General features: G+C 68.6%; 43 protein-coding genes. 29 read left to right on the top strand and 14 right to left on the bottom strand.

Annotation, left to right across the window (positions count from 1 at the left end; translation table 11 throughout):
• Positions 1-486 precede the first annotated feature (486 nt).
• A complete protein-coding gene (locus tag Pth03_RS38350; protein WP_203949419.1) occupies positions 487-960 on the bottom strand; it encodes a MarR family winged helix-turn-helix transcriptional regulator in 474 nt (157 codons plus the stop codon).
• 130 nt (positions 961-1,090) lie between these two features.
• Between Pth03_RS38350 and Pth03_RS38345 the strand changes: the two genes are divergently transcribed.
• The 6 genes from Pth03_RS38345 to Pth03_RS38320 all read left to right on the top strand — a co-directional run bounded on the left by Pth03_RS38345 (position 1,091) and on the right by Pth03_RS38320 (position 5,274).
• Positions 1,091-1,933: a sulfurtransferase gene (locus tag Pth03_RS38345; RefSeq protein WP_203949418.1), complete on the top strand. Its 843-nt coding sequence runs from the start codon at positions 1,091-1,093 to the stop codon at positions 1,931-1,933.
• A 62-nt stretch (positions 1,934-1,995) separates the two neighbouring features.
• Positions 1,996-2,184, top strand: coding sequence for a hypothetical protein (locus tag Pth03_RS38340; protein ID WP_203949417.1), 189 nt, complete (start codon positions 1,996-1,998; stop codon positions 2,182-2,184).
• A gap of 160 nt (positions 2,185-2,344) precedes the next feature.
• The gene (locus tag Pth03_RS38335) at positions 2,345-2,791 is read left to right on the top strand and encodes an SRPBCC domain-containing protein (protein ID WP_203949416.1); all 447 of its coding nucleotides are present in this window, start codon (positions 2,345-2,347) and stop codon (positions 2,789-2,791) included.
• On the top strand, positions 2,788-3,141 hold the full coding sequence (locus tag Pth03_RS38330; protein WP_203949415.1) for an ArsR/SmtB family transcription factor: 354 nt from the start codon (positions 2,788-2,790) through the stop codon (positions 3,139-3,141). The genes Pth03_RS38335 and Pth03_RS38330 overlap by 4 nt, the downstream gene beginning before the upstream one ends.
• Before the next feature lie 337 nt (positions 3,142-3,478).
• Positions 3,479-4,846: an MFS transporter gene (locus Pth03_RS38325; protein WP_239119698.1), complete on the top strand. Its 1,368-nt coding sequence runs from the start codon at positions 3,479-3,481 to the stop codon at positions 4,844-4,846.
• A gap of 71 nt (positions 4,847-4,917) precedes the next feature.
• Positions 4,918-5,274, top strand: coding sequence for an STAS domain-containing protein (locus tag Pth03_RS38320; protein ID WP_203949413.1), 357 nt, complete (start codon positions 4,918-4,920; stop codon positions 5,272-5,274).
• A gap of 107 nt (positions 5,275-5,381) precedes the next feature.
• Here Pth03_RS38320 and Pth03_RS38315 read toward each other — a convergent pair whose 3' ends face one another.
• A complete protein-coding gene (locus Pth03_RS38315; RefSeq protein ID WP_203949412.1) occupies positions 5,382-6,806 on the bottom strand; it encodes a carboxylesterase/lipase family protein in 1,425 nt (474 codons plus the stop codon).
• Positions 6,807-7,503: 697 nt separating this feature from the next.
• A complete protein-coding gene (locus tag Pth03_RS38310; RefSeq protein WP_203949411.1) occupies positions 7,504-8,166 on the bottom strand; it encodes a TetR/AcrR family transcriptional regulator in 663 nt (220 codons plus the stop codon).
• A gap of 228 nt (positions 8,167-8,394) precedes the next feature.
• Between Pth03_RS38310 and Pth03_RS41890 the strand changes: the two genes are divergently transcribed.
• The 4 genes from Pth03_RS41890 (at position 8,395) to Pth03_RS38290 (ending at position 10,864) form a co-directional block, all read left to right on the top strand.
• Positions 8,395-8,595, top strand: coding sequence for a hypothetical protein (locus Pth03_RS41890; protein ID WP_239119697.1), 201 nt, complete (start codon positions 8,395-8,397; stop codon positions 8,593-8,595).
• A gap of 131 nt (positions 8,596-8,726) precedes the next feature.
• Positions 8,727-9,440, top strand: a complete 714-nt coding sequence (locus Pth03_RS38300; protein ID WP_203949409.1) for an SDR family NAD(P)-dependent oxidoreductase — start codon at positions 8,727-8,729, stop codon at positions 9,438-9,440.
• Positions 9,441-9,626: 186 nt separating this feature from the next.
• Positions 9,627-9,998 (top strand): YybH family protein, encoded by a 372-nt coding sequence (locus tag Pth03_RS38295; protein ID WP_203949408.1) that lies wholly within the window; start codon positions 9,627-9,629, stop codon positions 9,996-9,998.
• Positions 9,999-10,345: 347 nt separating this feature from the next.
• Positions 10,346-10,864 (top strand): SDR family NAD(P)-dependent oxidoreductase, encoded by a 519-nt coding sequence (locus Pth03_RS38290; RefSeq protein ID WP_203949407.1) that lies wholly within the window; start codon positions 10,346-10,348, stop codon positions 10,862-10,864.
• Positions 10,865-10,912: 48 nt separating this feature from the next.
• Here the strand turns inward: Pth03_RS38290 and Pth03_RS38285 are convergent, their stop codons facing one another.
• From Pth03_RS38285 to Pth03_RS38275, 3 genes are read right to left on the bottom strand one after another with little or no spacing between them, the layout of a single operon-like run.
• Complete coding sequence (locus Pth03_RS38285) at positions 10,913-12,418, bottom strand: tripartite tricarboxylate transporter permease (RefSeq protein ID WP_203949406.1); 1,506 nt, start codon at positions 12,416-12,418, stop codon at positions 10,913-10,915.
• A gap of 20 nt (positions 12,419-12,438) precedes the next feature.
• A complete protein-coding gene (locus Pth03_RS38280; RefSeq protein ID WP_203949405.1) occupies positions 12,439-12,900 on the bottom strand; it encodes a tripartite tricarboxylate transporter TctB family protein in 462 nt (153 codons plus the stop codon).
• 1 nt (position 12,901) lies between these two features.
• Positions 12,902-13,927: a tripartite tricarboxylate transporter substrate-binding protein gene (locus tag Pth03_RS38275; RefSeq protein WP_203949404.1), complete on the bottom strand. Its 1,026-nt coding sequence runs from the start codon at positions 13,925-13,927 to the stop codon at positions 12,902-12,904.
• Positions 13,928-14,102: 175 nt separating this feature from the next.
• Between Pth03_RS38275 and Pth03_RS38270 the strand changes: the two genes are divergently transcribed.
• On the top strand, positions 14,103-14,786 hold the full coding sequence (locus tag Pth03_RS38270; protein WP_203949403.1) for a response regulator transcription factor: 684 nt from the start codon (positions 14,103-14,105) through the stop codon (positions 14,784-14,786).
• Between the two features lie 6 nt (positions 14,787-14,792).
• Positions 14,793-16,256 carry a sensor histidine kinase gene (locus Pth03_RS38265; RefSeq protein ID WP_203949402.1) on the top strand — a complete coding sequence of 488 codons (1,464 nt, stop codon included), beginning with the start codon at positions 14,793-14,795 and terminating at the stop codon, positions 16,254-16,256.
• Between the two features lie 34 nt (positions 16,257-16,290).
• Here Pth03_RS38265 and Pth03_RS38260 read toward each other — a convergent pair whose 3' ends face one another.
• Positions 16,291-17,262, bottom strand: a complete 972-nt coding sequence (locus Pth03_RS38260; protein WP_203949401.1) for a TAXI family TRAP transporter solute-binding subunit — start codon at positions 17,260-17,262, stop codon at positions 16,291-16,293.
• Positions 17,263-17,447: 185 nt separating this feature from the next.
• Between Pth03_RS38260 and Pth03_RS38255 the strand changes: the two genes are divergently transcribed.
• The 5 genes from Pth03_RS38255 (at position 17,448) to Pth03_RS38235 (ending at position 27,315) form a co-directional block, all read left to right on the top strand.
• Positions 17,448-18,257, top strand: a complete 810-nt coding sequence (locus Pth03_RS38255; RefSeq protein WP_203949400.1) for a helix-turn-helix transcriptional regulator — start codon at positions 17,448-17,450, stop codon at positions 18,255-18,257.
• A gap of 340 nt (positions 18,258-18,597) precedes the next feature.
• The gene (locus Pth03_RS38250) at positions 18,598-20,022 is read left to right on the top strand and encodes a S28 family serine protease (protein WP_239119696.1); all 1,425 of its coding nucleotides are present in this window, start codon (positions 18,598-18,600) and stop codon (positions 20,020-20,022) included.
• 201 nt (positions 20,023-20,223) lie between these two features.
• Complete coding sequence (locus Pth03_RS38245; RefSeq protein WP_203949399.1) at positions 20,224-21,501, top strand: cytochrome P450 family protein; 1,278 nt, start codon at positions 20,224-20,226, stop codon at positions 21,499-21,501.
• A gap of 584 nt (positions 21,502-22,085) precedes the next feature.
• Positions 22,086-26,168, top strand: coding sequence for an Ig-like domain-containing protein (locus Pth03_RS38240; protein ID WP_203949398.1), 4,083 nt, complete (start codon positions 22,086-22,088; stop codon positions 26,166-26,168).
• 175 nt (positions 26,169-26,343) lie between these two features.
• Positions 26,344-27,315 (top strand): acyl-CoA desaturase, encoded by a 972-nt coding sequence (locus Pth03_RS38235; RefSeq protein WP_203949397.1) that lies wholly within the window; start codon positions 26,344-26,346, stop codon positions 27,313-27,315.
• A 118-nt stretch (positions 27,316-27,433) separates the two neighbouring features.
• Here the strand turns inward: Pth03_RS38235 and Pth03_RS38230 are convergent, their stop codons facing one another.
• Positions 27,434-28,927, bottom strand: a complete 1,494-nt coding sequence (locus Pth03_RS38230; protein ID WP_203949396.1) for an aldehyde dehydrogenase family protein — start codon at positions 28,925-28,927, stop codon at positions 27,434-27,436.
• A 148-nt stretch (positions 28,928-29,075) separates the two neighbouring features.
• Here Pth03_RS38230 and Pth03_RS38225 point away from each other — a divergent pair, with 148 nt between their 5' ends.
• The 9 genes from Pth03_RS38225 to Pth03_RS38195 all read left to right on the top strand — a co-directional run bounded on the left by Pth03_RS38225 (position 29,076) and on the right by Pth03_RS38195 (position 33,554).
• The gene (locus Pth03_RS38225) at positions 29,076-29,594 is read left to right on the top strand and encodes a PadR family transcriptional regulator (protein WP_203949395.1); all 519 of its coding nucleotides are present in this window, start codon (positions 29,076-29,078) and stop codon (positions 29,592-29,594) included.
• 146 nt (positions 29,595-29,740) lie between these two features.
• Complete coding sequence (locus Pth03_RS42785; RefSeq protein WP_444544185.1) at positions 29,741-29,977, top strand: DUF3885 domain-containing protein; 237 nt, start codon at positions 29,741-29,743, stop codon at positions 29,975-29,977.
• An 87-nt stretch (positions 29,978-30,064) separates the two neighbouring features.
• Positions 30,065-30,577: a methylated-DNA--[protein]-cysteine S-methyltransferase gene (locus tag Pth03_RS38220; protein ID WP_203949394.1), complete on the top strand. Its 513-nt coding sequence runs from the start codon at positions 30,065-30,067 to the stop codon at positions 30,575-30,577.
• 52 nt (positions 30,578-30,629) lie between these two features.
• Positions 30,630-31,121 carry an RNA polymerase sigma factor gene (locus Pth03_RS38215; protein WP_239119694.1) on the top strand — a complete coding sequence of 164 codons (492 nt, stop codon included), beginning with the start codon at positions 30,630-30,632 and terminating at the stop codon, positions 31,119-31,121.
• The gene (locus tag Pth03_RS38210) at positions 31,118-31,732 is read left to right on the top strand and encodes a methylated-DNA--[protein]-cysteine S-methyltransferase (protein WP_203949392.1); all 615 of its coding nucleotides are present in this window, start codon (positions 31,118-31,120) and stop codon (positions 31,730-31,732) included. The genes Pth03_RS38215 and Pth03_RS38210 overlap by 4 nt, the downstream gene beginning before the upstream one ends.
• Entirely contained in the window at positions 31,729-32,469 is a 741-nt protein-coding gene (locus tag Pth03_RS38205) for a 2OG-Fe(II) oxygenase (protein ID WP_203949391.1), read from the top strand. Before Pth03_RS38210 ends, Pth03_RS38205 begins: the two co-directional genes overlap by 4 nt.
• Entirely contained in the window at positions 32,466-32,600 is a 135-nt protein-coding gene (locus Pth03_RS42280; RefSeq protein ID WP_275413280.1) for a hypothetical protein, read from the top strand. The genes Pth03_RS38205 and Pth03_RS42280 overlap by 4 nt, the downstream gene beginning before the upstream one ends.
• Complete coding sequence (locus Pth03_RS38200; protein WP_203949390.1) at positions 32,597-33,175, top strand: hypothetical protein; 579 nt, start codon at positions 32,597-32,599, stop codon at positions 33,173-33,175. The genes Pth03_RS42280 and Pth03_RS38200 overlap by 4 nt, the downstream gene beginning before the upstream one ends.
• A 103-nt stretch (positions 33,176-33,278) precedes the next feature.
• Entirely contained in the window at positions 33,279-33,554 is a 276-nt protein-coding gene (locus Pth03_RS38195) for a hypothetical protein (protein ID WP_203949389.1), read from the top strand.
• Between the two features lie 29 nt (positions 33,555-33,583).
• On the opposite strand, the gene Pth03_RS38190 is transcribed toward Pth03_RS38195, so the two are convergent.
• Positions 33,584-33,904 carry a plasmid stabilization protein gene (locus tag Pth03_RS38190; RefSeq protein WP_203949388.1) on the bottom strand — a complete coding sequence of 107 codons (321 nt, stop codon included), beginning with the start codon at positions 33,902-33,904 and terminating at the stop codon, positions 33,584-33,586.
• Positions 33,905-34,047: 143 nt separating this feature from the next.
• Between Pth03_RS38190 and pdxR the strand changes: the two genes are divergently transcribed.
• Positions 34,048-35,493, top strand: coding sequence for a MocR-like pyridoxine biosynthesis transcription factor PdxR (gene pdxR, locus Pth03_RS38185; RefSeq protein WP_203949387.1), 1,446 nt, complete (start codon positions 34,048-34,050; stop codon positions 35,491-35,493).
• Here pdxR and Pth03_RS38180 read toward each other — a convergent pair.
• The 5 genes from Pth03_RS38180 to Pth03_RS38160 all read right to left on the bottom strand — a co-directional run bounded on the left by Pth03_RS38180 (position 35,486) and on the right by Pth03_RS38160 (position 38,614).
• Complete coding sequence (locus tag Pth03_RS38180; RefSeq protein WP_203949386.1) at positions 35,486-36,352, bottom strand: NAD-dependent epimerase/dehydratase family protein; 867 nt, start codon at positions 36,350-36,352, stop codon at positions 35,486-35,488. The genes pdxR and Pth03_RS38180 overlap by 8 nt on opposite strands.
• A gap of 11 nt (positions 36,353-36,363) precedes the next feature.
• A complete protein-coding gene (locus Pth03_RS38175) occupies positions 36,364-36,768 on the bottom strand; it encodes a cupin domain-containing protein (RefSeq protein WP_203949385.1) in 405 nt (134 codons plus the stop codon).
• A gap of 73 nt (positions 36,769-36,841) precedes the next feature.
• On the bottom strand, positions 36,842-37,282 hold the full coding sequence (locus Pth03_RS38170) for a hypothetical protein (protein ID WP_203949384.1): 441 nt from the start codon (positions 37,280-37,282) through the stop codon (positions 36,842-36,844).
• Between the two features lie 281 nt (positions 37,283-37,563).
• Positions 37,564-38,466: an RNA polymerase sigma factor SigJ gene (gene sigJ / locus Pth03_RS38165; protein ID WP_203949383.1), complete on the bottom strand. Its 903-nt coding sequence runs from the start codon at positions 38,464-38,466 to the stop codon at positions 37,564-37,566.
• Positions 38,456-38,614: a hypothetical protein gene (locus Pth03_RS38160; protein WP_203949382.1), complete on the bottom strand. Its 159-nt coding sequence runs from the start codon at positions 38,612-38,614 to the stop codon at positions 38,456-38,458. The genes sigJ and Pth03_RS38160 overlap by 11 nt, the downstream gene beginning before the upstream one ends.
• 273 nt (positions 38,615-38,887) lie before the next feature.
• Between Pth03_RS38160 and Pth03_RS38155 the strand changes: the two genes are divergently transcribed.
• Both Pth03_RS38155 and Pth03_RS38150 read left to right on the top strand, forming a co-directional pair.
• Positions 38,888-40,450 carry a pentapeptide repeat-containing protein gene (locus Pth03_RS38155; RefSeq protein WP_203949381.1) on the top strand — a complete coding sequence of 521 codons (1,563 nt, stop codon included), beginning with the start codon at positions 38,888-38,890 and terminating at the stop codon, positions 40,448-40,450.
• A 93-nt stretch (positions 40,451-40,543) separates the two neighbouring features.
• Positions 40,544-43,684, top strand: a complete 3,141-nt coding sequence (locus tag Pth03_RS38150; RefSeq protein ID WP_239119693.1) for an AfsR/SARP family transcriptional regulator — start codon at positions 40,544-40,546, stop codon at positions 43,682-43,684.
• The last annotated feature ends 169 nt before the right edge of the window (positions 43,685-43,853 follow it).

Here is a 43,853-nt window from a genome sequence, read left to right as displayed (position 1 = left end):
ACGAGCCGCCTCCACCCGGGACTTCCATCTCTCGTTTCCCAGCAACCAGTCGAACGACTCGGTCTGCAGGGCGAGAAGGTCAGGAACCTCCAATGGCTCCTGGATACGTGAAAAGGAGACGCGATGGGGACCGGCGGGTACGGCGGAGGCGTTGCGCGAGGCTGCCAACAGATGTCCTTCCGAGGGCTCGCGGCGGAACTGACTACACCCACGCCAGACAACCTCGCAACGTGAGCGAGCGGAGCGGGTCGTTCAAAAAGGCAGCGTGGAAACGCGAGCGTACATGCTCTAGCCGAATTTGTCCACGCTAACGCAGACCATCTATCTGGTCGCATCTTCAGGGTGCCCTACGCCGCCGCGCTTGTCAAGCCCACAAATTGCGGCGAGCCGGCGGACGCGATGAACCTTTCACCGGTGAATGCGGCGCTGGAGTTCTGCGCCTGCTTTGACACATCCGAATCGAGACCTTCCGGGCGACTACGCCTATCAACGCGCGGCCCGCTGAGCGTTGTTGGCGTCGTTGGCTGCGGCGATGACCTGCATAAGCACTTGGTGGAGATGCTGAAGCTCGGAAAGCTCCATTCCCAGGCGCCCGACGATCGTCGGCGGGATCTTCTCGGCTTCACTGCGCAACTGCCGTCCCGCCGGAGTGAGGGTCACCGCGAGGGTGCGCTCGTCGTCGCTGGCCCGCGGACGGTGGACGTACCCGCTGGCCTCCAGGCGTTTGAGCAGTGGCGACAACGTGGCCGGTTCCACCTGCAGCAGGCGGCTGAGGTCTTTGACGGACAACGGCGCGTGTTGCCACAGCGCCAGCATCACCAGGTATTGGGGATGGGTCAAACCCATCGGCTCCAGAAGGGGCCGGTAGACCGCGATCACACTGCGCGCGGCGACCGCCAGGGCGAAGCACACCTGATTTTCCAGGGCCAGTGGGTCGGCGATGTCGTCAAGGTCACTCATGGCACCTCCATAGGGGTCGAAGGATCCATGCTATAACAGTTAGCGTACGAACAGTTAGTGCACTAATCATCTGGCCGCAGAGCCAGCATGCGTCCCCGATGCCGCCCCCCTACCGTCAGAGAGAGAAGCCATGAGCCGCTCCAACGTGCTTGTCGACGCCGCCTGGGTGCTGGAGCACATCGATGACTCCGGCGTGGTCCTGGTCGAGGTCGACGAAGACACCAGGGCCTACGACAAGAACCACATCCGCGGAGCCGTGAAGATCGACTGGAGAGACGACCTCCAGGACCCGATCCGCCGCGACTTCATCGACAAGGCCGGCTTCGAGGCCCTGCTGTCACGCAAGGGCATCGCCAACGACGACACCGTCATCCTCTACGGCGGCAACAACAACTGGTTCGCCGCTTACGCCTACTGGTACTTCAAGATCTACGGCCACCGCGACGTCCGCCTGCTGGACGGAGGGCGCAAGAAGTGGGAGCTCGACGGTCGCGAGCTGTCCAGTGAAACGGTGCGGCGCCCCGCCACGCAGTACCACGCCCAGGAGCCTGACGCTTCGATCCGCGCGTTCCGTGACGAGGTCATCGCCTCCATCGGCACCAAGACCATCGTCGACGTCCGCTCCCCCGACGAGTTCTCCGGCAAGATCCTCGCCCCTGCGCACTTTCCCCAGGAGCAGGCTCAGGTGGCCGGTCATGTTCCCACCGCCAGGAACGTCCCGTGGTCCAAGGCCGCCAACGACGACGGCACCTTCAAGCCGGACGAGGAGCTACGCCGCCTGTACGGCGAGGCGTCGGTCGATCTGAACGCGAGCGAGACCATCGTCTACTGCCGTATCGGCGAGCGCAGCGCCCACACGTGGTTCGTGCTCAGCGAACTGCTCGACCGACCGGGCGTCAAGAACTACGACGGCTCATGGGCTGAGTACGGCTCGCTCGTCGGCGTCCCCGTCGAGCGTGGGTCCGCCTCGTGATACCGGCCCGTACCGAGCAGGTGGACAGCCGAATGAACAACCACCCCACACCGGAGGCCGGCATGTCTCGTCCGAAGAGGAAGACCCTGGAAGAGCGGATCGCCGAACGTCAGGCGCAACTACCCCCGCTGAAAGAGGGAAAGGAATTCGAGCACGGGCCCGCCAAGTTCGTCTTCATCTTCCTCCTCGTCTTCATCGTGGGCCTTCACCTCGTCGGTCTCGTCGTCCTCATGATGTTGGGACTTCACTAGCACCCCAGGAGTGTGATCAAGGGGCCGGCGTGGCCCAGGCGAACAGCTACGACGCGCACGACCGCGCCGCAATGGATGTGCAACTCTGGGGTTGCGCCTGGAGGAGACGATGTGCAACTCTGTAGTTGCACATCCATTGCGAGCGCGAAGGAGTCTCCTCATGAGTGAGGATCGGATCGAACGCGAAACCCTGATCGCGGCATCCCTGGAGCGAGTCTGGTCGCTGGTGGCCGAACCCGGGTTCTGGGTGGCCGACGAGGCGAGCCTGACCGGCACGGTGGCCGAAGAAGGCGAGTCGATGGTGGCGAAGAACCCCAATCTCGGTGAGGTCTGGGTGCGTGTGGAGAAGGTCGAGCCGCCGACGTACGTGGCGTACCGTTGGACCAGTGCGTTTCCTGGAGAAGAGCTGCGTGAGGACAACAGCACCCTCGTGGAGTTCACGTTGACGCCGGAAGGCGACAAGACGCTGCTCCGCGTCGTCGAGAGCGGGTTCGCGGCGCTGGCCGGGTCCGGGGAACTGCGCAGCGAGGCGGTGAAGTTCAACACCGTCGGCTGGTCTCAGGTGTTCGACGCGCTCAAGACGCGCGCCGAACAGTCATCGGTGTGACGGACGAGAGTCGCGACGCAGTCGAGGCGGTCGACAGCGTCCTCGTCGCGCTGTCCGACCCGACACGACGTCAGCTGCTTGATCTGCTCGCCGTACAAGGCGAGGCCACCGCGACGACGCTCGCAGAACGACTTCCCGTCTCACGGCAGGCAGTGGTCAAGCACCTCGCCGTCCTGGACACCGCCGGGCTGGTTTCCAGCAGCCGGATCGGACGCGAGGTGCGATACACGGTGCGGCCGGCGGCGCTGGACGCGACGGCGCGGTGGATGACCGCGCTCGCCGCCAGCTGGGATCGGCGGTTGGCGAATATCAGGCGCGCCGCTGAGGCAGCGGAGCGGGATTCGCACTAATCCACTTTCAGTCCTCCATTTCCTGGTCAGGGCGCCGCTTCAAACGTCATGGGCGTAACCCACCCGATCGGGGTGCAGGCGCCTCCCTGCCCGTGACTGTGGGCGCCAGGCCATACGCCTGCCCGGCCGGCAGGAAGAACAGCCGGCCGGGCCGCACCATGCCGTCCGGGCTGTGGCGCCTGTTGTCCTGCCGTCAAGCAGATCCGCGATGACCTGCAGGAACACTTCCCCGAGCGGCTCGGCGTACTGATCATTGATGATTCCGGGTTCTTCAGGAAAGGACCGTCTCGTGCCTACCAACACTCCCCCACCTGCATCTGTCAGCAGCAGACAGCGGTTGATCCTCTTCGTTCTGCTCGGTGCCGGGTTCATGCTGTCCGTCGACTTCTCGATCCTTAACGTCGCGCTGCCGAATGTCGGAGCGGGCGTCGGGTTGGGATTGACCGGGCTCCCCTGGATCAGTTCCGCATACGCGTTGCCCGCGGCCGGCTTCACCCTTCTGTTCGGCCGGATGGCGGACCTGTTCGGCCGCCGCAGGCTCTTCCTGTCCGGCATGGTCCTGCTGATCGGGGCCTCGTTGCTCGGCGGTTTCGCATCCAACCCGGAGATGCTCCTGACCGCCCGGGCGCTGCAGGGCTTCGCCACCGCGATGACGATCCCCGCGGCGATGTCACTGCTCACCAGCACCTTCGCGGAAGGCGCAGTGCGCAACCGCGTCCTCGGCCTCAATGGCGCGCTGCTCTCGGGCGGCTTCACCGTCGGCGCGCTGGTCGGCGGCACCCTCGTCAGCCTGCTGAGCTGGCGGGCCGCGTTCTTCATCAACGTCCCGGTCGCCGTGGTCATCCTGCTCCTCACTCCTTTCCTGATCAGCGAGAGCAGGCTCCCGGACCGGGTGAAACTCGACCTGCCCGGAGCGGTGACCGTGACCGGCGGCCTGCTGGCCGTGATCTACGGGATCATCGAGAAGAACATCCCCTCGGCCGCCGTCGGCGTGCTGTTGCTGGTCGCCTTCTGGATCATCGAACTGCGCTCCCCCGCGCCGCTCGCCCCCCTGCGCATCCTCAGGCGGCCCACGGTGAAATGGGGCAACTACGCGGGGCTCGTGGTCTTCACCATGGAGACCGCCATGATCTTCCTGATGACGCTCTACCTGCAGCAGGTCCTGGGCTTCTCCCCGCTGACCACCGGCCTGATCTTCGGTATCCCGGGCCTGGCGGCCGTGGCCGCCGGCGTGATCGCCGGACGCCTCATCGGACGCTTTGGCGGCCGCAAGATCTTGGCCGCGGGCCTTTCCGTGCAGGGCCTGGCAACCCTCCCCCTGGTGTTCCTCAGCGCCGACCGAACGGCGCTCGCAGTCCTGATCCCCGCGCTGTTCATCGGGTTCTTCGGCCACGTGACCTCCATCGTGGCGTACACGGTGACCGGAACCTCGGGTCTGCCGAACGAGGAGCAGGGCCTGGCCACGGGCCTGACCTCGATGACTCAGCAGGTGGCCATCACCGTCGGAATCCCGATCCTGACCTCGGTCGCCGCGACGCGGAGCGTGCAGTTGACCGGCATCCACCTCGCGCTCAGCGCGGACGCCGCCGTGACGCTCATCAGCGTGATCGTCATCTGGTTCGGGCTACGTCCGCGCGGCACGCGCCGTACGGCGGCGGCAGCCGTACCAGTGCCCGACGTCTCCGCGCATCAAACAGGGAGGTGAGACATAGGAGCGCCGCATAGGGGCAAGGGGGACATGACCTGGTACTCCACCCGGCGACGAAGGTGAGTTGCATGGATGTCTTCGAAGCCACGACCGAACATCGCCCACCATTCACGATCATCAAGGCGCGCGGAGAACTCGACATCGCCGCCGAACCTACGTTTCAGAATGCAGTCGACGCGGCGCTTGATCAGTCGCCGCAGCGCCTGGTCTTTGATCTCTCTGAGCTGCGCTTCATGGACAGCGCCGGCATCCGAGTGATCCTCGACGTGTACAGGCGCCTGGGAATGGGTGAGCGCGTCGTGGTGTGCGGACTGTCACCGCGCCTCCAGCGGATCTTTTACGTTCTCGGGGTCATCGGCCGCGTCGGTGGGATCACCGCCTATGCGTCGCTGGACGATGCGCTCAAGTCCCGAGCCGGCAGGTAGCTCCCCCATTCGTGGCATCGCGTCATCCGCCGGCGGCCTCCCAGTCCTCGCAGCAGAAGCCCAACGCAGGACGATCATCCCCCGTGTCGATGTCGGCGGCCGGCGCGCTATCGCGGTGTGCCGTGCCGCCAGATGCGCCTGGAAGCCTCCAACGGGTAGGCGGAGTCGGAGAGCGGAGTGTCCCAGATCCGGGTGATCGGCTCGTCGGGGCTGAATTGGGGCCAGCCTGGATCGCCGGTGGCGGCGAAGGACGTCCATGCCGAGCGCACGCGCTGGGAAAGGCCGGAGAATTCGGCGGGCGGCGGAGAACCGAGGAAACGGGCCGCTGGGCGGGTGGTGGCGTTGCCGAAGACGAAGGGGAGGTCGATGCCGTGGCCCGCGCCGAGAGCCGGGCCCTGCCAGGCGAAGTCGTACAGCCAGGTTCGCCCGCCCGCGCGGGCATGGGCCTCAGCCGTCCAGGTGGTCGGCATGCGAACGAGGGCGTCCGAGAGCATCATCGTGAACAGGTCGGCGTCACTGACGCCGGGATAGCCGGTGCGGTAGGCGGTCGCGGCCTCCTTCTCCAGCCCCACCCGTTCGGCCACGACGGCCAGGTCCACGTCGTCAGGCGGCAACGGTCCCAGCCCCAGGTACTCCTCGTGCGTGAACCCGCAGATCAGGTCCGCCTCCCGGCCCGGGCCCGCCTGCAGCGCCTCCCACGGCGGCCCGGTGATCAGTTCGCCGTCGATGACGGGAGCGAACGCGGTGAGCCCGCCCCGGTCGCGTAGCGGTGCGTCCTGGACGTCGAGGATCGCCTCGGGCGGCAGCGCGGCGAAGCCGTCCCAGGTCGCCGCAACCCCGGCGGCCGCCGCGATGGCGGCGGTGATCTCCTCGGCCTCGGCGGTGGTGCGGACGCCGGACGGGACGCTCTGGGCGATCGCGCGCCGGAACAGCCCCCGCGCGGCCGGCGCGGCCATGAGCAGGGCGATCGATGCGGCTCCGGCGGACTGACCGAAGACCGTCACGTTCGCGGGGTTCCCGCCGAAGGCGGCAATGTTGTCCCGTACCCATTCCAGCGCGGCGATCTGGTCGCGGAGCCCGCGGTTGTCCGCGACTCCAGGCAGGTGCCCGAAGCCCTCGAATCCCACGCGGTAGTTGAAGGTCACCACCACGACGCCGGCCCCGGACAACGTCGCGGCGTCGTACTGCGGCATCCGCGCGGCACCGAGCTTCCACCGGCCGCCGTAGATCCACACCATGACCGGCAACCCGGCCGCGCCGACATCGGGGGTCCACACGTTCACCGTCAGGCAGTCCAGCCCGTCGCCCGGCTGCCACACCGGCGGTACCCCAGGCGCCGGCGGCAACTGCGGCGCGGCGGCACCGAACGCGACGGCTTCCCGGACTCCGTCCCAGTCAGGCGCCGGCACCGGGGGCCGGAACCTCAACGGGCCTTCCGGCGCGGCGGCGAAGGGAATCCCCGCAAAGCGCGAGACCCCGTCCTGGGAAACCCCTCTGACCCTCCCACCAGAGGTCACCACAACCGGATCCATCAGGCTCCTCCCAACCTCGTCAGGCGGGCGATGATGAGGCTTTCCGGGGTGTCCACGGACGCACCATATAGGCACAAATTGCCTGCTCGGGTTCAAGGAGTCGCGTCTCGTGGTGGTCTGGCCGGGTCACTGCTCCCCCGTTCCCTTGCTGGGAAGCCGGAGATACATCACCGACACCTGGGGGTCGCGAATCTCCAGCAGTTCATCGCTCTCCAGCCAGACCGCCGGGTTTTCGCTCTCCAGTCGCGTTCCGTCGCCGATCGCCTCGCCGGGTGTGCGGCCAGTCAGGTGTCGACGCCGTAGAGCGAGTAGAGCGTGTCGGATGACTTGCCGGCGTAGGACTCGCCGAGCGGGATGAGCTCGTCCCGGGCGATCGTGTAACCGGTTTCTTCGAGCATCCGCGTACGGCGTCGTCGGCGATGTCTCCGCCCTCGTAGCCGCCGGTGATGGCGCAGAGGATCTGATTGAGCCCCCAGCAAGGAGTGACCTCCGACTTGAGGAGGTAGCGGCGGCCCTCCGGCGTGTCCTGGTATGGCAGGACCGCGACGATGCGTCCCTGGCATCGGGACTCGTGGGAGTAGACGTAGCCGTTCACCCGGGCGTCGGGGTCGCGAATGACGCGCAGGGATAGCCATTCATTCTCGTGCAGGTTCTCGATCATGGGTTCCCACCAGCCGTCGACCTGCTCTCGTCAGGGCTACTCTCCCGGAGACCCTGCCGAGACCATCCCCGGTTCCGGGCGAGATGTGGCGGCCGCCTGCTCGGGCCGGTTGGCGCCCAGCAGAGCGAGGCAGTTCGACCACATGGCGTCGAGGCGCTGGGTGTCGTTGTACAGCTTCGCGAAGAGCACCTGGCCTTCGAGCTGGGCGACGACGGCACGTGCGGCCGAGGTGCTGTCGGCCACGGTGGCCTCCCCTCGGGCGCGCGCCTCGTCGATGACGGACTGCACCATGCCGACCTCGGCGTCGAAGATCTCCTGCAGCCGGGCGCGGATCGATTCGGTCTGGTTGCTCAGCTCCAGCGTCAGGTTGCCGAACAGGCAGCCGCAGACGGTGCCACAGCTCTGCTGCCCGGCGCGCAGGACCGCTTCGGTCGCCTCGAACAGCCGGCGCAGGCGATGCAGAGGCTCGTCGTCGCTGCCCAGGATCGTGGTCCAGTCGCGGCGCTGCTCGTTCCACTGCTCGTCGATGACGGCGTGGGCCAGCGCCTCCTTGGACTCGAAGAAGTAGTAGAAGCTCCCCTTCGGGACGCCCGCGGCCTTGCAGATCTCGGCGACTCCCAGCGCGGAGTATCCGCGCACTTCGATCAGCCGCTGCGCGGCCGTGAGGATCTCCTGCCTGGTGTCGCTCGTCCGTCCCATGCCCACAGTGTACGACCGGTCGTCTATTTTGCGTAATAGACCGGTCGTCTATGGAAGGAGTCATGATGAGTCATCCGATGCCAGCGGTCCTGGAGCAGTGGAAGGCGGCGTTCGACGGGCACAGGCCCGACGCGATGGCCGAGTTGTTCACCGGCGACGCGCTGTTCCAGGGGTTCGGCCCGGAGCCGACGTCTGGCAGGGACGCGGTGCGCGGCCTACTACGCGGCCGTGCCGCCCGACCGCACCGCGGACGTGGAGGTCCGGCACACCTACACGATCGGCGAGACCGTGGCGGGCGGCTTCGCCGAGGTGACGTTCCGCGGCGACGGCGGATACGAGGTGCGGGTGCACATGTCCCTCGTCCTTGTGCGCGACGGCGACACGTGGCTCATCCGGCAGTACCACGTGTCACGGATCGTGACCGAGTAACGCACGCCCACGGCCGACCGACCCGCTTTGACGGATACTCGACCGGTCGTCTACCTTGAGGTAGTAGACCGGTCGGCTAGTTCATCAACCGGTCGATATCCTCCATCCCTCCCCTCCCGGAGAAGGTCATCATGAGCACTCGTCACCAGAAGGTCGCCGTCATCACCGGTGCCTCGCAGGGCATCGGCGCCGGCATCGTCGAGGCCTACCGCAAGCTGGGCTACGCCGTCGTCGCCACCTCGCGCACCATCGTCCCCTTCGACGACCGGGGCATCCTCACCGTCCAGGGCGACATCGCCGACCCTGCCACCGCCGAACGCGTCATCGCCGCCGGCGTCGAGCGGTTCGGCCGGGTGGACACTCTGGTCAACAACGCGGGCATCTTCGTCGCCAAGCCGTTCACCGACTACACCCTCGACGACTACGGCGCCGTGACCGGAGTGAACCTCACCGGCTTCTTCCGTATCACCCAGCTCGCCATCGCGCGCATGCTCACCCAGGGCGGCGGCCACGTCGTAAACGTCACCGCCAGCGTGGTCGACCACGCCGACTCCCGAGTCCCGTCCGCGCTGGCCTCGTTGACCAAGGGCGGCCTGCAGTCCGCCACCAAGGGTCTCGCCGTCGAGTACGCCACGCGCGGCATCCGCGTCAACGCCGTCGCACCGGGCCTCATCAAGACCCCCATGCACGCCGAGGAGACCCATGAGGCTCTCGCGGCGATGAACCCGATGCACCGGATGGGCGAGCCGAGCGACATCGTGGACGCGGTCGTCTACCTGGAGAACGCTCCCTTCGTCACTGGCGAGATCCTCCACGTCGACGGCGGCAACAGCGCCGGCCACTGACCCGCAGGCCATCGCTCGCGACGCGATACTGGGCGGCCCCCGCCCAGCACGGAGCAAGGCCGGCTGTGGCACAGATGTGGCCCCGGCGCCCGCTGCACGACACATCGAAGAGCCGGCCTCCCGTTCACCGTGGCTCACCGGACCCAGCAGTCGTGAGCCCTCGATCCCATCAGCAGGAGAACCCTGATGAACAGCAACACCGACATGGAAGCGATCCTCCGAAGCGTCCTCGACCGGTGGAAGGCCGCCGTCGACCGCCACGAACCCCAGCAGGTCGCAGCCCAGTTCACCGAGGACGCGATCTTCCAGGGGTCGCACCCCTACAGCGTCGGCAGGCCGGGCATCGCCGCCTACTACGACTCCCAGCCACTCGGACTGACGGCCGTGTACCGCATCCTGGAGACCAGAGCTCTTGCCGACGACCTCGTGCTCGGGTACCTGGCCGTCGATTTCTCGTTCACTGACCGTCCCACCCTCAGCCTCTACCTCAGCGTGCTGGTGAAGCGGACGGAGGAGGGCTGGTACATCAGCCACTACCAGGTCTCCCGCCTCGACTAGGGCGTGTTTTGTAGATCACGAGACGGGATTGCGGAGCCAGATCCGTATCGAGGCGACGTCGATGGTGCCGAGATACATGAAGTCGCGCTTGATGCCCCTATGGATGTCAAGCGGCTGAGGGAGCGGCCTTGGGTGGCTGTGGGTTGCGGATGATCCGGTAGATGTCGCGGGCGACGTAGCGTTTGAGGCAGCGGATCGCTTCGCGGCGGGTTTTGCCGTCGGTGATGCGTCGTTCGACGTAATCGCGGGTTTGGGAGTCCCAGCGCGGCAGGGCCCCGGCATAGTGGAATCGAGGTCTCCGAGGTGGAGCCGGGCAGGCGGCCTTTGTTCAGTGCGAAGTGGGCGGCATGCCAGTCGACGATGGCGAGTGGGCCACCGTGAGCGTCGGGCACGTACTCGACCGAGGCGCGTATTCGCTCATCGAGCTGCGCGGTTACTCCGTGGGATACGCCGTCGTCGCGACGTCCCGCACGATCGAGCAGAAGGGAGATGCCGGCGTTCTCGCCGTAGCGGGTGACATCGCCGATCCCGCCACCGCCGAGCAGGTGGTCACTGCAGCGATCGAGCAATTCGGGCGCATCGACACGCTGGTGAACAACGCCGGGATCTTCATCGCCAAGCCGTTCACCGACTACACCGACGACGAATACGCGCTCTACATCGGCGTGAACCTCACCGGCTTCTTCCAGCTGACCCGGAGGGCGATTCCGCACCTGCTGGAGCAGGGCGGCGGCCACATCGTCAGCATCACCACCACACTCGTCGAACACGCCAACTCCAGCGTGCCGTCCGCGCTCGCCTCACTCACCAAGGGCGGCCTGCAGTCGGCCACGAAGGCGCTCGCGATCGAATACGCCGGCCACTGACGCTCGTCCGCCGGCGAATCCGACCCCGGACCCGCGGGTCACGAGTCCCTACTCCTCCTCGGCGAACACGATCTCGCGGCGCCTGCGAATCGCCGGAAGGACGGTGACGGCGAGCGCCGCCACGGCCAGGGCCAGGAGCACCGCGGAGATCGGCCGGGTCAGGAAGACCGACGCGTCACCGCGGGAGATGATGAGCGCCCGCCGCAGGTTCTCCTCCAGCAAGGGTCCGAGGACGAAGCCGAGCAGCAGCGGCGCCGGTTCGCAGCCGCACTTGATCAGGATGTAGCCCAGGATCCCGAAGAACGCGATCGCGTAGACGTCGTACGCGTTGAACGACAGGGAGTATGTGCCGATCGCGGCGAACAGAATGATCATCGGGAACAGCACCTGGTACGGGATGCGCAGCATGCGCACCCAGAAGCCGATCAGCGGCAGGTTCAGCAGCACGAGCAACACGTTGCCGATCCACATCGACGCGATCAGACCCCAGAACAACGCCGGTTCGTCGGTGATGACGTTCGGGCCGGGGGTTATGCCGTGGACGATGAACGCGCCGACCATCAGCGCCATCACCGGGTGGGCGGGCAGACCCAGGGTGAGCAGCGGGATGAACGACGTCTGCGCGGCGGCGTTGTTCGCCGACTCAGGGCCGGCGACGCCCTCGATCGCGCCGCGCCCGAACTCCTGCCGGCGCTTCGAGATCCGCTTCTCGACGGCGTACGAGGCGAACGAGGCCAGTACGTGGCCGCCGCCGGGCAGGACGCCGAGCGCGGCGCCGAGTCCGGTGCCCCGCAGGATCGGGCCGACGATCCGGCGCCGGTCCTCGCGGGTCGGCCAGAGGTTCTTCACCTTGCTGACGACCGCCGTGCGGGTCTGCTCGTTCTCCAGGTTGCGCAGGATCTCGGCCACCCCGAACATGCCGACGGCGACCGACACGAAGTCGATGCCGCCGTACAGCTCGCGCTGGTCGAACACGAACCGGGGCGTGCCGGTGTAGATGTCCTGGCCGATCGTGCCGAGCAGGACGCCGAGCGCGATCATCGCCAGTGCCTTGAGCGCCGTGCCACGCGCCAGCGCGATCGACACGATCAGGCCGAGCAGCACCAGCGAGAAGTATTCGGCCGGGCCGAACTGCAACGCGACGCGGGCCAGCGGCGGGGCCGCGACGGCCAGCGCGACGGTGGCAACCGTACCCGCGATGAAGGACCCGACCGCGGCGGCGGCCAGCGCAGCGCCGGCCCGGCCCTGCCGGGCCATCTCGTGCCCGTCCAGCGCGGTGACCGCCGCCGACGACTCACCGGGCAGGTTGATCAGGATGGCGGTCGTCGAGCCGCCGTACTGCGCGCCGTAATAGATGCCGGCCAGCATGATCAGCGCCGTCACCGGCTCGAAGCTGAACGTGATCGGCAGCAGCATCGCCACCGTCGCCGTCGGCCCGATGCCGGGCAGCACGCCGACCGCCGTCCCGAGCAGCACTCCCACAAAGCAGTAGAGGACGTTCTGGACCAGGAGGGCGGTCGAGAAGCCCAGCGCGAGGTTGTCGAGAAGTTCCATGCCTCAATCCGGATGCCGCGTCAGAACCCCAGCCATGGGCCCCACAGTGGGATCCGCAGCTGAAGTCCGACGACGAAGATGAGCGTGGCGGCCACGGTCAGCCCGGCGGCGACGGCCACGGCCGTGAGCGGCCGTACGCGGGAGCTGGCCAGCGTGGTGAGCAGGGCGGTCACCGCCGACGTCGGCACGAATCCGAGGTCCCGGACGGTGAATCCGAAGAACAGGACCGCGGCCACGATGACGGCGACCGCACGCCAGGGGATCGGCCCGAACGCGACCACCTCGCCGGCGATGAGTCCCTTGACGACGATCGCCAGGCCCAGGGCGGCCATGGTCGCGCCGACAAGCAGCGGGAAGGCGCCAGGGCCCATCCGCAGCGGGGTGCCCAGCTCGTAGCCGAGCGACCCCACCACGAATGCGCCACCGATCAAAACGAAGACTCCCCCGGCGAGGACGTCCGGGAAGGACCGGCGGCGTTCCACCTCAGGAGGCCTTGACGCCGGCGTCGGCGATGACCTTCGCCCAGGTGCCGAGCTGCTCCTCGAGCTTGGCCCGGTGCGCCTGCGGCGTCGCGTCCTCGGCCGGGACCGGCGCGGTGCCGAGCTTGGCCATCTGGTCGACGACCTTCTGGTCGGCCAGTGCCACCTTCAGTGCCTCGGACAGCTTCTGGACGACGTCCTGCGGCGTGCCCTTCGGGACGTAGAGGCCGTGCCACACGCTGACCTCGAGTCCGGGCAGCCCGGCCTCGGCCGTGGTGGGCAGGTCGGGCAGGCTCTTCACCCGCTCCGGCGTGGTGACCGCGTACGCCTTCACCTCGCCCGCGGAGATCTGGCCGCTGGTGTTGGTCGTCTGGTCACACATGAAGTCGACCTGGCCGCCGACGAGGTCGGTCAGCGCGGGGCCGGTTCCTTCGTACGGGACCTCCTGGAGCTTGACACCGGCGGCGGTCTGGAGCAGCAGTCCGCACAGGTGGGAGGCGGCGCCGATCCCGGCGTTGGCCAGCGTGACCTTGTCGGCGTTCGCCTTCACGTAGGTCACGAGGTCCTGGAGCGTCGCGGGCGCGAAGTCCTTGCGGGCGACGACCGTCATCGGCACCTCGGTGACGAGGCCGACCATCTCGAAGTCCTCGAGCGGCTTGTAGCCCAGATTCTGGTACAGGGCGGGCGCCGTCGACATGCCGATGTGGTGCATGAGCACGGTGTATCCGTCGGGCTGGGCCCGTGCGACCTCGCCGGCGCCGACCGTGCCGCCGGCGCCCTCGACGTTCTGGACGACGATCTTGCCGCCGAGCTTCGCGGCCATCGGCTCGGCGATCATGCGGGTGACGGTGTCCGTCGGGCCGCCCGCGCTGAACGGCACAACGAACGTGATGTTCTGGTCCGGGTAGCCGCCACCGGCGTCGCCACCGCCGGTGGTGCCGCTGTTGCCGGAACAGGCGGCCACGAGCGAAACCACGCCGATCGCGGCGATCATCCGCGCGGCGGTCCGGTACCTGCTGGTCCTTCTCATATCGCGGCCTCCTCGTCAGCGCATGCGCATGCGTCCGTAAGTGCGCGGCCTCAGTCTCGGCTGGCAGGGACGCGGATGGTGTCAGAGGAATCCCAAGGAATGCGCCGGATGTCAGAGAAATCCCAAGAAATGAAGGTCTGACACGAGCGTCAATTCGGGCTTACAATCCGCCGGTATGCGGATCACCATCATCGAAGATGACGACCGCGTGGCGCGGGGCCTGGTGACCGTCCTGGCCCAGGCGGGCTTCGAGGTCCACCGCATCGCCACCGCCGCGGAGGCCGTGCGCGCCGCCCCCTCCGATGTGGTCCTCGTCGACCTGGGTCTGCCCGACGGCGACGGACTCGACGTGATCCGCAAGCTGCGTGACCGCCCGGAGACCGCCGTAATCGCCGTGACGGCGCGATCGGAGGAGCACGAGCGGGTCCGCGGCCTGCGCGCCGGCGCCGACGACTACATCGTGAAGCCGTTCGGCGTCCCGGAGTTGCTGGCCAGGATCGATGCCGTCCTGCGGCGCACCCGGGTGGCTCGTGCCCTGAGCCATCCCGACGAGCCGCTCGTCCTCGGCCCGATGCGGATCTGCGCCGGCACCCGCGAAGTCACCGTCGACGGCACGCCCGTGACGCTGACCCGCAAGGAGTTCGACCTGCTCCTGCTGCTGGCCCGGCGGGCGCCTAACGTGGTGAGCCGCGACGTCATCCTCGACCAGATCTGGGGGGCGACCTGGGAGTCCTCGAGTCGCACCCTGGACACCCACATCGCGGCGTTACGGAACAAGCTCGGGCCGGCCGTGCTCATCCGCACGATCCACGGGGTCGGCTATCGGCTCCTGGCCGACCAGCCGGGGCTGATCGGCTGACGCGCCGTGCACCGCCGCCTGCTCGCCGTCCTGGTGCCCCTCGCGGTGCTGCTCGTCGCCGCGCTCGGGGTGCCGCTCAGCGTCACCGTGGCCGAGCGGGAGATGCAGGAGACCTACGTCGACCGGCTGGGCGACGTCGGCCGGTTCGCGTCGCTCGCCGATACCGCGCTGTCAGCCGGGCGGACCGAGGCGCTCCACCAGGAGCTGGCGCGCTACCACGAGCTGTACGGCATCCCGGTCGCGGTGATCGACACATCGGGCAAGGTGCTGCTCGGACCGGCCGGTGCGTACCAGGAGGCGGCGCGGAACGAGCCGGCGTTGCCCCGGATCGTGACCGCGGCGCTGGCCGGGGCGAGGTCCGAACCGTCCGGGGAATGGGCGCCGTGGGACGACTCCGCACTCGTGGTCGCGGAGCCGGTGGGCCGGGACAGCGAGGTCGTCGGCGCCGTCGTGACGATTTCCGACCTGTCGAAGACGCGCCATCGCATCCTCGTGCGATGGGCCCGGCTCGCCGGGCTCGGGCTGCTGCCGCTGATCGCACTGGTGGCCGTCGCCTGGCCCGTGTCGGCGTGGGTGCTGCGGCCGGTGCGGGAGCTGGACGCGGCGAGCTCGCGGATCTCACAGGGCGACCTCACCATCCGGGCGGACGCCGAGGCCGGCCCGGTCGAGCTGCGGCGGCTGGCGGAGTCGTTCAACACCATGATGGACGCGGTCGAGAACGCCGTGCAGCGGCAGCGGGCGTTCGTGTCAGACGCGTCGCATCAGTTGCGCAATCCGCTGACCAGCCTCCGGCTCGCGGTGGAGAGTCTGGAGCCGCATCTGCGCGCGGGCGGCGACGGGCGGCAGGCGTACGACGTCGCCGTCGACGAGCTGAAGGCGATGCAGCGGATGCTGAACTCACTCCAGGCCAGCGCGCGGATGGAGAGCATACGGACGGCGTCGCCGGTGGATCTCGACGTGGTGATGGCGACCCGGGTGGACCGGTGGCGGGCGTTGACCGCGACGGCGGGGCAGACACTGGCGGTCGACGTGCCACCGGGGTTGCGGTTGCTGGAGCCACCGGGCGGACTGGGCAGCATCCTGGACGAGCTGATCAGCAACGCGTTGCGGCTGTCGGACGCGCAGGTGGTGGAGGTGACCGCCCGACTCGTCCCCGGTGGTGCGGGCGCCGGACACAGTGACGCCGCCGTGGCCGGAGACGCGGCCGGAGACGTGGTCGCGATCACCGTCCGTGACGACGGCCAGGGAATCGACGCGTCCGAGCGGACCCAGGCGCTGCGCCGGTTCTGGCGGTCGCCGCGGCACCAGAACGTGTCCGGGACCGGCCTGGGCCTGGCGATCTGCGCCGACCTGGTCGGGGCGGCCGGAGGCGAACTGCGGCTGGAGGAGGGACTGCCGCGTCCGGACGGGTCAGGGCACGGATTCGCGGCGGTGGTCGCGTTGCCGGCCGTTCCGCGGGAGGCGTCGTAGTCCTGGCGCCTCGGCGGCCTGTCGCCGTCTCGGGTCAGCGCTTGCGTTCGCGGAACCAGGCGGCCGCGCCCGGATGGAGCGGGGCCGATGCGGTGGAGATCCCGGTACGCACGTTGATCTGCCACGCTTCGGGAACGGCTTCGGGAACGGCTTCGGCGTCGGCGCGGCCGGCGGAGGTGATCGTGCCGGTTTGCGTGAAGATCGTGTCGGTGATGGCGTAGACCAGGTCATCGGACAGGTCGTTGCGCGCGAGAAGCACGTTCGGCACGGCGACCGTACGGGTGGCCGGGACGCCGGCGTAGGCGGTCGCGGGAATCATGGCCGGAGTGTAGGGACCTGGGAACGCCGTGAAGAGTGCGTCCGCCTGCGCGTCCAGCGGGATCAGCCGGATCGGGTGCCGCTGCGCCAGCTCCGTGACGGCGGGTGTCGGGACGCCGGTCAGGGAGAACATCGCGTCGATCTCGCCGTCGCGCAGTGCCGCCGCCGATTCGGCCTGGCTGAGGTACCGGCCGTCGGCGTCGACCTGGGCGAGCTCCAGAACCCGCAGCGACGTGAACTCCGTACCCGAGTCGCGGGCGCCGAGCGATATGCGCCTGCCCCTGAGGTCCCGGAACTCGTCGATCGCCGAACCGGCCATGACCACGAGATGCAGATGACTGTCGTAGAGCCGGCATATCGCCGAGAGCCCCTCGGGCGCTCTGCCGTCGCTCGTGATCAGCGCGTCCAGGCTCGTCAGCCCAAGGTGCACCTCGCCGGCCCGCAGCATCCGGATGTTGTCGGTGGACGCCCCGCTCGGCACGGTGATCACCGTGGCGCCCGGAACCTGCTCGGTGATGTGTTCGGCCAGCGCACCGCCGATGCGCCGGTATACCGCCCCCGCCGGCCCGGTGGCCAGTCGCAGGTGGACCTTGTCGACGTGGGGCTGCTGGGAGCAACCGGCGAGCAGCCCTCCGGCGGCCAGAAGCACCACCCGCCGGCTGAGCCGTAGCTCCGGGTTCAGCGCCATGCCGAGATGATACGGACGGCGACCGCCGATGACAGTGCGCCGCGATCATCCTGTGCCGCCGCATTCGGGCCAGAGTCCACGCAATGCGGCGGCTATCGTGGCTAATGGGACTATCCGGACGCCTTTCCGGCCGATGTCGCTAACGGGGGAAGGTCATGGAAGGCGAGAGCCCGCTTGGTGAGTTCTTGCGCGCTCGTCGGCAGATCACGACAGCCGATCAGGTCGGGCTGGCAGGCGTCGGCCCGCGACGGAGGACGCCCGGGCTGCGCCGGGACGAGGTGGCCATGCTGGCGGGCATCAGCATCGACTACTACACCCGTCTTGAACAGGGAAGGGAACGCCGCCCCTCTGATCAGGTGCTCGATGCCCTCGCACAGGTCCTGCATCTCAATGAGGAGGCCACTGAGCATCTACACGAGCTCGCCCGAGCACGTCCGCGCAAGAGACAGCCAGTCGTCCAGACTGACCAGGTCAACGCGAGCCTGCTTCCGCTCATGGAGGAATGGCGCCGGGCGGCCGCGTACGTGGTGAACAGCCGGTTGGACGTGCTGATCAAAAATTGTGTGGCAGCCGGTCTCTACGAGGGGCTGGAACACAACGACAACTTGCTGCGGCTCGCCCTCCTGAATCCGGAGGCCCACAAGTTCTATCTCGACTGGGAGCACGACACCAGTTCCAAGGTCGCCCATCTGCGTGCCATGGCGAGCTTGGACATCGAGGATGCGCCGGTGAACGAGCTGGTCGAGGAGCTGTCGCACAACAGCACGGACTTTCGCCGCATGTGGGACCGGCACGACGTGCGTGGCAGGGTTCAGTCACCAGTTCGCTTCCACCGCGATGACGTGGGAGACATCCTCACGACCATGGAGGTGCTGAGCGTCGACGGATCTCCAGGGCAGAAGCTGATCGTCTTCCACGCCGAACCCGGCAGCGCATCCGAGAAAGCGCTGGCCGAGCTCGGGGACCGTGTGCGTGCCACGAGGTCGGCGAAGTGAAGGACCAAGACGGCCCGCCAGGTCATCGGGAAGAACCGCGATCCACGGCACTATGCCCCTGAGCCGGCCTCAGAACCCGACCGCCCTATCCGCTCCCAGTTCCTGAGCCACCTCGGCCGTCGAGGCTGACCATCGACTTGCTCCGCCTGCACCTTCGCCCGGCCGATTTTGACTCCTTTCATCAACTACATCCGGTGTTATGGTGTTGATCACGCTTTTGCCCCGTAATGGTCACCGGATCGACGAGTGGTGACGGCGGTCTTCCGGTCGCGCGGCTCGGACCTCCGGTGACGCACTCCGCCTCCCCTCCGCCCCCCTCCGCCCCCCAGGAGACACGATCGTGCGAAACCGGACCGTGCCTGCTCTCGTGCCCGCAGTCATGCTCGCGCTTCTCACCACCGGCCCCGTCGCCCTGCCGGCCTCGGCGGCATCGGCGGACTCCGCCGCCCCATCCGCCTCGGCGGTCGAGGATCCCCTGCTCGCCGCGCTCAAGGCCATTCCCGGCCTGACGGTGGTCTCGGAGTCACGGCCGACCGGATACCGGTACTTCATCCTCAACTACACGCAGCCGATCGACCACCGCCACCCCACGAAGGGGACGTTCCAGCAGCGGCTCAGCCTGCTGCACCGCAGCACCGACGCGCCGGTGGTGCTCTACACCAGCGGGTACGGCATGTCCACGAACCCGTCCAGGACCGAGCCGACCCGGCTGCTCGACGGCAACCAGGTCACGGTCGAGCACCGGTTCTTCACCCCCTCCCGGCCCTCCCCCGCGAACTGGCGCGATCTTGACATCTGGCAGGAGGCGAGCGACGAGCACCGCATCGTCGAGGCGCTCAAGACGGTCTACTCAGGGAAGTGGATTCAGACGGGGGCCAGCAAGGGCGGCATGACCTCGGTCTACCACCGCCGTTTCTACCCCGCCGACGTCGACGGCGTGGTGGCCTACGTCGCGCCGAACGACCGGGTCAACCCCGCCGACCGCGCCTACGACGACTTCTTCGCCACCGTGGGCGACACGGCATGCCGTACCGCGCTGAAGAACGTGCAGATCCAGGCGCTCAAGCGCCGCGACCGGCTGGTTCCCCGGCTGGAGGCGTACGCGGCGGAGAACGGTTACACCTTCACCAAGACCCTCGGTACCGCCGACCGGTCGTTCGAGATGTCCGTACTCGACGCTCCGTGGGCGTTCTGGCAGTACTCGACCGCGGCTGACTGCGCGGACGTCCCGGCCGCCACGGCGTCCGATGACGAGATCTACGCGTGGATCGACCAGGTCGCATCCTTCGCGTTCTACACCGACCAGGGCCTGGACTACTACACCCCTTACTACTACCAGGCGGCCACCCAGCTCGGCTGGCCCGAGCTGAAGTTCGCGCACCTGCGCGGCCTGCTCCGCTATCCCGGGCTCTACCAGGCCAACTCGTCCATCCCGGCCGAGCTGCGCTCCCGCCACGATCCCAAGCCGATGCTGGACGTCGACCACTGGGTGCGCAAGCAGTCGAGCAGGATGCTGTTCATCTACGGCGAGAACGACCCGTGGAGTGCCGAGCGGTTCACGCCCACCAGGAAGGACTCCTATCTCTACGTCACCCCTGGCGCAAACCACGGGGCGAACATCGCCGGCCTGAAGGAGGCCGACCGCCTCGCGGCGACCGCGACGTTGCGGCGCTGGGCCGGGGTGACCGGCGCGGCCACGACCCTGCGGAACGCGCCGTCGTCCGTTCCCGACGACGACATGCTCCTCACCCGCCGCCCGTCCTGACGCGGATCCCGTAGGAATCGGCCCCAGGTCAGCATGGTCGGCACGCCTGACCTGGGCCGGCTCCACGCCCCGCCGAGCGGCACTCCCTCCGGCCTGAGATGCGACGGCCCGTCGTACGCTGAGGGTACGAGCGAACACTCAGCGTGATGATCGCCCTCCGCGCGCGGGCGAGACTCGGCCGACCGTCTACGGAGGACAGCGATGAGCACTCAGGCCGATCCCCACCTCACCGGTGCCGACGGCAGTGTCGACATGGCCGATCCCGCGCTGCTCGCCGATCCGTACCGCGGCTACTCGTGGATCCGGGAGCGGGCCCCGATGACGCGCGGCACCTTCCCCGGGATCGCGTCTCCGATCTGGCTCGTCACCCGGTACGACGACGTCATGACGGTGCTGAGTGACCGGCGCTTCGTCAACAATCCGGCGAGCGTTCCCGGCATGCACGTGGCGGACATCCGCGAGGAGTTCATCAGGGCGCGCGGCATCCCGCCCGAGTGCGCGCGGTATGTGCTGGACGGCATGCTGACCATCGACGGTGACGATCACATCCGCCTGCGCAGGCTGGTGTCCCGCGCGTTCACCGCACGCCACGTCGCGGAGCTGCGGCCGCGGATCGAGGAGATCACCGAACGTCTCCTCGACGGGCTGGCGCCGGCGACAGAGGACGGCGTCGTCGAGCTGATGGAACGGTTCGCCTATCCCCTGCCGATCACCGTCATCTGCGAGCTGGTCGGCATCCCGGAGGAGGACCGGCCGCGGTGGCGGGAGTGGAGCGCGGCCCTGGTGTCCCCAGAGCCAGGCGCGCTGGCCATGCCGTTGCGCGAAATGGTGGCCTACATCCAGGAGCTGATCGAGCAGCGCCGCGCGGAGCCCGCCGATGACCTGCTCACCGGGTTGATCCGCGCTCACGACGAGGACGGAGATCGCCTCAGTGACACCGAGCTGATCACCATGGTCTTCACCCTGGTCATCGCGGGCCACGAGACCACGGCCCACCTGATCGGCAACGGAACCGTCGCCCTGCTGACCCACCCTGACCAGCTGGCCCTGCTTCGGGATGATCCTGGGTTGATGCCACGCGCGGTCCACGAGTTGATGCGCTGGTGCGGCCCCGTCCACGGCACGGCGCTGCGTTACGCGACCGAGGACCTCGAGATCGGCGGCATGCCGGTGCGCCGGGGCGAGGCGGTGACGGCCGTGCTGGCCGGAGCGAACCACGACCCGCGCCGGTTCGACGCGCCGGAACGGCTCGACCTCACCCGTGAGCCGGACGGCCGCCGCGAAAGCCATGTGGGATTCGGCCATGGCTTGCACTACTGCCTGGGCGCGGCGCTTGCCCGCCAGGAAGGCGAAGTGGCCTTCGAGGCGCTGCTCCGCCGCTTCCCCGACCTCGCCCTGGCCGTCGATCCCAACGATCTCGTGCGACAGCCGGTGCCGGCCGCGTGGCGCCTCGCCCGCCTGCCACTGAGGCTTGCGTAGCCGTACTGGCAGCGTTACCTCGCCGCAGTTGAAGCGGGGATCACGAAAATCTCGCCATTCACATTCGGGCACGACCCTGCGCTCAGGCAAGGAAAATCCTGGGCTCCTCAAATTCGATCCGAGCCAGATTACGCCCGAGTTTGTTACGTGCGTAATTATTCGGTGTTAAAAGAATTGAGTCGCCGAGGCCGGCTTCGTAACACGTGGTTTACGAAACAGGGGGCATTGTCATGGCCTCTCCCCACCGGCGGACATGGCTGTGTGCCCTGACCTCGACATTTCATGAATCCGGTCCGGTCGCGTAGCGACTGAAGCAGTTCTCGCTTCAGCGGCTGGTCGTGCCGGCGGCCCGGTTGCCCCGTCGGAGGGCGGGTTCCACGCGCCCCGGGGCGCTCTCCTTTCAGGGTCCGGGTCATCATCACAGGCGCCCTGTATACAACGTCTCACCAAATGAGACTTTCGTATGAAGAAACACCCAAGAAACGTGCGATCACTAGCGTCCCGATTGCAATACCCCTCAACTCCTTTTTCGGGAGAGCGTTGTGAAAGTACGAACACGGAGGAGCGCTCGGGCGCTTCTCCGGGTGATCGCCATACTGGCGGTCCCGGTAGCGCTGACCTCACTGGCGACGGCGGCTCCGGCCACGGCTGCTACGACGGCGGCGCCGACCGCAGCGGCGACGCGAACGACGGATTCGGCGGACCTGCCCGACCCGACGGCCCGCGGACCGTTCGGGCATCAGGTCATCGAAGAGGCCAAGTTCGGCCTGGCGGCCATCGAGGAGCCGAACTCCGACGGAGCCGCCCCAACGGCGGGGACGGCGCAGGCGCCGGAGCAGGTCGAGATTCGCGGTCAGCTCTACATGCCGGACTGGTCCCGGCGTACCAAGCCCTCCCCGCTGATCATCCTGGTGCACGGCAACCACGGCTCGTGCGACTCCGGGCAAGACAGTGCGAACCTCACCTGTGCGCAGTTCAAGCACAACGAGAACGGTTACGCGTACCTCGCGGAGAACCTCGCCACCTGGGGATACACGACGTTCTCCATCTCGCAGGACCAGCTGATGATGCGGCAGGACAACAACAAGGGCAAGGGCATGCACAACCGGCGCATGCTCATCGCCGCCGCCCTCGACGCGATCAGCACGGCGAACCGGGCCAAAGGCTTACCTGTTGACACGCACACGACCATCGGCACAACGCTCTCCGGTCACCTCGACCTGACCCGCATCGGCTTGATGGGTCACTCGCGGGGTGGCGACGCGGTCGCGAACTTCCTCGACTACAACCGCATCCGCACCGACGGCCCGCGTTATCCGATCCGCGGTGTCATATCACTGGCGCCAGTGGACTACGAACGCAAGGCTCTGTACGGCATGCCGTACATGGCGATCCTGCCGATGTGTGACGGCGACGTCTCCAACCTGCAGGGCGCCCGGCTGTTCGAGCGCAGCCAGTACGTCAACCCCGGCGACCCCTTCCCGCGGATCCAGGTGGAGCAGCTGGGTGCGATCCACAACTGGTACAACAGCGTCTGGTATGCCGACGGCGGTGCGGACGGCCAGGGCAACAACGACGCGGCGTGCGGCAACTCGGCGCCGTTCGCGACCAACAACGTCCACCCGCACAACCTGCGGCTCAGTGGTGCGGCGAGCTACACCGACCCGAAGCTGAACTACGCGATCGACAACTCCGATCCGCTCAACCCCGCCGTGAACACCAAGATCTCGGGTGACGCGGCACGCATGGGCGACCAGGAGAAGCTCGGGCTGGCGACGATGGCCGCCTTCCTCCGCCGCTACGTGGGCGGCGAGGGCGCGTTTCAGCCGTACATGACCGGCGAGCTCTCGAACACCTCCACGGGGCTGCAGGTCCCGCCGACCGCCTGTCCCACCAGCCCGTCCGGCGTGGCCATCCCCTGCAGCGAGCGGGTCAACACGACCTACTTCGCCGCGCCGCAGGAGCGGGTCGATGTGATACGTCCCGAGGTGGCGAACCCGCTCACGCTCAACGCCCTCGGCGGCTCCCTGAGCGGTAGCGGTTTCGCGGACCCGTACGCGCAGGCTGCCGGTGTCGCGCCGAAGCCGGCAACGACCGCGGGCGGTTACGACTGGTGCAACCCGGAGCCCCAGGACTTCGCGCCGTCGCAGCTCGGCAAGAGCGGGCTGCCGGCCGCGGCCAAGCCCTGCCCGCTGCCTGCGGCGAGCGCACTCGGCGGGCAGAACGGCATCCGCGAGAACGGTCCGATCAACCACTCCTACGGTCGCCAGCTCACTCTCGCATGGGACCAGAACTCGGCTGCCTCGCTCACCGCCCAGATCCCGGCCGCGTCGAAGGACATGCGTGGCCTCAAGGCTCTGGCTCTGGACGCCGCCGTCAACTTCTTCGACACCCGCAACCCGGGCGCCGACAACCGCGGCGACAACACCAGGGACACGACGGTGAACGGCACCCCGGCGAACCCGGTGTGGCCGAACGAGTTGCCGACGTCGTACGACCCGGCCTCGACGACCCAGCACTTCGTGATCGCGCTGAGCGACACGGCCGGTCACGAGGGCACCGTCGACGCCGGGGACCCGCGCTGGGGCAACGCTCTGCACATGTCGACCGGTACGAACACGCCGAACACGCACATCGTCCTCGACCAGATCCGCGTCCCGCTCGGCGAGTTCGCGGCACAGGGCGTGGACGTCGGCTCCTTATCGAAGCTCGAGTTCCGCTTCGGTGCGGGTGACATGCCGAAGTCCGGCTCGATCGAGATGGCCGATGTGCGCTTCCAGGAGAGCGAGGCGGGGTCGAAGATCCTGTCGGACGGCGACAAGGCCAACGGCGCCGGTTACGGCCGGTCCGCCCTCGGCGGTCCGGACCCCGCGACCTACCTCGCCGCCTACGACAACACTCCGGGCAACGTCAAGCTCAACGACGTGGTCGCGAACCCGAAGGGGAACACGACCTGGACCGTCGACGATGACAGGAAGCAGTGCCCGAACGCCCAGTTCACCTCGATCCAGACGGCCGTCGACTATGCGGCGCCGTGGGACACGATCGTGGTGTGCGCGGGTGTCTACCAGGAGTCGTCGACTCCGGTGAGCAGCACGTCCAGCCCCGTCCAGGCAGGCGCGAGGAACGGCCTGACCATCAACAAGCCCTTGAAGATCAAGGGTGCGGGAGCGGACAAGGTGATCATCGAGCCGGACCAGTCGCTCGCGACCTTGGCGGGCGATCAGCCGTACCTGCGTGACGGCGGCGGCAACGTGATCACGGTATCCAGGCAGTCTCTCGGCTCGACCGACACCAACGAGATGTTCGTGGACATCTCGGGCGTGACCGTGACCTCGGGGAAGGTCTGGGCCGAGGCGGGCATCGCCTACTTCGGCGCCGCTGGACGCGTCGCGAACAGCGTCGTCGGCCCGATGAAGGTCGCTACCGACGCGCAGGAACTGGCCGAGCACCCGCACGGCTGGGGCGTCGTCAAGACCGGCGTGATCCAGGGTGCGAGCTCCGGCACGGTCGAGAGCGAGCTCACCGTCACGAACAGCGTGATCACCGGTTACCAGTCGGGTGGAATCCTGTTCGACGGCGCCCGAGGTAAGGACGGCAGCCCGGACAACACCGTCAGGACCGGCATCCGGTACCACGGCTACGTGACCGGCACGGTCGTCAAGGGCAAGCCGAACAGCCTGTACCCGCAGGTCGGCGTCAAGTACACCAGCGGTGTGACCGGCTTCGTGAAGGACAGCCGGGTCACCGGGAACTACTACACGCCCGCCCCGTCGCAGTCGTACGGCATCCTGCTGACCGACGCCGGTACCGACACGGCCGGAGCGCTCACTGCTTCGGGCGACATCATCACCGGGAACGGGTTCGCGGTGTACAACGCCAACGCTGACAACACCGCTGTCCGAGAGGGCGCCCCGTTCGCCGTGTCGGGCAGCTACCTCGGCACGGGCCACCCGCCGCGTACAGGGCTCAAGGCGATCTCCGGTCCCGACAGCACGGGCGCGGCCACGGTCACCGTCACCGGTCCGCGCTCGTCGCCGCCGCGGGGCGTGCCGACCGGAGTAGGTCTCATCGCCGACTCCGCACCGACGGCCGAAGTGGCCGACCCGGGGCGTGGATCTGAGTTCCATGTCGGATCGACGGTGCATCCGCTGATCCGGGGCACCGACGACTTCGCCGTCCAGTCGGCGACCCTGATGGTCAACGGCACCAAGGTCGGCAGCACCACTACGGCGCCATATCAGCTCAGCTGGACACCGGGTCCGAAGGACGCGGGCAAGCACGTCACCTTCCAGGCGCTGGTCGTCGACTCATCCGGAAACGTCACGCGCTCCAGTCCGGTGACCTACACGGTGGCCCCCGTGACCCCGCCGCCGGCCGTAAAGATCGACAAGGTGGCGACCGACGCCGACGCGGGCACGGCGACGATCACCGCCACCGTGAACACGGCCGGTACGGTCACCTTGACCGGCGACAAGGTGAACACGGTCACGCGTCAGGTGCGCAACGGGAGCACCTTCACGTTGACCGTGACGGTCGCACCCGCGTACCGCCCAACCTTGATCAAGATTGGCAAACTCCCCGTCGATCTCACGATCACATTCGAGAACGCGACCGGTCAAAGTGCGAGCCGGTCCGTCAACGTGACGCTCATCAAGAAGAGGTGATCCGTCACTTCACGCACTGACCGGAAGGGCCCACCGCAAGGGGGCCCTTCCGCTGTCGTGCACTGGCAGTGCGGTGCGTTCATGTGCTGACCCACTGCGGTTCGCCGGGCGGCGGAGCACCGTACGCTCCGGCGGGCTATGGTCTGCTTAAACGCTGCGGAGCAAAGGTGACTTCATGGCCGATCTTGTTGCCCAGCCGATGTCGGCCGAGAGGACCCCGCCCGGTCCGAAACCGATCGTCGACGGCAAGCGTCGACTCCCGGCACACGTGGGGGTCTACGTCTTCGTCGCGGTGCCGCTGCTCGCGGTGCTGGCGGCTGTCCCCTTCGCCTGGGGGTGGGGACTCGGCTGGGTCGACGTCATCCTCGCCGCGTTCTTCTACACGGTGACGTGCCTTGGCGTCACGGTCGGCTTCCACCGCTACTTCACCCATGGCGCGTTCAAGTCCCGCCGGGGCTTGCGGATCGCGCTGGCGGTGGTCGGCAGCATGGCGGTGCAGGGCCCGATCCTGCACTGGGTCGCCGACCACCGCCGCCACCACGCCTTCTCCGACAAGGAAGGCGACCCGCACTCGCCATGGCTGTTCGGGACCTCTCCGGCAGCGGTGGCGCGTGGCTTCTGGCACGCCCACCTGGGCTGGGTGCTCGACCGTGACCTGACCAACCAGCAGCGGTTCATCCCCGACCTGCTGGCCGACCGGGACATCCGCCTGGTCCACCGGCTGTTCGGTCCGTTGACCGCCGTCACGATGATCCTTCCGGCCTTGCTCGGCGGCCTGCTCACCTGGTCGTTGTGGGGGGCGGTGACCGCCTTCTTCTGGGCCGGTCTGGTCAGGATCGCGTTGCTCCACCACGTCACCTGGTCGGTCAACTCGATCTGCCACATGATCGGCGACCGGCCGTTCACCACGCGGGACAAGTCGGCGAACTTCTGGCCGCTGGCGATCCTGAGCATGGGCGAGTCCTGGCACAACCTGCACCACGCCGACCCGACGTGCGCCCGGCACGGTGTACGGCCCGGCCAGATCGACATCTCGGCCCGGCTCATCTGGGTCTTCGAGAAACTCGGTCTCGTCCACGACGTACGGTGGCCGACGCCGACCCGGCTCGCCCGCCTCGCGCGCGTCGAGCAAACGCCAGGTGCATGATCTCGGGCGGCTGACAAACGAGAAGGGTGGGGCGGGCCGGCAGATGCCTGGCCGCCCCACCCGGTCCCGGTGACGGTGCGGGATATCCGGTCTCACAGCGCCCTCGGGAGTCCTCCGGTCACCCGCCGATCTGCGCGCAGACCGCCTTGACCTCGGTGTATGCCTCCAGAGCCTCGTGGCCCATCTCGCGGCCCCAGCCGGACTGCTTGTAGCCGCCGAACGGCAGCGCCGCATCGAAGACGTTGTAGCAATTGATCCAGACGGTGCCCGCGCGGATCTTCCCGGCCAGCGTGTGCGCCTTGGCGATGTCACGGGTCCAGATGCCGGCGCCGAGCCCGTAGCTGCTGGCGTTGGCCTGGGCGGCGATCTCGTCCAGGTCGGAGAACGGCGAGGCGACCACGACCGGACCGAAGATCTCCTCTCGGACGATCTTCGCGTCTGGGTGGGCACCGATGATGACAGTGGGTTCCACGAAGTAGCCGCGGTCGCCGTACCGGTTTCCGCCGGCCCGCATCTGGGCGCCCTCATCGCGTCCCGACTCCAGGTAGCCGGTCACCCGGCGCAGCTGCTCGTCGGAGACCAGGGGGCCCATCTGCGTGTCGGCCTCGAGCCCGGAGCCGAGCTTGATGCCGCGGGCGATCTCCGAAACGCCTTCGACGACCTCGTCGAATCGGCTCTCCTGGACGAACAGCCGGGATCCGGCCACGCAGCACTGGCCGTGGTTGAAGAAGATCGCGTTCGCGGCACCCGCGATGGCGATCTCGGGGTCGGCGTCGTCGAAGACGACGTTGGGGCTCTTGCCGCCGAGCTCGAGCGTGACCTTCTTCAGGTTCCCGGCCGCGGCGTGCACGATCAGCTTGCCGACCTCGGTGGACCCGGTGAAGGCGACCTTGTCGACGTCGTCGTGGGCGGCCAGTGCCGCGCCGGCGGTCTCGCCGTACCCGGGAAGGACGTTGACCACGCCGTCGGGCACCCCGGCTTCGGCGATCAGCTCGGCGAGGCGCAGCGCCGACAGCGGGGTCTGCTCCGCGGGCTTGAGGACCACGACGTTCCCCGTCGCCAGGGCGGGTCCCAGCTTCCACGCGGCCATGAGCAGGGGGAAGTTCCAGGGAATGATCTGGCCGACCACACCGACCGGCTCGCGCAGGGTGTAGGCGTGGAAGGCCGCACCCGGCATGTACGGGACGTTCAGGGAGATCGTGTTGCCCTCGATCTTGGTGGCCCAGCCTGCCATGTAGTGGAACAGGTCCGCGGCCAGCGGGATGTCGGCTGCCCGTGCCACGGCCAGGGGCTTGCCGTTGTCCAGCGACTCGAGCTGGGCGAGTTCCTCCGCGTGCTCGAGGATCAGATCACCGATCTTCCAGATGATCCGTCCGCGCTGGGAGGCGGTCATGCGGGACCACGGCCCGGAGAACGCCCTGCGGGCCGCGCGCACCGCGCGGTTCACGTCCTCGGCGTCGGCCTCGGCGACGTACGCCAACGTCTCACCGGTGGCCGGATTCGGGGTGGCGAACGTCTTGCCGGAGGCCGCGTCCACCCATTGCCCGTCGATGAAGAGCTGACGCGGAGTGGCGACGAAGTCCTCGACGCTCTTTTCCAGGGTGACCGTCATCGATGTCGGCTCCCTTCAATTCGGAGGGTGCTCTCCGGCCGCACCATGTGCCGGCGGTAGCCGGACTGGGGGATGAGCCGGGCGAGCCAGTAGTCACAATGAGACTACTGACGGTGTGAGAACACAAGAGGCCTCTACTCTTGAATGTGTGGAGCCGCCCGCGCTGTCGTTCACCGAATGGCTGGTACTCGCGCTCGTCGCGGAAGGCCCCACACATGGGTTCGCGATCGCCAGGCTCACCGCGGCCTCCGGTCCCGTGGGAGCGATCTGGCAGGTTTCCAAGCCGCTGGTGTACCGCGCCGCCGGCCGGTTGTCCGAGCTCGGCCTGATCCACCCGGCGGGCACGGCGCCCGGCGACGGCGGGCCTGACCGCAACCTCATCGCCGCGACCCCCGCAGGCCTCGCCGCCGTCAACGCCTGGCTGCTTCAGCCGGTGAAACACATCCGCGACATCCGCTCGGAACTGCTGGTCAAGCTCGCTCTCCTTGATCGGGCCGGGGTGAGTCCCCGGCCGCTGCTCGATGCCCAGCGTGACCACCTCGCCCCCGTCGTCGCCGGCCTCGAACGCCGCCTGGAGGAGGCCACCGGCTTCGACCGCACGCTGGCCTCCTGGCGGTACGAGACCGCCCAGGCGACCATGCGATTCCTGCAGAGCGTGAATCCGTAGAGCATGCGCAGCCCACGTAGCTCTCCCCCGACGATCCACCGGTCCGCTCTCCGGAGCAGCCGTGAGTGAGTCGCCGCTGCCGGCGCTGAGCCGGCTCTGGGACCGGCAATGGCCCGACTGTCCCCCGTTCGCCCACTGGCTTAGCGATCACTAATCAGCTGTACGCCGAGACACGGCCATGGCGCCGCGGAATCGTCGACACCCTGCTGCGAGCGGTCGCAGACGACGAAATCAGCGGAGTAATCCTTGGCCCCCCGGACCTCCGCTGGCCTTACCACCCCTACGACGGCGGCGCCGACGTCATCCTGTCCACGCGGGCCGAACGCGACGCTCTCAAGGAGCGGCACCGTGCCTGGCTGTCCAGGCACTCATCTGAACTCTGAGACGCAGGGTCCAGGCTCAGCCGGATCTCGGATCTCACGTATCCGCCATGGCCGTCGTCTCCAAGGTGAGAGGAAAGGATTCCAGCGATGAGACTCCGGCACACCGTCACCGACACCGTCTTGGGCCCCATCACGATCGTCGCGGACGGCGAGGCGATCACGGGCCTGTACTTCCAGCATCACATCCGCCGTCCCGACGACGCGGCGTTCGGCGTCGCGATGCCGGTGTCCGAGGACCCATTGCTTCGCGACGCCGTACAACAGTTGCTTGAGTACCTCGATGGACGTCGCGAAGGCTTTGACCTGCCGTTGAGGGCCGCGGGCGACGACTTCAACCACGCCGTGTGGGATGTCGTCGCCCGGATCCCTGCAGGGCAGACGACGACCTACGGGGCGATCGCCGAGCAGCTCGGCGACAGGAGCCTCGCGCAGAAGGTCGGGCAGGCCGTCGGCGCGAACCCGTTGTGCATTTTTGTTCCGTGCCATCGGGTTGTGGGAAGCAATGGCTCACTGACCGGCTATGCCGGCGGTCTCACGCGCAAGCGGGTTCTGCTTGAGCTCGAGGAGCCCGCCACCGCATCGGCGGAGAGGCTGTTTTGACCAGACGCCGGCTCACGTCCACCGCACGGAAATCGTCTTCTACGGGATGAGCATGAAACGGCCGTTCGAGAAGGTTGTCGAGGAACACGCCGGCACGGTGCTGCGCGTGTGCCGTGCGGTGCTCGGTGTCAGCGACGCCGACGACGCGTGGTCGGAGACCTTCATCGCGGCGATGCGTGCCTACCCGGAACTGCCGGAGACGGCGAACGTCGAGGCGTGGCTGGTGACGATCGCACATCGCAAAGCCGTCGACGTGCTCAGAACGGCAAAGCGTCAGCCGCTGCCGGTTGACGAACTGCCCGAGGCGCCCACGACGTTGGGATTGCCCGGATCGGACGATCCCGATCTGTGGGAAACCGTGAGAGCGCTGCCCGACAAACAACGGCAAGCCGTCGCGTACCACTACGTGGCCGGGCTGCCCTACGCCGAGATCGCAGAGATCCTCGGCGGAACCGTCGAGGCGGCACGCAGGGCCGCAGCGGACGGAATGAAATCCCTACGGAAGAACTATCCGGGCGCGAGTGTGAAAGGAGCGCCATCATGAGTGACCTCGGTGAGAACGCCGACGTCGCCGCCCTGCTCTCGGCGCCGGTGAACGCCGAAACCCTGGCGCGACTGCACCGCAAGCTGGAGCAGGTGGCCGAGAACGACGACCTGCTCGACGTCGCGTACACCACCATCGACTCTCCGGTCGGCACGCTGCTCCTCGCCGCCACCCCCAAAGGTCTCCTCCGCGTGGCATACGACAGCGAGGACCACGACCTGGTGCTCGACACCCTCGGACACAAGATCAGCCCACGCATCCTGCGGGCCCCGAAACGACTCGACAGGGCGGCACGTGAGCTCGACGAATACTTCGCCAAGCGCCGCCGGGTCTTCGACCTGCAACTGGACCTGTCCCTGTCCAAGGGGTTCCGGCAGTTGGTGCAGCGGCATCTTCCCGAGATCGGCTACGGGCAGACCCGCAGCTACCGGCAGGTCGCCGAGCTCGTCGGCAACCCCAAGGCCGTCCGCGCCGTCGGCACCGCCTGCGCCACCAACCCGCTCCCGGTCGTCGTGCCCTGCCACCGCGTGGTGCGCACGGACGGGACGCCTGGCGGCTACGTCGGCGGCCTTGCCGCCAAGACCGCCCTGCTGAACCTGGAGGCAACATGATCACGACCCCGAAGAAGCCAGCCACGGCCGACCCGTGGAAGGAGCGCGTCGACTCCGGCGACTGGGACGCGATCACCGGTGAGGTCAACGCGTACGGCGGCGCCCTGCTGCCGCAACTGCTGACCCCGGAGGAGGCCGCGCAGATCCGGTCTCTCTACGAGCGCGACGAGTACTTCCGCAGCACCGTCAACATGGGCCGCCACCGCTTCGGCGAGGGCGAGTACCGCTACTTCAAGGCCCCCTACCCGGAGGCGATCGAACGGCTCAAGCAGGGTCTGTACCCGCGGCTGCTGCCGATCGCCCGCGACTGGTGGGCCAAGCTCGGCCGGCCTGCCCCGTGGCCCGACACGCTCGATGAATGGCTCCAGATGTGCCACAACGCCGGACAGACCAAGTCCTCGGCGATCTTGCTGCGCTACGTGGAGAAGGACTGGAACGCCCTGCATCGCGATCTGTACGGGGACCTCGTGTTTCCGCTGCAGGTCGTCATCAACCTCAACGAGCCCGGCGTCGATCACACCGGCGGGGAGTTCCTGCTCGTGGAGCAGCGGCCCCGCGCCCAGTCACGCGGCACCGCCACCCTTCTGCCGCACGGACACGGGTACCTGTTCACCACCCGAGACCGGCCCGTCGAATCCGCCCGCGGCTGGTCCGCCGCGCCCGTACGGCACGGGGTCTCCGCGATCCGCTCCGGGCAACGGCACACCCTTGGCCTGGTCTTCCACGACGCGGCATGACCACCGCCACCAAGACCTACACGCTGCTGGGCGCGGACGGCGGGCCGTACCAGGGGTTCCGGCCCTGCGCCGCTTGCTGCGGAGACCGCTACCAGGCGTGGAAAGACGCCCGGCAGAAGGAGTGGCCATGACCATCAGTTCGCCGCTGTCACCACGCCACAATCCGGTCGACGTCGGCCCCACGGATGCGGAACTCGAGCGCATGACGGGGATGTGCGGTGACCGTGGCGCCCTCACGATCATCCTTGGCCACGGCCGCACGCCGGACGTGATCCTGGCCGCGACCCGGTTCACGCAAAGGTGGGAGGAGGCCGGCGGCGTGGTCCTCGACACGATCACGTGGCCGGAGAGCGCGGCATCCTGGATGAGGCAGGCGCTCCGCTTCACCGCTTCGGAGCCCGACCTGTGGGTCATGCTGGGGCCCGTGATCGGCTGGGCCCGGATGACCCGCCGGCTGCTGTCGTCGACCCCGTGGCAGCCGTCCCGCACGATCGCCGCGGCCGCCGTCGGCACCGCCGACGCGATCGGCCTCGTCGGGGCGGCGGACCTCTCGGGCATGGCCGGCGCGACCTGCGACGGAGGCATGTGGACCATCAGCTGTGGCGAGCTCGTCTTCGCACCCGTCCCGGAGACGTCGACCTTGGTGACGCCGCCACCCGGCCCGCCTGGGCATCCGCCGACGCCGCAATGGGCCGCGAGGGAGTGAAGTGACGCAGCCGTGTTACTACCACGCTCCTGGCGAGAAATCGCAGGTCAAATGAGCCCTCAGCCTATGGCGATCAATGGGCTGTCCGTTCGAGGATGCTCTAATGGCGCGTTACAAAGTGCCCGCCGAGGTAGATCTCGACCAGGTAGGCCAGCCCTCTCGGTTCAGGGCCTGGCATCGCCTCTACCTGGTTTCCGAGGTGGTCGGGCAGCGGTGGGAGGCGCTCTTGCCCTGGTGGGCGGATGACAACCCTGGCAAGCCCATCGATGAGCTCCGGGTCCGGCATTACACGGTGCTGGCGACCGGCCCGCAGCGCTCCGCCGTGGTCGAGCTGATCGCCCAGGGCGGCCAATGGTTCGTCGAAGGCTTCACCGACTAAGGAGAGCGTCCCTTTCGCGACTCGGATCCTCAGCCGAGGGCCTTCTCCAGTTGCGCCTTGGTCATCGCAGAGCGGCCCTTGATGTTGCGGCGCTTGGCCTCGGCGTAGAGCTGCTCCTTGGTGCGGCCGCCGGCCCCGCTGTGCGAGCGCAGCCCGCCGCGGCGAGACGAGGAGATGTCCTTGATGGAGGTGCGGCTCGCGGTACGCGACTCACCCGCGCGAGCCCGTTCCTTGTTCACGGTCCTGGCGGCGATCTCCTTGGCCCGCTTGTCGCTCTCCCCGCGCTTCTTGGCGCTGTCCTTGATGTGCTCGTACTGCCGTTCCCGCTTGGGACTGGACCCACGTGGCATGGTCCTCACCTCACTGAAGTGGCGTCTTCTGCGCGACTACCCGTCACATTCGAGCTCACACCCATTCCACGCGGCAGCCCGATGCTGAAAGCCTGATATGACATGAGATGCGGAACGGGGGCGACGCTACGGGGGGTCGGTCGATGCAGGGCTCGCCGGACGACGGCCGGATTGACTTCGGGTCGGGGCTCGACCTGCATCTCGATCTGCCCGGCGCCGGTGGAGTGGGGCGGTCGCTGGAGGTCGCCCTGCGCGAGGCGGTGCGGTCGGGTCGGCTGACCGCGGGCACCCGACTGCCCGGCACCCGCGGGCTCGCCGCCGACCTCGGCCTGTCCAGGGGCACGGTCGTCCAGGCATACACGCAGCTCATCGCCGAGGGGTGGCTGACGGGCACGCGCGGATCCGGCACCTGGGTGGCCGACGTGCTGCCGGAGTCCCACACCGGCGAGGATGCCGGCCACGGTTCTTTGGAGCCTCGCGCCGCACCCCTGGGCGACCTGCGTCCCGGCCGGCCCGACGTCAGCACGTTTCCGCGCGCGGAGTGGGTTTCGAGCGTCCGCCGGGTGATGTCGGCGATGGAGTCCGAGCAGATGGGCTACCCCGACCCGGCGGGCATGCCCGCGCTGCGCTCGGCGGTGGCCGACTACGTCTCGCGGACCCGCGGAGTGTGGGCGAGCGCCGGATCGACGGTGATCACCGCGGGGTTCACCCAGGCGCTCGCGCTGCTCGGGCGCACCTTCCGCCGTCTCGGCGCCCGGAGCGCGGCGACCGAGAACCCGGGGTTCGTGCTGCACCGGCAGCTGCTGGCCTCGGCTGGGCTCGCCCCCGTGCCGCTGGCGGTGGACGCGGACGGCGCCGATCCGTCGGGTCTCCTGGACGGCACGGCGTTCGCGCTGCTCACTCCGGCCCACCAGCACCCGTGGGGCGTCGTCCTGGCGCCCGGGAGGCGCTCGGCGTTCATCGACTGGGCCCGGCGGACCGACGCCTACGTGATCGAAGACGACTACGACGGCGAGTTCCGCTACGACCAGCAACCGGTCGGCGCGATGCAGGCGCTGGCGCCCGACCGGGTGATCTACGCGGGCAGCACCAGCAAGACCCTGGCGCCGGGGGCGCGGCTCGGCTGGCTGGTGGTGCCCGCCACGCTGCGTGATCCGCTGCTGCAGACCGTGCGGGAGACCGGCTCGGTGCCCTCCGTGATCGACCAGCTCGTGCTCGCCGACCTGCTCTCCCGCGGCGACTACGACCGGCACGTACGGCGGGCCCGGCTGGGTTACCGGCAGCGCCGCCACGAGCTGGCGGAACGGCTGGCGGTGGTCACCGACACGCTGCTCACGGGCGTCGCAGCCGGGTTGCACGCGCTGCTGCCGGTCGCCTCGGCTGCCGCCGAACGTGAACTGGTCGCCACGGCGGAGCGCGCGGGACTGCTCCTGCACGGCCTGCACACCGCGCGCTACTGGCACCCGATGGCCGAGGAGCGGCCCGCCGCCCTGGTCATCGGCTACGCCACGCCGCCGCAGCACGCCTGGCGCGGGGCGCTCGACGTGCTGGTCTCGCTGGTGGGCAGGCCGCCCGGGGCTATCAGGTAGAGGTGGCGAACGCCGCGAAGCCGTCCCGCCACGACGGATACCTCGGCACCCAGCCGAGGTGCTTGCGCGCGTAGTGGTTGTCCGCACCGCGCGCCCACCCCTGCCGGCCGGCGTCCGCGGGGGGCGGAGGCGGTGCGCCCACGGCCGCGCAGAAGGCGGGCACCCACTCCCGGCCCGGCGCCGGCTCGTCGTCGCACACGTTGACCGCGCCGCCGGCGGGCCAGGTGAGCGAGCGCACCGCCGCGGCGACGGCGTCGTCAGCGTGCACGAAGGAGAACACCTCGTCGTCGGCGGCCAGTTTCCCCGCCCGGGCCATGTCCGCGGCCAGGCCGTCGGGCGCGTACCACGTCCCGGGGCCGTACAACCGCCCGTAGCGCAGCACGACCCACTCGGGCATCTCGTGGACGGCCGCCTCCAGCGCCGCGACGCTCCCCACCGACCTTCCCCGCGCTTCCGTTGCGGTGAGATCGAGCGGCGTCGTCTCGTCGGCCGGCTCGTCCCCCGCCTCGTAGAGCCACGCGATGCTCTGGGCCACCATCCGGCGTACTCCGGCGGCGAGCGCCGCGTCGACCAGGTTGCGGGTGCCCTGCCTGCGCAGTGCCGCGTTCGCCGCGAAGTCGCCGGTGGCCAGGTCGGTGAGCTGGTGCAGCACGACGTCGGGCGCGGCCTTCGCGACCGCGGCTGCGATGCCCGTCCGGTCGTAGGCGTCGGCCACCACCGGCTCCGCGCCCAGCGCGCGCAGCGCGGCGGTCCTGTCGGGCTTCCTGGTGAGGGCGGTGACCTGGTGCCCCTCGGCGACCAGCAGCGGCACCATGCGCCGGCCGATGACTCCTGTTGCTCCCGCGAGGAAGATCCGCATGCCGGCCGCCATCAGTTCGGCCGGGGAGCACGGCGGTCACGGCGGGCCGCGAGCTCCTCCTCGTCGACGTAGGTGAGCATCGGCACACCGGGCACGCAGAACATGACCACGACGAACCGGCTCCAGGAGTGGGACAGGTTGTTGGCCGCCTGGTAGTGGATGACGTCGCCTCCGGGCTCCCAGAACGCCTCACCCGCGCGGATCACCCGCTCCGGCTCGCCCTCCAGCTCGAAGATCATCTCCCCTTCGAGCATGTAGCCGTACACCGGGCCCGAGTGCCGGTGCGGCGGGGAGCCGGGGTCGCCGGGCGGCAAATCGATGAGCGCGATCATCGCATGGGCGGGATCGGGAAGCTTGGGCGGCGTCCCGTGGTACAGCAGGGACAGTACGGAATTGCCTTTGAAGTCCATGTCCATAATGTCGACGCTAGCCGGGAAGCGGACCAGTGAACTAGTCCACTTCCGGGCCCATCAGATGTACCACTTTGTCTCAGCCGAGCCGGCGGGCGTCATCAAGTGGCCGCGGGAGGCGCCGGGCGGGGATCAGCAGAGCGACAGGTATCACCATGATCACGGTGAGTGCGATCGTCTGGATGACCGCGTCGGCCGGCGGGAAGTCCTCCAGGTGGAGGGTGTGGTAAATCATGTGCGGGACTTCGACGACGATGGCGGCGGCCAGTGCCGTGAAGATCAGGTGACGCTCGGCGACGGCTGCGGCCGTGCCGAGGAGGACCGTGAGGGCCAGGTTCAGGGCGCCGAAGTCGCGCAGCAGGTGCTCGTTGTACGGCGGCAGCAGGGCGACCCAGGCATGGCCGGGTGCCGGGAAGTTGTCGTAGAACGAGCGTGGCAGAAACAGCGACCACACGCCGAGGACGAAGTGGTAGACGGCCAGGATGATCAGGCCGGTCCGGAGCCAGGCGCGTGCTGTCATGATGATCACGTCCTCAACGTCGCCACGATGTGCTTCGCCACCGTCGCCCCTCCCCCACGGCCTCGCCGGTGATGGACCACCCGCATCTCATCCCTCCCCCGCGTACGTATTGCCGGAGTCGAGGGGCTGGGGCCGCGATGGCAATTTTCTGGAGCCGACACACCGTGCGAGCCACCTGTTGGGTATCGGGAACTTAAGACGAAGGTGGAGAAACAGCGCCAAGCGGGCGAGCCCAGTTCACCGCCGTCCGCCGCGAACTGGGAGTACCTCCGTCGCCGGTCTCACCGCCAGGCGCGCAACTTGTCGGGGTTGAGCACCATCCAGATGTCGGTCAGCCGGCCGCCGTGCACCTCGGTGGCGATCACCGCGACCACCCGGCCGTCGAGCCGGGCGACCAGCCCGGGACGGCCGTTGATCTCGGCCTCGGTCACCTCCTGGCCGCAGTCCTTGCGGAGCAGGCCGAGGAAGTACCGGGCCGCCTTCTCGGCGCCCTGGATCGGCCGCCGCGCCGCGCGGACCTTGCCTCCACCGTCTGAGATCACGGTGACCCGCGGGTCCAGCAGCTCGATCAGCGTGTCGAAGTCGCCCGTCTCGCAGGCGTCCTTGAACGCGGCGACCACGTTCCGGTGCTGGTCGGGGGCGATGGCCTGGTGGCGGTTGGACTGGATGTGCCGGCGCGCCAGGGCGGCGAGCTGCCGGCAGGTGACCGGGGTGCGCCCGACGACGGTGGCGATCTCCGCGAACGGCATCTTGAAAACGTCGTGCAGGATGAACGCGACGCGCTCGGCCGGGGTCACCGATTCCAGCAGCACCAGCATGCTCATGCTGATCGACTCATCCAGGGTCACCCGGTCGGCCGGATCGGCGTCCGGGGTCGTGGCGCTGCTGGTCCACACGCCGTTGTCGGGCAGCGGCTCAGGCAGCCACTCCCCGGTGTAGCGCTCCCGCCGGACCGGTGCCGAGCCCAGGTGGTCCAGGCAGATCCGGCTGGTCACCCGCACCAGCCACGCGGTCGGCGACGCGATCGCGCGCCGATCATCCTCGGTCAGGGCGTACCAGCGGGTGTAGGCCTCCTGCACGGTGTCCTCGGCGTCGTGGATGGAGCCGAGCATGCGGAACGCGACGTTCATCAGCGTGGCCCGCTCGGCGAAGATCGAGCGCAACGAGTCGTTCTCACGCGGCATGGCGGCCCTCCTCCCGGCACGCGGCGGTCTGGGGCCGGCTCCACCCGTACCTGCCGGCGCGGCGGCCCCTGCCCAGGATCGCCCGGGCGTACCGGCGGTCGTTCAGCTCGTTGACCACCGCGCCGTACCTGCCGCCCAAGACGACCATCTTCTGTCTCCGTAGAGGTTCTGTCATACCCCCCTTGACGACGCAGCCTGCGCAGACGTGAAGCCTGGCTGATCGTTCACATAACGCGAGGCCGCCTCGTCATATCGGGCGGAGGCGCCCGTAGGCCCGACCAAGCATCTGTCACGGGGTTATTTCTGCCTCTCCGGGCGAACAGTTCCATAACTCACCAGATAGTGATTAGCCGAACACCGTGTGTTACATTTCGATCATCATTTAGCACCTTGATACGCGACCTTGGGTAACCACGTTGCCATGACATCCCGGCTGAAGCTCGCTCTGCTCGACGTCGCCTGGAGAACGTGCGGCGTCTCGCCCGAATGCCTGGGTGCCGCCTGGGAGCCGTACGGCCGGTGCCTCGCACACCTGCCCGCGGTGGAGGTGGAACGCGTCCTGCGGGGGTTGGTCCCCGGCCAAGGCATCGATCTGCGCGGCACCACCCTGGAGGAGGACCTCCTCACGCACATGCTGGAGCGCGTCGAGCGCCGCCTGGGCAGAGCGCGGTTCGACCACGCCGTCTTCACCGGCCCGGCACGCTTCCGCGAGGTCGTCTTCACGAGCGACGCGACCTTCGACCACGCCCGGTTCGATCACCTCGCCTCGTTCTTCGGCACAAGTTTCACCGGAAACGTGTCCTTCGGCGAAGCCCGGTTTCACCGCGAGCTCTCCCTGCACGGCGCCCAGGTACACGGTCATGGACGCTTCGACCGCATTCGCGTCGGTGGCGACGCCCTTTTCGGCGAGGCCCGGTTCAACGAGGACACCTCGTTCCGCGGGGCGGACTTCCATGGGTTCTCCGCGTTCGACGGTACGGCGTTCGCCGGGGATGTCGGCTTCCGTGGCGCCCGTTTCCGCCAGGCCGTCTCCTTTCGCGCCTCGGTCGTCGGGAGAAGCGCCGTGTTCGACGGCCTGCGGTTCCACGGTCCGGCCTACCTCGGTCCGATGCTGGTCGGGCGGCGCCTCTCACTCTCCGATGTCCGCGCCTACGGGTCACTTCACCTTGACACCGGCGGTTGCCGGGTGAACCTGCGCTCCGCGGTCGTCACCGGGCCGTTCACCGCGCGCCTGTCAGCCGCGGAAATCGACCTCGGGCACGCGACGCTCAAAGGGCCGTCGGCCGTCACCCGGAGGTCGGGACGGGTGCGCGTGACGTCACTCGACGACCTCGACGCCGACGCGCTCACGCTCAACGGCGCTGATCTTCGTACATGCGGCCTCGGCGGGCTCCGCCGGCCCGAGGGGCTGCGCCTGTCGGACTGCCTGTTCGCCACGACCCCGGCCGGTGTGAGCTGGCGGCTCGGCTGGCCGCCCGTCCGGTGGTGGACACGCCGCGTCGTCCTCGCCGACGAGCACCTTTGGCGGGGCTGGCCTCCAAGCGATCCAGAACGTTCTACGGGGGCCGCTGCGGCGCCCCCCTCCGCGACGGGCGAGGCGGATGAGCGCCATGGCGGCCGGCGGAGCGCGCGGTCGCCCGACGCCGGCTGGCTCGGAGCCCTGTACGAGCGGCTGCGGCCAGGCGTGGGCGACGCGAAGACCTCAGCCGACTTCGCGTTCGGCGCGATGGAGATGCGGCGGCTGAGCAGCCCGCGTGCGCGGGCCAAGGTGCTGTTGTCGCTGTACTGGCTGGCCTGCGGATACGGCCTGCGCGTCGGACGGGCGCTCGGCTGGCTCACGCTGGTGGCGGCGCTGGCGGCGGGCACGCTGTCCTGGGCGGCCGGCATGCGCCCGACGAGGCATTGGGGCGGTCACGACCCCCGCATCGCTGTTGTGCGCTCGAAGCCGGTCGTCTCCCCGGATCCAAGAGCACTGCACAAATGAGCCGGCCATCCCGATATCCGGGACGGCCGCCCGGACCCACGGCAGGGGCGGCGGCGTAGTCGGTCATCGCCACGATCCGGCAAGATTACTGATGTGCGAGTCGGATTGCTCGGACCGTTCGAGGTCCGGAACCGTGATGGGGCCGTGGTGGAGGTTCCGGGGATTCGGCTGCGCGCACTGCTGGCCGTACTCGCCCTCGAACCTGGCCGGATCGTCACGCGTGCGAGGCTGGTGGACTGGATTTGGGGGGAACAGCCGCCCGCGGACGAAGTGAACGCCTTGCAGGCGTTGGTGTCCAGGCTGCGCAGGGTGTTGCCGGACGGTGTGATCGAGGCGGATTCCGGCGGGTACCGGCTGGCCGTGGCTCCTGATGCCGTGGACGTGAGCCGGTTCGAGCACCTGGTCGGTCAGGCCCGTGCCGCCGAGCCTGCGGCGCGGGCGGACCTGCTGCGCTCGGCCTTGGCGTTGTGGCGCGGTACGGCCATGGCGGACATCGCACTGCAGGACAGCGATGCGTTCGACGCCGCGGCCGCGCGTCTGGACGAACTATACGTCGCCGCGCTCGGGGATCGGGTGGATGCGGACATTCGCCTCGGCCGTGGCTCGGAGATGGTCTCCGAGCTGACCGAGCTGGTCGCCACGTATCCGCTGCGGGAGGGGTTCGTGGCGGCCTTGATGCGAGCGCTCGCCGAGGCGGGGCGTGGGACTGAGGCGTTGACCCTGTACCAGCGGACACGCGAACGGCTCGCTGAGGAGTTGGGCGCCGATCCGTCGGCCGAGCTTTCCGCGTTGCACACCGCGTTGCTGCGGGGCGAGCTGGGCGAGCGGGCGGACAGCCGCAGGACGAACCTGCGCGCCGAGCTGACGAGTTTCGTCGGCAAGGACGATGACATCTCCGCGGTCGCCGGTCTGGCCGTCAAGCACCGCCTGGTCACCTTGACAGGAGCGGGTGGCTCCGGCAAGACGAGGCTGGCCACGGAGACCGCGCGGACGATGCTCGCCGAGCTGCCGGATGGCGCGTGGCTGGTCGAATTGGCCTCGGTGCGGGCAGGCGGCGATCTGGCGCAGGCCGCCCTTACCGCGATCGGCCTGCGTGACCAGGCATTGCTCGGCGGTGCGCGGGGCGGGGAACCGATGGATCAGCTCATCGCCGCGGTCCGGGAGCGCGGGATCTTGCTGATTCTGGACAACTGCGAGCACGTGATCGAAGCGGCCGCGGCTTTCGCGGATCGGCTCTTGGGAGAGTGCCGCAGGCTGCGGATTGTGGCCACGAGCAGGGAACCGCTCGGTATCACCGGGGAGGTGCTGTGGCAGCTCGAGCCACTCGCGCTGCCCGCGACGGGAGCGGACCCCGCCGAGGTCGGGTCCTCGCCCGCGGTGCGGCTGCTGCGGGACCGTGCGGATCTGGTGCGCAAGGACATCGGGTCCGACGCGCACACCTTGTCGGCCATGGCGCGGATCTGCCGTGCGCTCGACGGGATGCCGCTGGCCATCGAACTGGCCGCGGCACGGCTGCGCACCATGTCTGTCGATCAGCTCGCACGTCGGCTCGATGACCGATTCCGTCTGTTGACCAGCGGCAGCCGTACGGCGCTTCCCCGGCACAAGACGCTGCGCGCGGTCGTGGACTGGAGCTGGGACCTGTTGACCGAGGCCGAACGCACCGTGCTGCGGCGGCTCTCGGTGTTCTCCGGCGGGGCGAGCCTGGAAGCGGCCGAACGGGTGTGCGCGGACGAGGCCTTCGCCGGCGAGCAGGTGCTCGACGTGCTGACCGCGCTGATCGAGAAGTCACTGCTACTCGCCGACGGCGAGGGCACGCCGCGCTACCGCATGCTCGACACCATCAGGGAGTACGCGGCGCAGCGGCTCGCCGAAGCCGGGGAAACCGAGCCGGCGCGCCGGGCGCACCTTGCCTGCTTCATCGAGCTGGCCGAGACGGCCGATCCGCACCTGCGCCGGGCGGAGCAGCTGGAGTGGCTGTCCACGCTCGAGGCCGAGCACGACAACATCAGTGCGGCCCTGCGCGGGGCGATCGCCGATGGGTGGGCCCAGGAGGCGATGCGGCTGGTCGCGGCCGCGGGGTGGTACTGGTACCTCAGTGGGCACAGGGCCGAGGGCACCGAGTTGAGCATCGCGGCGGCCTCGCTGCACGGTGAGGTGCCCGATGAGGTGCGGGCGATGGCGTACACCATCGTGACGATATTCGTGACCTCCGGGCCCGGCCGCGATCAGTATCAGGCGCAGGAGTGGATCCACGAGGCGCACCGATTCACCCGGCACGGGTATGGCAACCCGCTGCTGGGGTTCGTCGCGCCGCTGGAGCGGATGCTGCGGGAGCCGACGGACTTCCTGTCCGCGTTCGACCCGCTCATCGTCGACGACGATCCATGGGTGCGCGCACAGGCCAGGCTCACTCGTGGCCGATTGCGGCTCGTGCACGGCGGCGACGAGACCGACGTGGACATCGACGCCGAGATCGCCCTTGCCAAGTTCCGCACGCTGGGTGACCGGTGGGGTATCTCGTTGGCGCTGACCTTCGTGGCCGATCGGCTCGCCATGCGCGGCGAGTTCGCACGCGCGTGTGAGCACTTCGAAGAGGCGGTTGTGGCGCTGACCGAGGTAGGCGCGACCGAGGACGTGGTCGTCCTGCGGTCGCGGCAGGCTCAGTTGTACTGGCTGCTCGGCGATGAGCGATCCAGCACGTCCGCCATGGCCGAAGCGCAGCGATACGTAGGCGAAATCGCCTGGCCGGGCACGCTTGCCGAGCTGGAGCTTTCGAAGGCGCAGCTGGCGCGCTGGCGCGGCGAGCCCGACAAGGCACACCAGCACCTGGCCACGCTGCTGGCGATGCTGGGCGACGATGAACCAGGCGACACGGCCCGCGCCAAGGCCATGGACCTGTACGGCTACCTCACCGAGGACCTCGACCAGGCCCGCGCGTATCGGACCGAGGCGTTCCGCGCGGCTGTGAAGCCCGGGTATCCACAGTTGATCGCCGAGGTGTTGATCGGGATCGCGGATCTCGCGCTGCGCCAGGGACAGTACGAGCAGGCCGCGCGACTGCTCGCGGCAAGCGACGGCGTACGCGGTACGCCGGATCGTTCGCAGCCGGACGTCGCCAGGATCTCCGCGGACACGCGGAATCGCCTCGGCGAAACCGTGTTCACCGAGGCGATCCGTGACGGTCGGCAGCGGGATTGGCGTGAGCTGGCCGAGATCACCCTCGCTTGCTGAACGACGCGCGCGACACCAGGCGGTAGCCGTACAGTCGGCCGGACAGCACTGAGGGCGAGCACGTACGTGCTCGCCCTCAGTCAGGCCGCCTCGCGCGTCAGACCGCCCAGGAGCCGATCCGCCGCGACTGATTGCCCGGGTTGGTGACGGTTATTTCCCGCCGCCCTTT

It is taken from the genome of Planotetraspora thailandica (assembly GCF_016863335.1).
Taxonomy (GTDB): domain Bacteria; phylum Actinomycetota; class Actinomycetes; order Streptosporangiales; family Streptosporangiaceae; genus Planotetraspora; species Planotetraspora thailandica.
The sequence above is the reverse complement of the archived record's forward strand: the minus strand, read 5'-3'. Positions and strand labels throughout refer to the sequence as shown.

What these genes read in the sequence shown, in the direction of transcription:
- Pth03_RS38220 (WP_203949394.1), top strand. Translation starts at nt 30,065, where the DNA reads ATGAGACTCCGGCACACCGTCACCGACACCGTCTTGGGCCCCATCACG.
- Pth03_RS38345 (WP_203949418.1), top strand. Translation starts at nt 1,091, where the DNA reads ATGAGCCGCTCCAACGTGCTTGTCGACGCCGCCTGGGTGCTGGAGCAC.
- Pth03_RS38245 (WP_203949399.1), top strand. Translation starts at nt 20,224, where the DNA reads ATGAGCACTCAGGCCGATCCCCACCTCACCGGTGCCGACGGCAGTGTC.
- Pth03_RS38170 (WP_203949384.1), bottom strand. Translation starts at nt 37,282, where the DNA reads ATGACAGCACGCGCCTGGCTCCGGACCGGCCTGATCATCCTGGCCGTC.
- Pth03_RS38285 (WP_203949406.1), bottom strand. Translation starts at nt 12,418, where the DNA reads ATGGAACTTCTCGACAACCTCGCGCTGGGCTTCTCGACCGCCCTCCTG.
- Pth03_RS38175 (WP_203949385.1), bottom strand. Translation starts at nt 36,768, where the DNA reads ATGGACATGGACTTCAAAGGCAATTCCGTACTGTCCCTGCTGTACCAC.
- pdxR (WP_203949387.1), top strand. Translation starts at nt 34,048, where the DNA reads ATGCAGGGCTCGCCGGACGACGGCCGGATTGACTTCGGGTCGGGGCTC.
- Pth03_RS38230 (WP_203949396.1), bottom strand. Translation starts at nt 28,927, where the DNA reads ATGACGGTCACCCTGGAAAAGAGCGTCGAGGACTTCGTCGCCACTCCG.
- Pth03_RS38310 (WP_203949411.1), bottom strand. Translation starts at nt 8,166, where the DNA reads ATGGGACGGACGAGCGACACCAGGCAGGAGATCCTCACGGCCGCGCAG.
- Pth03_RS38235 (WP_203949397.1), top strand. Translation starts at nt 26,344, where the DNA reads ATGGCCGATCTTGTTGCCCAGCCGATGTCGGCCGAGAGGACCCCGCCC.
- Pth03_RS38200 (WP_203949390.1), top strand. Translation starts at nt 32,597, where the DNA reads ATGACCATCAGTTCGCCGCTGTCACCACGCCACAATCCGGTCGACGTC.
- Pth03_RS38320 (WP_203949413.1), top strand. Translation starts at nt 4,918, where the DNA reads ATGGATGTCTTCGAAGCCACGACCGAACATCGCCCACCATTCACGATC.
- Pth03_RS38315 (WP_203949412.1), bottom strand. Translation starts at nt 6,806, where the DNA reads ATGGATCCGGTTGTGGTGACCTCTGGTGGGAGGGTCAGAGGGGTTTCC.
- Pth03_RS38195 (WP_203949389.1), top strand. Translation starts at nt 33,279, where the DNA reads ATGGCGCGTTACAAAGTGCCCGCCGAGGTAGATCTCGACCAGGTAGGC.
- Pth03_RS38160 (WP_203949382.1), bottom strand. Translation starts at nt 38,614, where the DNA reads ATGGTCGTCTTGGGCGGCAGGTACGGCGCGGTGGTCAACGAGCTGAAC.
- Pth03_RS38260 (WP_203949401.1), bottom strand. Translation starts at nt 17,262, where the DNA reads ATGGCGCTGAACCCGGAGCTACGGCTCAGCCGGCGGGTGGTGCTTCTG.
- Pth03_RS38215 (WP_239119694.1), top strand. Translation starts at nt 30,630, where the DNA reads ATGAAACGGCCGTTCGAGAAGGTTGTCGAGGAACACGCCGGCACGGTG.
- Pth03_RS38335 (WP_203949416.1), top strand. Translation starts at nt 2,345, where the DNA reads ATGAGTGAGGATCGGATCGAACGCGAAACCCTGATCGCGGCATCCCTG.
- Pth03_RS38210 (WP_203949392.1), top strand. Translation starts at nt 31,118, where the DNA reads ATGAGTGACCTCGGTGAGAACGCCGACGTCGCCGCCCTGCTCTCGGCG.
- sigJ (WP_203949383.1), bottom strand. Translation starts at nt 38,466, where the DNA reads ATGCCGCGTGAGAACGACTCGTTGCGCTCGATCTTCGCCGAGCGGGCC.
- Pth03_RS38290 (WP_203949407.1), top strand. Translation starts at nt 10,346, where the DNA reads ATGCCAGTCGACGATGGCGAGTGGGCCACCGTGAGCGTCGGGCACGTA.
- Pth03_RS38180 (WP_203949386.1), bottom strand. Translation starts at nt 36,352, where the DNA reads ATGCGGATCTTCCTCGCGGGAGCAACAGGAGTCATCGGCCGGCGCATG.
- Pth03_RS42280 (WP_275413280.1), top strand. Translation starts at nt 32,466, where the DNA reads ATGACCACCGCCACCAAGACCTACACGCTGCTGGGCGCGGACGGCGGG.
- Pth03_RS38295 (WP_203949408.1), top strand. Translation starts at nt 9,627, where the DNA reads ATGAACAGCAACACCGACATGGAAGCGATCCTCCGAAGCGTCCTCGAC.
- Pth03_RS38205 (WP_203949391.1), top strand. Translation starts at nt 31,729, where the DNA reads ATGATCACGACCCCGAAGAAGCCAGCCACGGCCGACCCGTGGAAGGAG.
- Pth03_RS38155 (WP_203949381.1), top strand. Translation starts at nt 38,888, where the DNA reads ATGACATCCCGGCTGAAGCTCGCTCTGCTCGACGTCGCCTGGAGAACG.
- Pth03_RS38350 (WP_203949419.1), bottom strand. Translation starts at nt 960, where the DNA reads ATGAGTGACCTTGACGACATCGCCGACCCACTGGCCCTGGAAAATCAG.
- Pth03_RS38340 (WP_203949417.1), top strand. Translation starts at nt 1,996, where the DNA reads ATGTCTCGTCCGAAGAGGAAGACCCTGGAAGAGCGGATCGCCGAACGT.
- Pth03_RS38275 (WP_203949404.1), bottom strand. Translation starts at nt 13,927, where the DNA reads ATGAGAAGGACCAGCAGGTACCGGACCGCCGCGCGGATGATCGCCGCG.
- Pth03_RS38270 (WP_203949403.1), top strand. Translation starts at nt 14,103, where the DNA reads ATGCGGATCACCATCATCGAAGATGACGACCGCGTGGCGCGGGGCCTG.
- Pth03_RS38190 (WP_203949388.1), bottom strand. Translation starts at nt 33,904, where the DNA reads ATGCCACGTGGGTCCAGTCCCAAGCGGGAACGGCAGTACGAGCACATC.
- Pth03_RS38300 (WP_203949409.1), top strand. Translation starts at nt 8,727, where the DNA reads ATGAGCACTCGTCACCAGAAGGTCGCCGTCATCACCGGTGCCTCGCAG.